This window comes from Peptoniphilus sp., assembly GCF_050943655.1.
Lineage (GTDB): Bacteria > Bacillota > Clostridia > Tissierellales > Peptoniphilaceae > Peptoniphilus_A.
Map to the genome: position 1 here is coordinate 1 of NZ_JBMNPQ010000004.1, position 50,075 is coordinate 50,075.

Annotated in this window: 43 protein-coding genes; 32 read left to right on the forward strand and 11 right to left on the reverse strand. The window is 32.5% G+C overall.

Going from position 1 to position 50,075, the window contains the following annotated elements:
- The first annotated feature begins 27 nt into the window (after positions 1 to 27).
- Genes hydE through hydF form a run of 3 tightly spaced genes read left to right on the forward strand, consistent with a single transcriptional unit; the run spans position 28 to position 3,666 of the window.
- Positions 28 to 1,077, forward strand: a complete 1,050-nt coding sequence (gene hydE, locus ACOX6R_RS01085; protein WP_433446347.1) for a [FeFe] hydrogenase H-cluster radical SAM maturase HydE — start codon at positions 28 to 30, stop codon at positions 1,075 to 1,077.
- Positions 1,070 to 2,491, forward strand: a complete 1,422-nt coding sequence (hydG, locus tag ACOX6R_RS01090; protein WP_433446349.1) for a [FeFe] hydrogenase H-cluster radical SAM maturase HydG — start codon at positions 1,070 to 1,072, stop codon at positions 2,489 to 2,491. Before hydE ends, hydG begins: the two co-directional genes overlap by 8 nt.
- Positions 2,491 to 3,666, forward strand: coding sequence for a [FeFe] hydrogenase H-cluster maturation GTPase HydF (hydF, locus tag ACOX6R_RS01095; RefSeq protein WP_433446351.1), 1,176 nt, complete (start codon positions 2,491 to 2,493; stop codon positions 3,664 to 3,666). Before hydG ends, hydF begins: the two co-directional genes overlap by 1 nt.
- A 339-nt stretch (positions 3,667 to 4,005) precedes the next feature.
- Here hydF and ACOX6R_RS01100 read toward each other — a convergent pair whose 3' ends face one another.
- Together ACOX6R_RS01100 and ACOX6R_RS01105 are read right to left on the reverse strand one after the other, a co-directional pair.
- Positions 4,006 to 5,112, reverse strand: a complete 1,107-nt coding sequence (locus ACOX6R_RS01100; protein ID WP_433446353.1) for a CAMP factor family pore-forming toxin — start codon at positions 5,110 to 5,112, stop codon at positions 4,006 to 4,008.
- A gap of 480 nt (positions 5,113 to 5,592) precedes the next feature.
- Positions 5,593 to 6,558: a 3-hydroxyacyl-CoA dehydrogenase gene (locus ACOX6R_RS01105; RefSeq protein ID WP_433446355.1), complete on the reverse strand. Its 966-nt coding sequence runs from the start codon at positions 6,556 to 6,558 to the stop codon at positions 5,593 to 5,595.
- A 180-nt stretch (positions 6,559 to 6,738) separates the two neighbouring features.
- Between ACOX6R_RS01105 and ACOX6R_RS01110 the strand changes: the two genes are divergently transcribed.
- Complete coding sequence (locus ACOX6R_RS01110) at positions 6,739 to 7,404, forward strand: aspartate/glutamate racemase family protein (RefSeq protein ID WP_433446357.1); 666 nt, start codon at positions 6,739 to 6,741, stop codon at positions 7,402 to 7,404.
- A 116-nt stretch (positions 7,405 to 7,520) separates the two neighbouring features.
- Here the strand turns inward: ACOX6R_RS01110 and pdxS are convergent, their stop codons facing one another.
- The gene (gene pdxS / locus ACOX6R_RS01115) at positions 7,521 to 8,378 is read right to left on the reverse strand and encodes a pyridoxal 5'-phosphate synthase lyase subunit PdxS (protein ID WP_433446359.1); all 858 of its coding nucleotides are present in this window, start codon (positions 8,376 to 8,378) and stop codon (positions 7,521 to 7,523) included.
- Positions 8,379 to 8,471: 93 nt separating this feature from the next.
- Between pdxS and ACOX6R_RS01120 the strand changes: the two genes are divergently transcribed.
- Together ACOX6R_RS01120 and ACOX6R_RS01125 are read left to right on the forward strand one after the other, a co-directional pair.
- Positions 8,472 to 9,842 (forward strand): PLP-dependent aminotransferase family protein, encoded by a 1,371-nt coding sequence (locus ACOX6R_RS01120; RefSeq protein ID WP_433446361.1) that lies wholly within the window; start codon positions 8,472 to 8,474, stop codon positions 9,840 to 9,842.
- A 25-nt stretch (positions 9,843 to 9,867) separates the two neighbouring features.
- Positions 9,868 to 10,761 carry a hypothetical protein gene (locus ACOX6R_RS01125; RefSeq protein WP_433446363.1) on the forward strand — a complete coding sequence of 298 codons (894 nt, stop codon included), beginning with the start codon at positions 9,868 to 9,870 and terminating at the stop codon, positions 10,759 to 10,761.
- 24 nt (positions 10,762 to 10,785) lie between these two features.
- On the opposite strand, the gene ACOX6R_RS01130 is transcribed toward ACOX6R_RS01125, so the two are convergent.
- Positions 10,786 to 11,463, reverse strand: coding sequence for an endolytic transglycosylase MltG (locus ACOX6R_RS01130; RefSeq protein ID WP_433446365.1), 678 nt, complete (start codon positions 11,461 to 11,463; stop codon positions 10,786 to 10,788).
- A gap of 72 nt (positions 11,464 to 11,535) precedes the next feature.
- Between ACOX6R_RS01130 and ACOX6R_RS01135 the strand changes: the two genes are divergently transcribed.
- Genes ACOX6R_RS01135 through ACOX6R_RS01145 form a run of 3 tightly spaced genes read left to right on the forward strand, consistent with a single transcriptional unit; the run spans position 11,536 to position 15,644 of the window.
- Entirely contained in the window at positions 11,536 to 12,519 is a 984-nt protein-coding gene (locus tag ACOX6R_RS01135; protein ID WP_433446367.1) for an RluA family pseudouridine synthase, read from the forward strand.
- Positions 12,500 to 15,100, forward strand: coding sequence for a PD-(D/E)XK nuclease family protein (locus tag ACOX6R_RS01140; protein WP_433446369.1), 2,601 nt, complete (start codon positions 12,500 to 12,502; stop codon positions 15,098 to 15,100). The genes ACOX6R_RS01135 and ACOX6R_RS01140 overlap by 20 nt, the downstream gene beginning before the upstream one ends.
- 7 nt (positions 15,101 to 15,107) lie before the next feature.
- Positions 15,108 to 15,644: a 5-formyltetrahydrofolate cyclo-ligase gene (locus ACOX6R_RS01145; protein ID WP_433446371.1), complete on the forward strand. Its 537-nt coding sequence runs from the start codon at positions 15,108 to 15,110 to the stop codon at positions 15,642 to 15,644.
- A 51-nt stretch (positions 15,645 to 15,695) separates the two neighbouring features.
- On the opposite strand, the gene ACOX6R_RS01150 is transcribed toward ACOX6R_RS01145, so the two are convergent.
- A complete protein-coding gene (locus ACOX6R_RS01150) occupies positions 15,696 to 16,328 on the reverse strand; it encodes a helix-turn-helix transcriptional regulator (protein WP_433446373.1) in 633 nt (210 codons plus the stop codon).
- Positions 16,329 to 16,439: 111 nt separating this feature from the next.
- Here ACOX6R_RS01150 and ACOX6R_RS01155 point away from each other — a divergent pair, with 111 nt between their 5' ends.
- Together ACOX6R_RS01155 and ACOX6R_RS01160 are read left to right on the forward strand one after the other, a co-directional pair.
- Entirely contained in the window at positions 16,440 to 16,865 is a 426-nt protein-coding gene (locus ACOX6R_RS01155) for a flavodoxin (protein ID WP_433446375.1), read from the forward strand.
- Positions 16,840 to 17,442 (forward strand): DUF3793 family protein, encoded by a 603-nt coding sequence (locus ACOX6R_RS01160; protein WP_433446377.1) that lies wholly within the window; start codon positions 16,840 to 16,842, stop codon positions 17,440 to 17,442. The genes ACOX6R_RS01155 and ACOX6R_RS01160 overlap by 26 nt, the downstream gene beginning before the upstream one ends.
- Before the next feature lie 85 nt (positions 17,443 to 17,527).
- Here the strand turns inward: ACOX6R_RS01160 and ACOX6R_RS01165 are convergent, their stop codons facing one another.
- The gene (locus ACOX6R_RS01165; protein WP_433446379.1) at positions 17,528 to 19,060 is read right to left on the reverse strand and encodes an oleate hydratase; all 1,533 of its coding nucleotides are present in this window, start codon (positions 19,058 to 19,060) and stop codon (positions 17,528 to 17,530) included.
- A gap of 102 nt (positions 19,061 to 19,162) precedes the next feature.
- Here ACOX6R_RS01165 and ACOX6R_RS01170 point away from each other — a divergent pair, with 102 nt between their 5' ends.
- From ACOX6R_RS01170 to ACOX6R_RS01225, 12 genes are all read left to right on the forward strand, one after another.
- Complete coding sequence (locus ACOX6R_RS01170) at positions 19,163 to 22,054, forward strand: insulinase family protein (protein WP_433446381.1); 2,892 nt, start codon at positions 19,163 to 19,165, stop codon at positions 22,052 to 22,054.
- 116 nt (positions 22,055 to 22,170) lie between these two features.
- On the forward strand, positions 22,171 to 22,956 hold the full coding sequence (locus ACOX6R_RS01175; protein ID WP_433446383.1) for an inositol monophosphatase family protein: 786 nt from the start codon (positions 22,171 to 22,173) through the stop codon (positions 22,954 to 22,956).
- 75 nt (positions 22,957 to 23,031) lie between these two features.
- Positions 23,032 to 23,931, forward strand: a complete 900-nt coding sequence (locus tag ACOX6R_RS01180) for a phosphatase (RefSeq protein WP_433446385.1) — start codon at positions 23,032 to 23,034, stop codon at positions 23,929 to 23,931.
- Positions 23,932 to 26,055 (forward strand): polyphosphate kinase 1, encoded by a 2,124-nt coding sequence (gene ppk1 / locus ACOX6R_RS01185; RefSeq protein ID WP_433446387.1) that lies wholly within the window; start codon positions 23,932 to 23,934, stop codon positions 26,053 to 26,055.
- A 268-nt stretch (positions 26,056 to 26,323) separates the two neighbouring features.
- Positions 26,324 to 27,004: a phosphoribosylaminoimidazolesuccinocarboxamide synthase gene (locus ACOX6R_RS01190; protein ID WP_433446389.1), complete on the forward strand. Its 681-nt coding sequence runs from the start codon at positions 26,324 to 26,326 to the stop codon at positions 27,002 to 27,004.
- A 12-nt stretch (positions 27,005 to 27,016) separates the two neighbouring features.
- Positions 27,017 to 27,493, forward strand: coding sequence for a 5-(carboxyamino)imidazole ribonucleotide mutase (gene purE / locus ACOX6R_RS01195; protein WP_433446391.1), 477 nt, complete (start codon positions 27,017 to 27,019; stop codon positions 27,491 to 27,493).
- 17 nt (positions 27,494 to 27,510) lie between these two features.
- Positions 27,511 to 28,542 carry a phosphoribosylformylglycinamidine cyclo-ligase gene (gene purM, locus ACOX6R_RS01200; protein WP_433446393.1) on the forward strand — a complete coding sequence of 344 codons (1,032 nt, stop codon included), beginning with the start codon at positions 27,511 to 27,513 and terminating at the stop codon, positions 28,540 to 28,542.
- Entirely contained in the window at positions 28,502 to 29,122 is a 621-nt protein-coding gene (gene purN / locus ACOX6R_RS01205) for a phosphoribosylglycinamide formyltransferase (protein WP_433446395.1), read from the forward strand. Before purM ends, purN begins: the two co-directional genes overlap by 41 nt.
- A 1-nt stretch (position 29,123) precedes the next feature.
- Positions 29,124 to 30,635 (forward strand): bifunctional phosphoribosylaminoimidazolecarboxamide formyltransferase/IMP cyclohydrolase, encoded by a 1,512-nt coding sequence (gene purH / locus ACOX6R_RS01210; RefSeq protein ID WP_433446397.1) that lies wholly within the window; start codon positions 29,124 to 29,126, stop codon positions 30,633 to 30,635.
- A gap of 9 nt (positions 30,636 to 30,644) precedes the next feature.
- Complete coding sequence (purD, locus tag ACOX6R_RS01215) at positions 30,645 to 31,892, forward strand: phosphoribosylamine--glycine ligase (RefSeq protein ID WP_433446399.1); 1,248 nt, start codon at positions 30,645 to 30,647, stop codon at positions 31,890 to 31,892.
- Positions 31,893 to 32,047: 155 nt separating this feature from the next.
- Positions 32,048 to 32,467: an acyl-CoA thioesterase gene (locus ACOX6R_RS01220; RefSeq protein WP_433446401.1), complete on the forward strand. Its 420-nt coding sequence runs from the start codon at positions 32,048 to 32,050 to the stop codon at positions 32,465 to 32,467.
- 145 nt (positions 32,468 to 32,612) lie between these two features.
- A complete protein-coding gene (locus ACOX6R_RS01225; protein ID WP_433446403.1) occupies positions 32,613 to 33,269 on the forward strand; it encodes a YoaK family protein in 657 nt (218 codons plus the stop codon).
- 38 nt (positions 33,270 to 33,307) lie between these two features.
- On the opposite strand, the gene ACOX6R_RS01230 is transcribed toward ACOX6R_RS01225, so the two are convergent.
- Both ACOX6R_RS01230 and ACOX6R_RS01235 read right to left on the reverse strand, forming a co-directional pair.
- A complete protein-coding gene (locus ACOX6R_RS01230; protein ID WP_433446405.1) occupies positions 33,308 to 34,201 on the reverse strand; it encodes a bacteriophage abortive infection AbiH family protein in 894 nt (297 codons plus the stop codon).
- 170 nt (positions 34,202 to 34,371) lie between these two features.
- Positions 34,372 to 36,375, reverse strand: a complete 2,004-nt coding sequence (locus ACOX6R_RS01235) for a C69 family dipeptidase (RefSeq protein ID WP_433446407.1) — start codon at positions 36,373 to 36,375, stop codon at positions 34,372 to 34,374.
- Positions 36,376 to 36,625: 250 nt separating this feature from the next.
- On the opposite strand from ACOX6R_RS01235, the gene ACOX6R_RS01240 reads away from it, so the two are divergent.
- From ACOX6R_RS01240 to msrB, 4 genes are all read left to right on the forward strand, one after another.
- Positions 36,626 to 37,267 (forward strand): HAD family hydrolase, encoded by a 642-nt coding sequence (locus ACOX6R_RS01240; protein ID WP_433446409.1) that lies wholly within the window; start codon positions 36,626 to 36,628, stop codon positions 37,265 to 37,267.
- On the forward strand, positions 37,264 to 38,061 hold the full coding sequence (gene thiD / locus ACOX6R_RS01245) for a bifunctional hydroxymethylpyrimidine kinase/phosphomethylpyrimidine kinase (protein WP_433446411.1): 798 nt from the start codon (positions 37,264 to 37,266) through the stop codon (positions 38,059 to 38,061). The genes ACOX6R_RS01240 and thiD overlap by 4 nt, the downstream gene beginning before the upstream one ends.
- 317 nt (positions 38,062 to 38,378) lie before the next feature.
- Positions 38,379 to 39,647 carry a DNA polymerase Y family protein gene (locus ACOX6R_RS01250; RefSeq protein WP_433446413.1) on the forward strand — a complete coding sequence of 423 codons (1,269 nt, stop codon included), beginning with the start codon at positions 38,379 to 38,381 and terminating at the stop codon, positions 39,645 to 39,647.
- Positions 39,648 to 39,671: 24 nt separating this feature from the next.
- Positions 39,672 to 40,619: a peptide-methionine (R)-S-oxide reductase MsrB gene (msrB, locus tag ACOX6R_RS01255; RefSeq protein WP_433446415.1), complete on the forward strand. Its 948-nt coding sequence runs from the start codon at positions 39,672 to 39,674 to the stop codon at positions 40,617 to 40,619.
- 515 nt (positions 40,620 to 41,134) lie between these two features.
- On the opposite strand, the gene ACOX6R_RS01260 is transcribed toward msrB, so the two are convergent.
- On the reverse strand, positions 41,135 to 42,415 hold the full coding sequence (locus ACOX6R_RS01260) for a bifunctional folylpolyglutamate synthase/dihydrofolate synthase (RefSeq protein ID WP_433446417.1): 1,281 nt from the start codon (positions 42,413 to 42,415) through the stop codon (positions 41,135 to 41,137).
- Between the two features lie 156 nt (positions 42,416 to 42,571).
- On the opposite strand from ACOX6R_RS01260, the gene brnQ reads away from it, so the two are divergent.
- From brnQ to ACOX6R_RS01275, 3 genes are all read left to right on the forward strand, one after another.
- Positions 42,572 to 43,870 carry a branched-chain amino acid transport system II carrier protein gene (gene brnQ / locus ACOX6R_RS01265; RefSeq protein ID WP_433446419.1) on the forward strand — a complete coding sequence of 433 codons (1,299 nt, stop codon included), beginning with the start codon at positions 42,572 to 42,574 and terminating at the stop codon, positions 43,868 to 43,870.
- 93 nt (positions 43,871 to 43,963) lie between these two features.
- Positions 43,964 to 45,517 carry an NAD(P)/FAD-dependent oxidoreductase gene (locus ACOX6R_RS01270; protein ID WP_433446421.1) on the forward strand — a complete coding sequence of 518 codons (1,554 nt, stop codon included), beginning with the start codon at positions 43,964 to 43,966 and terminating at the stop codon, positions 45,515 to 45,517.
- Complete coding sequence (locus ACOX6R_RS01275; protein WP_433446423.1) at positions 45,514 to 45,807, forward strand: hypothetical protein; 294 nt, start codon at positions 45,514 to 45,516, stop codon at positions 45,805 to 45,807. Before ACOX6R_RS01270 ends, ACOX6R_RS01275 begins: the two co-directional genes overlap by 4 nt.
- A gap of 139 nt (positions 45,808 to 45,946) precedes the next feature.
- On the opposite strand, the gene ACOX6R_RS01280 is transcribed toward ACOX6R_RS01275, so the two are convergent.
- Together ACOX6R_RS01280 and lepB are read right to left on the reverse strand one after the other, a co-directional pair.
- Positions 45,947 to 47,188 (reverse strand): ArgE/DapE family deacylase, encoded by a 1,242-nt coding sequence (locus ACOX6R_RS01280; protein ID WP_433446425.1) that lies wholly within the window; start codon positions 47,186 to 47,188, stop codon positions 45,947 to 45,949.
- Between the two features lie 155 nt (positions 47,189 to 47,343).
- A complete protein-coding gene (lepB, locus tag ACOX6R_RS01285) occupies positions 47,344 to 47,868 on the reverse strand; it encodes a signal peptidase I (RefSeq protein WP_433446427.1) in 525 nt (174 codons plus the stop codon).
- Positions 47,869 to 47,931: 63 nt separating this feature from the next.
- On the opposite strand from lepB, the gene ACOX6R_RS01290 reads away from it, so the two are divergent.
- Both ACOX6R_RS01290 and ACOX6R_RS01295 read left to right on the forward strand, forming a co-directional pair.
- Complete coding sequence (locus ACOX6R_RS01290) at positions 47,932 to 48,396, forward strand: tRNA (cytidine(34)-2'-O)-methyltransferase (protein WP_433446429.1); 465 nt, start codon at positions 47,932 to 47,934, stop codon at positions 48,394 to 48,396.
- An 8-nt stretch (positions 48,397 to 48,404) separates the two neighbouring features.
- On the forward strand, positions 48,405 to 50,075 hold a 1,671-nt coding region (locus ACOX6R_RS01295), incomplete at its 3' end, for an ATP-dependent DNA helicase (RefSeq protein ID WP_433446431.1).

The window sequence follows — 50,075 nt, forward strand, 5'->3', positions numbered from 1 at the left end:
GAACTTTTTAACTAAGTAAGGATTTTTATGAAGAAAACTATAGATATATGCAATAATTTTTATAAAACTAAAAAAATTTCCTTTGAAGATTTTAAATATTTAATGGAGCTTGATGATTACAGTGAGCTTAATAAATTTGCTCGCGACTTGACCATTAAAAATTTTGGCAATAAAATTTACATAAGGGGACTGATTGAAATCTCAACCTATTGCAAAAATAATTGTTATTATTGTGGACTTAGAAGCGCAAATAACAACATGGACAGGATGAGACTTTCTAAAGATGAAATTTTAAAAAGAGTCGAGAAGGCAAATACTCTTGGGATAAAAACTGTAGTGCTGCAAGGTGGCGAAGATGATTTTTATTCTATAGATTATCTTTTAGATATTCTAAAAGAAATTAAAAAAAATTACGACATGGCAGTTACTCTTTCACTTGGGGAGAGAAGCTACGACGATTTAAAGAAGTTAAGGGAGTTTGGTGCAAATAGATTTTTGTTGCGCCACGAGACTTATGACAAAGATCATTACTACAAAATTCATCCAGAGAGCATGAGCTTTCGAAATAGAATCGACACGCTTTTTGAATTAAAAGACTTGGGATACCAAACTGGTTGTGGCATGATGATAGGCTCGCCCTATCAAAGGCTCGAAAATCTATATGAAGATTTAGAGCTAATTTTAAAATTAAAGCCACAAATGGTTGGACTTGGACCTTTTATTCCTCATCACGACACGCCTTTTAGAGATTTTCCAGCAGGAAAGTTAGAAGACGTGTTAAAGATTTTATCAATTGTAAGAATTGCCGATGAAAAATTACTTCTTCCCGCGACGACGGCTCTTGGCACAATTGATGAAGAGGGAAGGGAGAAGGGAATTTTGGCAGGATGCAATGTCCTTATGCCAAACATTGGAGATGAAAAGCTAAGGCAAAACTACAAGTTATATGACAACAAAATTGGAACAGAAGTAGAAAATAGCGATGATTTTTTCCATTTGAATGAAAAATTAAAAAAGATTGGTTATGAAATTTCCCTAGACAGGGGAGATTACAAGGGAGAGAGAAGAAATGTATAATAAAGCATCAGCAAAAGCAGAAGAATTTATTAATCACGAAGAAATACTTAAAACAATTGAATATGCTGAAGAGAATAAAAACAACAAAGAGTTACTTAGAGAAATTTTAGAAAAGGCAAAACTTGAAAAGGGACTAAACCACAGAGACGCATCTGTTCTTCTTTTATCAGAAGATGAAGAAATCAATCAAGAAATGTATGCACTTGCAAGAAAGATTAAAGAAGATCACTATGGCTCAAGAATTGTTTTGTTTGCACCGCTATATCTTTCTAACTACTGCATAAATGGCTGTGTTTATTGCCCTTATCATGCAAAGAATAAAAATATCAGAAGAAAGAAATTAACTCAAGATGAGATAAGACAAGAGGTAATTGCACTTCAAGACATGGGCCACAAGAGACTTGCACTTGAACTTGGCGAAGATCCAGTTAACAACCCAATCGACTATGTTCTTGAATCAATAGATACAATTTATTCAATCAAGCATGAAAACGGACAAATTAGAAGAGTAAATGTAAATATTGCCGCAACAACTGTTGAAAATTATAAAAAATTAAAAGATGCAGGAATAGGAACTTATATACTTTTCCAAGAAACTTATAACAAAAAGTCTTACGAAGAACTTCACCCAACTGGACCAAAGCACAATTATGACTACCACACTGAGGCCATGGATAGAGCAATGGAGGCTGGAATAGACGATGTTGGTATAGGAGTATTGTTTGGTCTTGAGACTTACAAATATGAATTTGCAGGCCTTTTAATGCACGCAGAACACTTGGAAGCAAGATTTGGCGTGGGACCTCACACAATTTCTGTGCCAAGAATTCAACCAGGCGATGACATAGACCCAAGCGATTTTAAAAATCAACTTGCCGATGATATTTTTGAAAAATTAATCGCACTCATTAGAATTTCTGTGCCATACACAGGAATGATTATTTCAACAAGAGAGTCTCAAAAAGTTAGAGAAAGAGCACTTGAACTTGGAGTAAGTCAAATTTCTGGTGGGTCAAGAACTTCAGTTGGCGGATATGCTGAAGAAGAGAAAAAAGAAGATAACTCTGCTCAATTTGAACTAGCAGACAACAGGACATTGGAAGAGATAGTTGACTGGCTAATTGAACTTGGATACATCCCAAGCTTTTGCACAGCTTGCTACAGAGAAGGCAGAACTGGAGATAGATTTATGCAACTTTGCAAGTCTGGACAAATTTTAAACTGCTGTCAACCAAATGCACTCATGACTTTAAAAGAATATTTATTGGATTACGGCTCAGATATTTCAAAAGATCTTGGACAAAAATTAATAGACGAAGAGCTTCAAAAAATTCCAAATGAAATAGTAAAGAGAAAAGCTAAAGAATATATTGAAGAGATGGAAACTGTAGGAAAGAGAGATTTTAGATTTTAATGGATTTAAACAAAACAAACTCTGGCAATAGAGTTCACATTGGATTTTTTGGAAAAGTTAATGCTGGCAAGAGTTCACTTATAAATGCTTTTGCAAACAGAGACATTTCAATTGTATCGGATGTAGAAGGGACGACAACTGATCCCGTATACAAATCTATGGAAATAAAGTCCCTAGGACCTGCCCTTTTAATGGATACACCAGGTCTTACTGATAAAACAGCTCTTGGACGTGAAAGAATTAAAAGAACTGGCGAAGTGCTAGACAAGACAGACATTGCAGTTATTGTAGTATCAAGCTGCGATGTAGAAGTTGAAAAAGATTTAATTAAAAAACTAAAAGATACTCCTCGAATTGCCGCAATAAATAAAATAGATCAGCTATCACGTGAAGAAATTGACAATATAAAAAAAGAATTTGATGGGGAAAATGTAATAGAAGTCTCTGCAAAAGAAAGACTTGGAATGGATACGCTTTTAAAAAATCTTTTGAAATTTGCCCCAAAGGTAAATGACAAATTATTTGACAGAATGATTAAAGAGAAAGATTTAGTATTCTTGGTAATTCCACAAGATATTGCCGCACCAAAAAATAGGATCATCTTGCCACAAGTGCAGTCCATAAGAGAGCTTCTTGATAAGGACGCAATAGTTTTGATGGTAAAACTTGAAGAGTTTAGTGACGCACTAAAGATAGTAAATAAGAATCCTGACTTAATTGTTGCAGACTCATCTGTATTTTTGGAAGTTTATGATAAAAAGCCAAAGGACTCAAAACTCACATCCTTTTCAGTATTATTTGCAAAGTTAAAGGGCGACATCGACGAGTATGTCAGGGGAGTGGAGGCTCTTAAGAATTTAAAAGACGGATCAAAAATTTTAATTGCAGAGTGCTGTACTCATGCGCCTGCAGAAGAAGATATTGGACGAATTAAAATTCCAAATATGATTAGAAAGAATATTAACGAGAATGTACAAATAGAAGTCTCAAGCGGTTCAGTTTTCCCAGAAAATTTTGACGATTACGACTTGATAATTCAGTGCGGCGGTTGTATGTTAAACGCAAAGAGCATTATGTCGAGAGTATCTAAGGCAAAGAATAAAGATATTCCAATCACAAATTATGGAATTGTTATAGCATACTTTAAGGGAATTTTAGATAAAATTGAATATTGATTTTAAAAATTTAATTTAAAAGGCTGATGGCTTGCGTTATGCATGCACATCAGTTTTTTTGATTTGGATTATTTTAAAGGAAAGTAAAATTTAAATGTTTTTACCTAAGAAAAAAGGATACCCAAAAGAGGTATCCTTGAAATACTTATTAATTTTTAAAAATTATTCTGCAATTTCTACTACTTCTTCGATTTCTTCAACTGCGCCATTATCTACAGTAGTTTCATCTTGAGTAGTTTCTTCTTCATCAGTTACAATTTCATCTTCAGAAGGTAGTTCAGTTTCTTCTTCAGCTGCGTTTTCATCTATAACTTCGTCTTCAGGAGTTACATTTTCATCTTAAGATGGAATTTCTTCAACTGCTTCATTTTCGTTTAAGTCTTCTTCGACAACTTCGTCTTCTTCTGGAAGAGCTTCTTCAGGTGCTTCTAGATAGCTTTTTGCTTCTTCAATTGCAGCGTTTATTCTATCAATTGCAAATTGAACTTCGTTTACTGTAGATTTCTTGTTATTATAAACGCGGTTTGCGTCAGCTATTGCTCTATTAAGTTCAGCAATTACTTTTGAATCTACATTTCCTTTAAGTTTGAAGTCGCGTAAATTCTTTGCGTCTTGAATATCTTTTTGAAGTTCAAGTTTTATTTTATTATCAGCAATTCTATCTCCTGCATCAATTGAATTGTAAGCTTCGTCAATAACTGCGTTTAGTTCTTCTATCATGTTATTGATTTCGCCAACAGTTGCTCTTGCGTTTCTCTTAACATCTTTTGCATTTCTAATAACTAGATCTACTTGTGCAAGTTTTTCTGGGTCAAGCTTTCCACGCAATTCGTTATTTCTTATATTAATTGCTTTATTAAGAGCAATGTTTAATTTTTCAATATTGTAGTGAGTTCTTCTAGAGTCATCAGTTTGTTTAGAAACTTCTCTTGCTTTTTCAAGTGAAGCTTGTAAATCTTCTGAAGCTTTAGATAGTTCTTCAGGAGATGCAAAAACATCTACACCTTTTAATAGGGCACGTGTAACTGAGAAACCAATTATTACGTGAGCTTGTTGCTCGCTGTCTGCAAGTTCAGTCGCATCAGCTGTAATAGTTTCTGCAACATTTGTTAGTAGATCAATTCTTACAACTAATTTTTCTCTAGCTTGAGTTAATCTTGTAATGCTATTTTTTGCAAGTTTATTTACAAATTCATAGGCCTTCTTTAATTCTTTTAACCAATTAAGTTGGTCCTTTCCTAATTCACCTTTAATATTTTCAAGTTTTTCAATAGCATTTCTAAGTTCTGACAACTTGTTAGTGATTTCGTCCTTTGAATAAGCGGCTTCAACATAGGCATTAGGGGCAATATTATCAGATTCTGCTGCTGCGTATACTGCTGGCATTGCTGTAGTTGATAAAATTGTCACTGCAAGTGTTAGCGCTACTTTGTTTCTACTTTTCATCTTTCTACCTCCTAATAAATGATTAATAGTTTTTGCGTACAAAGTAAATTGCAAGTACATTATTTCAATGTGCTTTCTTATTACTATATAAATAACGTACTGCACTTTTGGTATAATGTCAAGTGAAATGGTACAATTTTATTGTTCTAATTAAAACCAAAGACTCGGTGCTTTAAACCACCAAGTAAAACATTGATAAATACGCAAGTTGAGGGATTTATAAAGATTATAAAAAACAAGATTTAGCAGCCTAAAACTTGTTGGTCTGATGGGGATTGCTGGAGAAAAATTGTATTATGATTTTTATTTTACACAGAATTTACTATTAATTATTGTGCATGAGAAATCGTCTAAATACAATATTTCTTTAACTAAGAAAAGCTTCAATTGTAAACCATGTAAATGATATTCTATAACATTTTATAACATTCACTTATATAAATTAAGAAAAAAGGTTGCACGAGGCAACCTAATTATTATTTATGAAATTTTATTTCCACTTTCGTCGTATTTATAGAAGCCTTCTCCAGCCAAGACTCCAATTTTTCCTTCATCTATTTTTTGAGCAAGCATTTCTTTTTGTTTTTTGTAATCGTAAGGTGCTTTGTCGCCAAATTTTGCATCAAGCGCTTTAACTATTTCGTGGGCAGTTTTTAGTCCAACGATGTCAAATATTTCAAAAGGTCCTTTAGGTGAACCAGTGCCAAGTTTCCAAGCAAGGTCGATATCTTCTGGTGTAGAAATTTCTTTTACATATAAATCGAAACCTGCGAATAAAAATGGAATAAGCATTGAATTTAATAAATATCCCGGTTGTTCTTTTCTAAGTTGTAGAGGTATCATGTGAATATCTCTTGCAAATTGAACGACTGTATCAAAAACTTCGGGATCAGTTTTTGAAGTCATCATAACTTCTGCTGTATTGTGTTTGTGGATATCATTGGCAAAGTGAAGTGCCAAGAATTTTTCTGGCCTTCCTGTATATTCCATGAAAGATGATGGCAATAGGGAAGATGAGTTTGTGCAAAGAATTGTTTTTTCTGGCAAGAAGGGTGCCATCTTTTTATAAAATTCAATTTTTGCATCTAAATCTTCGCTCACGGATTCAATCACTATGTCTGCATCTTCTAGTGCCTTTTCAAGGTCAAGCTCAATCTTTAGATTGTCAAAAGTATCTTCAACTTTTTGTAGAGACTCTTCATAGTCGAAGCTTTCATAACTATCTGCGATTCCTCTTGCTAAGGCAGATGCTTTGTGAGTCGCGTTCATTTCTTCAATAGTTTTGATGTAATTTTCTTTTACACGAACTATTTTCGGCTTAGTTCTTCCAATAGATGACTCACTTCTTAGACAAATTGTAGTGTCAAATCCCCAGTATCTTGATAGAAAAGCAATTTGTGATCCTAGAACGCCACCACCACAAACAACAACTTTTTTAATTTTCATGTTACTCCTCCTTGAAGTTATTATTTCATACTACTTAAATATACCACTCTACAATAATTGTAAAACATAGGATGTGCGTAGAAATTTTTAAATAGATTTTAATGATATTAATTTAATACTGCATTAAAATATAGCGACTGTGATAAAATATAATTAATAAATATAAAGCGAGGGATTAATATGTTAGTTGCTGTTACTGCTGGTACTCCCGTGGACACGGAGCTTGGAACTTTTTTAGTTAAACAAAATGGATTTGATGTTTTATCTTATCCCGTTGCAAATTCTCCAAAGGAGCAAGACAGACTTCAATTTTTAGGAAAAGATTATTTGGAAGAGAAAGTTAAAAATATAATTGATGATGCTCTAGCAAGTGGCGCCGAGGCACTTTTTATATATTGCAATTCTCTTTCCACTGCAATTGATTACAAAAAAATTTCGAAGGAGAAAAATTTTAAAATAATAACACCGCTTGAAGTTTATGAAAAATATGCACAAGATTATAATAATATTGCGCTAATCGCTGCAAATTCTCAGTCTGCACATGGCATAGAAAATATTTTAAAAAGAAAAAACTCAAATTTAAATTTAATTAGCATTGGGATGCTACCTGTTGTAGTAGAAATTGAGGCGAAAAGAGAACCAAAACAAATAATAGAAAACTTGGGCCTAAAAACTCTTTTTAAATTTTTTGAAGAGACAAATTTTGGGAGTGACAAAGTTGAGGGCGTAATTCTTGGATGCACTCACTTTCCATATTTAAAAGAGGAGCTCGAAAAAATTACGAAACTAAAAATTCTTGATCCAGCTGAAGAAATGTTAAATGAACTAAGGAGCATTTCAAAATAAAATATACCTAATTCTAAAAATAATATAATTTAATGATATTTTTAAAAAGTTTATAATTAGAAAAGACGCAGGTACTTATTAGTGCATGCGTCTTTTTTGGAGTTAATAGTATTTTATTATCTATTTGCCATTATTATTTCGATCTCGTCTTCGTTAATTCCAACCATTGCTTCACCAATGTCTTCAGAAACTTCTGCGATGACATCATCGTCTAAATAATTTTCAACAGCTTTTACAATTGCGACAGCTCTTTTTTCTGGATTAGTTGATTTAAAAATTCCAGAACCTACGAAGACTCCCTCTGCTCCAAGCCTTCTCATAAGTGCAGCATCGGCTGGAGTTGCAACTCCACCTGCAGAGAAGTTTGCAACTGGTAGTTTTTTATTTTCACGCACATATTTTAATAGTTCGTAGGAAACTCCCATTTCTTTTGCTAGATGGTATAATTCATCTTCTCGTCTATTAGAAATATTTGCCATGCCTTCCATAATCTCTCTCATGTGAGTAACTGCTTGGCTTACATCGCCTGTTCCAGCTTCGCCTTTAGTTCTAATCATAGATGCTCCTTCTTCAATTCTTCTTAGAGCTTCAGATAAATTTCTTGCTCCGCAAACGAAAGGAGTGTTAAAAGAATTTTTGTCAATGTGGTATGCATTATCTGCAGGAGTTAGCACTTCAGATTCGTCTATGTAGTCGATTCCAATAGCTTCAAGCACAGATGCTTCCACGAAGTGACCAATTCTAACTTTTGCCATAACTGGAATTTTTACTGCTTTCATTATCTCTTTAATCATCTTTGGATCGCTCATTCTCGAAACGCCACCAGCTGCTCTTATATCTGCTGGTATTCTTTCAAGCGCCATAACTGCAACGGCACCAGCACTTTCTGCAATGCGTGCCTGTTCTGGGTTTGTGACATCCATTATAACTCCGCCCTTGAGCGAATTAGTTAGTTCCATAAATCTTGTATTCATAATTTTCTCCTTGTAGATTAATTTGTTAAAGCAATTATATAAATAATCTGGTATCGTTAAAAGTATCAAAGGTATATTATTTGGAGGTACCAGATGTTTAGTTTAAACTTTAATGACGACGAAGATTTATTTGTGCAACTTTATGAATTTATAAAGGCTGAGATTATTTCGGGAAGATTTTCAAAAGATATGATGCTCCCGTCTAAGAGAAACTTGGCAGATCATTTGGGGATTTCTGTAAATACTGTAATGAATGCTTATGACAATTTAATTGATGAGGGATATATTTATTCCAAAGAGCGAGTTGGATATTTTGTAAGCCCCGTTGAAAATATTTTGAATATAAAGACAAAAAATATAAATAGAGAGATAAGCCGAGAAAATAATTATAAATATAACTTTGATCTCAATAAAAATTCTGACTTTGCCTTTCCAAACACAAATTTTAAAAAAGTTTTAAACGAGGCGCTTTTTGAACAGAAAGAATTAAATGAGAGGGACGACAAGGGCCTTTATAGCTTGAGAAGTTCTATAAAAAATTATCTAAAGTCTGCTAGAAATGTTGATGTATCGGAAGAGGCAATAATAATTAGCTCGGGCATGGAATATTTATTTCAAATTTTATTTTATATTTTGCCTGAAGATACAATATTTGGTCTAGAAAATCCTGGATATAGAGAAATTAAAAATCTCTTGGAGATGAACGAGAAAAATTACATATATCAGGACATAGACGAGAGCGGAATCGTCATAAAAAATAAAGATATAACATCTTTACTAATAACTCCATCTCATCAGTTTCCGACGGGAAATATCATGCCAATAGGAAGGAGAATAGAACTTTTAAATTATGTCCAAAAAACTGGCGGATACATAATCGAAGATGACTACGACAGTGAATTTAAGTATTACGGCAGGCCAATACCTGCACTTAAGAGTCTCGATGGGCCAGATAGAGTAATCTACATCTCAAATTTTTCTAAGTCAATTTCACCAACGCTTAGAGTTTCGTTTATGGTTCTTCCCAAAAATCTCTTGGAAAAATATGAAAGCATAAAGCCCTTTTACAATTGTCCCGTGCCAAATATAATTCAGATAAGCATTTCAAAATTTATCGACGAGGGCTATTTTGAAAAACATTTAAATCGCATGAGGAGAATTTATGACGACAAAAGAAAGTTTGCGCTTAGCTTTTTTGAAGGCGATAAACTTTACAGAGTAATCGACAAAAAGGCGGGACTGCACTTTATTTTAGAAATAAAGGCAGATTTAAGCGAAAAAGAAATAGAAAATGCCATGGCGGATAGAGGCATTTTCATAAGAGGCCTTGCAAATTATTACGAGGGAGAAATAAAATATAAATATCCGAGAATGATTATTGGATATGGAAATATGAGCGAAAGAGAATTAGAAGAAGCAATTGAAATTTTTAAAGAAATTATTAATAGCTTGTCAGACAAATAAAATTAATAAAAGTTGGAGGTAATGGGTGAATTATAAAAATAAAAAATATTTATTTTATATAGAAATTTATTTACTTCCAATTGTTTTTTTCTGTGGAGTAATAAAAATTATTCACGAAATAAATTTTGTGCCAATCTTTAACAATGCTGCAATAATTTTTTCGTTTTTGCTGCTTTTGATTAGTCAAATATTTTCTATCTTTAAATTTATAGAGAGTGAATTTAAAAGTTATATCAAAGTAATTGGAACTATTATCTTAATAACGATAGCTATTTTGGGACTTTGGGCTTCATTTATAATTTCAATTTTTTCTTATTGCAACAGCTTCAGCATAAATTATGAAAACAAGAGATATTATATTGAAACGGATGGATTCCCTGACATTTATTACAATGTGTATGAGAAAAATAATTTAATCACGATGAGAAAATTAAATGAAGAGGAAATTATTTATACATTTAAAAATCTAAATAAAATTGAAGACAAAGATGCAAGGGACATAATCAAGAATATAACTGATAAAAGTGATGGCGAAGATAAAATTTGGCAGAATAGTAAACATATAAACTCTTCGTCCAATAGTATTGCAAATCAAGAATTTGAAAATGGGAAAAAGCGCGAAGAAATTCTAAATAATTTCGAAATAAGTGATGTTAAGAAAATTCAAAACTCGAGTTATGGATTAATTGAAGTTGATCATGCCATGGCAAGAACTTTTTGGAATTTTGTAAAAATAAAAGGTGGAAAAATTATATTTATTTCAGAGGCGCCAGACACAAGTCCTTCAGTAGATGGTGAGGTAACAGAGAAGGGCGAAATTCGTCTAATTTTTACAGATATAAATGGGAATGTCAATAAATACAAATCTACAGATGGAGGTTATAACTGGTCAAGGTATTATTCAAATGAAATCAAATAAAAAAAGTCGCATTAATTTGCGACTTTAAACTGTTATTTGTTCTATTATTTTTGCAACCTTAAGGGGCATTGTAATCTTATGCTCACCTGGGACGAATGTAGTTCTTCCCATTTCGTTACACTTATCAACAAAGGCACTTGCAGATTCAATCATCTCAAGATGAACGAGTAGATTTCCAACATCCATTGCACTTGCACCTTCTTCGATTGTAAATGTAACATCGTGAATTTCTGTGCCACATATGTCTGCTAAAATTTCTTTTGCCTTCATTCCTTCTTTTATTTCATAATTTCCAGGAAGAATTTTATTGTTAAGTCCCATTTCGTCCATGAGTCTTTTATATTCTTGAGTTGAAGTAATTAAATTGTTATTAAGTAGAATTTCACCAAGCTTATCCACATCAGTATTTGCTGGCACATTTATCATTAAGCTTTCTTTTTTATCGGACTCTTCCTGTTTTTCCTTAACTATTGGCATTTCATATTTTTCATCAGTTTTTCCCATTAAGTTTAAAACTTCTGTCTTTGATTTGTCAAACTCGTCACTGACTCTAAAATTTGCCTTTCCATTATTTATTGCATTTGCATAGAGGCGATCGATGCGCGACTTTGCAATAAACACTAAAAATACAAAGAAAAATATTAAAAATAAAATTTCTAATAGCTTCAAGAAAAACAATGAAACTTTATTAAAATCTTTCAAATTATTCCTCTTTTCATATTTTGTCACTCTTTTGATATAATTATAGCAGATTAAGGAAAAATGGTGAAGACAATGAGAGAAATTATTATTACTGAAAATGATGCTGGAAGAAGAGTGGATAGATTTTTAAAAATTTATTTTGAAAAAGCTCCTCTATCTTTCATTTATAAAAATCTCAGAAAGAAAAATATAAAAGTTAATGGCAAGAAGGCTAGTCCCGAAGATATTTTGCAAAATGGCGACGTCATAAAATTATTTTTAGCAGAAGATACGATAAAAAAATTCAAGAAAGACATGGAAAAATCTAAAAATTCAAAATTTCCAGACGTCCTATTTGAAAATGAAGACATTTTGCTTGTAAATAAACCAGTGAATATGTTAACTCATAACGATCAGAGAGCCTATCAAGATAATGCACTTGACAGAATGGTAGACTATTTAATTTATAAAGGCGAGTACAACCCGAGACTTGAAAATTCCTTTAGACCTGCCTTTGTAAATAGGCTCGACAGAAATACATCGGGCATACTTATCGGTGCAAAGAATTTAAAATCTCTTCAATATTTAAATGCAAATATTAAAAATAGAAATATTTCGAAATATTATCTCACAATCGTAAAGGGAAGCATTGAGAAAGATTTTAAAGTCGACATTAATCTTAAAAAATCAAAGGACAATGTTGTGAGCAAAAACAGTAGCGGCAAGAGATCCCTTACAGAATTTAAAGTTTTAAAGACGAAGGGAGGATATACTCTTCTTTCTGTAAACCTAATTACGGGAAGGACTCATCAGATAAGGGCGTCTTTAAAGGAAGCAGGATATTTTATTATCGGGGACAGAAAGTATGGACTAAAAAGTGAAAACGACAAGTTTAGAAAATTGGGACTCGATTCTCAGTACCTTCATAACTTTTGTGTGAACTTTGATTTAGATGAGATGAAAGAAATAAGTAATAGGAATTTCATTTCAATGCCAAATGATAAGATGACAAAGATCGCAGAAGATTTATTTGATATTAATTTAGGTGAAATTTTAAATGAAAAAGGTGTTTTTTAACTCTCCTTTAGAGGATTTTGATTATAAAAAATATGCGCTCGGCGAAACTTTTTATATTTTGCCATCAGAGAGTGCAATAAATTCTAAGATTCGAAGCGAGGTAATAAGTGGAATAAACATTGTAAATACAGAGTTTATGACATTTGACAATGTTTCGAGGCTTAAAAGTGTAAAGGAAGCCGACGATGTAGTAAAATTTATTGTCCTAAAGAAAATTCTAAAGAAAAATTTTAAAGATGTTGAAATTTTTGACGAAAGTGTGGATATAATTCTAGAATTTTTCGACGAGCTTTTGAGGAATGGAAAGAGAAAAAAAGATTTAGAAAAATTTTCTCAAGATGCAATAAAATCTTTGTCAAATTCTTTTGAAGAATTTTATAAGTACTTTGAAGACAGGGGTTTTTGCCTCTCTACAGGCTTGTCAGAAACTTTGCCTTTAGATTTAAGTGCAGATACAATAATAATCGATGGCTTCGCGAGCTTTAGATATTATGAAATGGAGTTTATAAAGAAAATTTCTGACGATAAAAATGTAATTATAAATATTCCGTTTAACATAAGTGGAAATGAAGTTATAGATGACACATTAAGAACTTTTTATGAATTGGGTTTTGAAATAATAAAAAGTGAAGAGACGAGCCTTGAAGCTTTAGCTAAAAGTGCGAATATAAAAATTTTAAATTCCAAAGATGATTTCTACAATATGTTTTTTATGAATTTAAAGAAAGATATTGTAGAGGATGCGGGAAATATTGACATTATAACTGGATCAAATACACTTGCAAGAAAGATTAGGGATAGATCTAAATATCACGGGCTCGATTTTAATATGGACATAATGGAGAGGTCTCTAATAAAAGAAGAGCTACTGGCACTTTTGGATTTTCTGGAGAACAAGAGCAAAAAGAATACGATAAAGAGGCTTAAACTTTTTTATTTTGCTATTCCAGTGGATAAAATCATGCTGGAAGAAGATTTACTCAAGCAAAATTTTTCTAATATCAACGACATAGATTTGGAGAGTCTTACAGAAGTAGAAATGCCTAAGAGTCACCTTAAAAATTATTTAGACGGCGTAAAGTTTTTGCAATCTGAGTCAGTTAAAAGTGTTGCAGATTTAGATTATTATCTGGACTTTTTTAAAAATTATATAAAAAGTTTGGAAGATGGAATAGAAGATAGATTTAATCCCAATATCTACGACTATGTTTATGTGAGAGATAGAAATTTTTCAAAGAAAATTTTGGAAATTCTCGATAGGATGAAAAATTTAAAAGAGTTCTACAGAGAAATTAGTTACAAGGAATTTAAAGTAATTTTTAAAAAATATATAGAAAAAATTAAATTTAGAGCCCTACAAAATAGGGAGCTAGTAGATTTAAAAAATCTTCAGTCCATGTACTATCAAAATTTTGAAAAACTATATTTAGTGGGATTTGATAAAAATTATGAGAGAGATAGAGATAAAAACTTTATCTATAGCAGAAAGACTCTTGAAGATTTAAAGAGGCTAAAAATTAGAGAAGATGAATCTCAAATAGAATTGTTGGAGCTAATTTATGCGGCAGTAAACTCCAAAGAGACTTTAATTTTAATAGATAATATTAAAGACGGAATATCCAAGAATTTAAATCTCGTAAAGAAAAAATTAAATATTACTCCAGCTGATTATAAAAGAGAATTTTATTCATCAGAAATCGAAATTTCAAATAAAAGAGACACTAGGACTTATGATATACCAGATGAATTAATAAAAAAATTAAATTTTAAGCTAAGTAACAGGATATATTCTGTGACAGATTTTGACGTTTTAAAAGAGTGCCCCAGAAGATTTTTATTTGAGAGAATTTTTAAGCTCGAAGAATTTGCTCTTGAATATGACGACAAATTTTATTTAAAAATGGGAGACAGGTTCCACAATATTTTGGAGAAGTATTTTAAGATTGAAAAAACAAGACTAGACGAAGATTTGCTCAAAAAGTTAGTATTAAAAGAAAACTTTGGATATAAATCATATGAGGACCTAAAATTTTTAGAAAGAGTTCAGGTTATAAATGATTTTAATTTTTTAAAAGAATATATTTCAGCCGATTTAGAAGATCAAAAAATAGACGCCCTTGTGCCAAAATATTTTGAAAAGAATATAGAAATTCAAATAGATGACATTAAAATAATGGGAAGAATCGACAGAATAGATTCAAGCGAAGACGGATTAGAGGAGTCCATCATGGACTATAAGAGTAGCTCGAGTTCTTTAAAGACAAAAAAAGATATATTAAATGGAGATGCTTTTCAAATTCCACTTTATGCTCTTGCGAGACTAAATGAAGGCAAAAAATTTGTAAAGGCAAATTACGGAGTAGTTCGAAATGCTGAAGTAGTTACAGTTTTAAAAAATAAAGATCTCCGCGAGAAGAAGGGAAGAGTTCAGTATTATTACTCAAGCGATGAACTTCAAAATATTTTTTCGAATTCAAAGCGCGAGATAATAAATATAGTTGGAAGTTTAAAATCTGGAAATTACGAGTCAACTAGCAAGTGTGAGAGATGTATTTACACAGATATTTGTATTAATAAGTGAGGTAACAATGGATAAAAAAGTTTTGAGAAAAGAATATTTTAAAAAGAGAGCTAATATAGAAGATAGGCAGGAGAAGAGCGATACAATAAAAAATAGATTGAGAGATCTTGATATTTATAAAAATGCAGAGTCTGTATTTATCTTCATATCTTTTAAATCTGAAGTGAACACTCACGAAATGATTAAGATGATAAAAGAAGACGGAAAGAGATTATTGGTTCCTCTAGTTAAAGGCGACGAGATGATTGCAACAGAAATTGACGGCATAGAAGATTTAAGAGAAAATCACATGGGAATTTTGGAACCAAAGGATGGAGAGGCAGCGGATAAGATTGACCTTACAATTACACCAGGCCTTGCCTTTGATAAAGACGGATATAGACTTGGATACGGCGGGGGATATTACGATAAGTTCTTTGCAAAAAATGAGACTACTTCTCTTGCAATTGGCTTTGACGAACAAAGAACTGATTATGTTCCACACGAAGATTACGACAAAAAAGTTGATTATCTCTTGACCGATAAAAACTTTATCAAATTTTAAAATTTTATATTAAAACAAAAATCCTCCAACACTAATGTGTGGAGGAATTTTTTATTGTTTAGAAAATTCTAATCTGTACTCTCTTGGCGTTAAGCCAGTATATTTTTTAAAAGTCATTGAAAAGTGCGGTTGTGATGAAAACCCGCAGGCAAAAGAAATGTACTCGAGAGTCTTTTTATTTTCCTTTAAAAGATTTTTTGCCATATTTGTCCTCAAAGTGTTTAGATATTGACAAAATGTAAATCCAGTCTCTTCTTTAAACAGTGAACAGAGATAATTTTTTGATACGTGAAGAGTTTCTGAAACATCTTTTAAATTTATATCCCTGTTAAAATTATCATTAATTATTTTTATCGCTTCATCAACAATTTCATTGTCACTAAAAGAAATTTTTTCAAGAAGTGTTTCAGAGTAGGATTTAATAATATTTTCCGCTAAGCTTTCTAAGCTCTTGATATCTTTAACATTTTCTAAGATTAAAGAAAATTCTTTGTGTAAGTCAACTAAATCTTTGTTATATGTAATCAAAAAATATGTATATAGGAATGAGTTAAGATCTGCAATGTGTTTTTTAAATTTTAAAAAATTTTTTGAGTCGTCTTTGGTGTAGTGTTTAAAAACTTCGCTTGCCCTCTTTACTGAGTCGGGCCTTGAGAGTTGTGCTAAATTTAAATAGTTAGTCATCTATTCCTCCTTAGTTTGTTATTAAAAAAATTATATTAATTTATATAACAATGTTTTTGTGATTAAGGATATTATATAGTAAATGATAAAAAATATCAATTGGAGGTTATTATGAATAAAATAAATATTATTTACTGGTCAGGAACAGGCAACACTGAAAAAATGGCCGAGGCAATTAAAAAAGGAATTGAAGAAGCAGGTGGTGAAGCAAAATTATTAAAAGTATCAGATGCAAATATTTCTGATGTAGAGGAAGTAGATAAAATAATTTTTGGATGTCCAGCAATGGGTCAAGAAGAATTAGAAGAAATGGAAATGAGACCATTTATGGACGAGGCAAATAAAAAGCTATCAGGCAAAAAGGTGGCGCTCTTTGGTTCTTATGAATGGGCCGATGGAGAATGGATGAAAACTTGGGAGGAGGAAGTTGAAGATACAGGAGCCACTATTGTGGACACATTAATAGCTTATGACTCTCCTAATGAAGACGCCCTTAAAGAATGTGAAAGTCTTGGAAAAGATATGGCAAGAGCATAAAGATAATTATAAAAATAATGTATTAAAATTTTATAGATACATTGATGAACTAGAAGATTTAGAATATTTGACACATTTAATTGGATTCCATTCGGCACCCACCGTAAGTAGAATTAAAGTTGGATCTCTTGTAAACATAAAAAATTCAAAAAGAAATTTAATTAATACTTGGAATGAAAATAAAATAAATATTGCAAAGTTTTTCAAAATAAAATTTGTAGAATTAAAGAAAGATGACAACTCCTATCTAATATATTTTTATGACGAAGATAGACTTTTAAAAAGAATTAGAAGTGAAGAAATTTCTCTGTACTTATCTCTTGTGGGATATGAGAAAAAAGGAAGCATTGATTCATATATAAAAAAGCTAAAGGAGAATTTTGAAATATTAGTACCCCCAGAAGTTGGAATTTTTCTTGATTACCCTCTCTTAGATGTAATTGACTTTATGAAAGATTCAAAAAAATGTAAATATTGTGGCTACTGGAAGTGCTACAACGATGTTAAAGGTGCCAAAGATAGATGTAGTATTTATGACATAACAAAAATGGAATATATTGCCAAACTAATAAATTAATAAAAACAACCTTATAAGATTACCCTCAAAAAATAGACGAAAAAATGCCCTAAACTTAGTGCTCTAAGAATAGGGCAGCATTCGTCTATTTTGTTTTTAAAATTTTATCCAAAAATTCTTTTACATCTGCCTTGTCTGGTTCATCTTCGATGATGTCAATGTGGTCAATACCCATCATCTCGTGTGCAATGTAGAGTCCTTGTTTTACTAGTTTTTCTACAGAATAATTTGTTCCAAAATATTTATTCATTGAAGAGATATAGGCAAGGTTTGATATTTCGTCTGATAAAAATCCTTCGTCACTTCCAATGCCATTTCTATAATCTGGAAGTAGAGTGATGTAGACAGATTTTAAACTCATCCTAAGCTCGCCGTAACTGTCGTCTAAGTTAAAAGTTTTGACAAGCTCAAAGAAGAAGTCCTCTCCATTAAGTGCGTCAAAATTATTTCCAATAAAAATTGAGCTCCTGTTTGGATTTAAAACTTTAACTATTACATCATTTCCTCTTAATTTTACAGATATGCCAGTTTTAAGTTTTAATATGAATGTATCCTTGTTTGGATATCTTTCTCTAATTTTTCTTGCGAAGTGATCATTTACAAAAGAAAGCTTTACATAGATTATTGAATTTTCTGGCGCGTTTCCAGAAATTTTTCCCTTGTAGTGAGTGTCCTTTTCTTTTAAAATTGAACTTTCGTGTACAATCTCAGGAATTTTATTTAAATCCCCAAGTGAGATTTTGTCGATGTATGTTGGTGCTTCTGCTGAAACTATGTCTGTCTTTTCAACATATTGCTCGACTATCTGACTGTTGTTTACAAATAGAATTTTATCTACTGCGCCGTCTTTAATCTCAAGCTTTACAAACTCGTGCCCTTCAATTATGTTTACTCCCTTATCTTTTAAATAATTTTCAAAGTCTCTGTGAAATGTAACTGTTCTAACGTCAAAAGAGTCTGTTGAAGGATAAATGCTTAAGATTGCTTCTCTAAGTTCAGACACAAGAGATGTCCTTCTCAAATTAAATAGTGTGGCAAGTAAATAGTATAAACTTGAGTCCACAAAATCTGTGAAATAAAAATATTTTTCAATAGTTTCGTTCTCATCAAAAGATTTAGGTTTTAGGAGCAACTTTTTGATTTTAAACTTTGTGTTTTCACTGACAACGAATATATCCCTGTAGACATGTGAGTTTAAATCTATTATTTCTATATTGTCGGGGTTGTCTATTTTATTTTTTAAATTTTCTAATTCTTCATCAGAGAGAATTTCTTTTAAAATTTCATAAGTATTTGCAAAGTTTGAAAAAATATATCTATCATCGAAAGTTTTATAATTAGGCATTCCTGTTTTGTCGTTAATCGGCAAAAATTCATTGTATTTCTTTTTATAAATTGTAATATTTTCACCAGGCAAGTTTGCGTGATTAATAAGTCCGTATGCAAGAGATAAATTTCCGATTCCATTACCGATTAAATAAGCTTTGGTATTTTCGTCGCGATCAGGCGATATGAGTTTTGGTTTTTCTTTTTCGTCGCTTATCTTTTTACCAATAGCTACTGCAGTCGTAATGGTAGCAGCAATTGCAACTTTTTTTAAACTGTCTTTTTTTGACATATTATTACCTCCTACTTTTTTTTACCCCAAAATATAACTATTAAGCGCGATAAAATTGTGAAAAATCACTTTACCAAGTATAATGTATAGAGGAGTGATGATATGAAAAATTATGAATTAATTGAAGAAAAATATATAGATGAAGTCTCCTCAGACTGTAAAGTCTACACTCACAACAAGACGGGAGCAAAAATTTTAACTCTATCAAATAGTGATAAGAATAAAGCTTTTGGAATTGGATTTAGAACTCCACCAGTAAAGGGCAATGGAGTTTGTCACATTGTTGAACACTGTGTTTTATCTGGTTCTAGAAAATACAAAACTAAAGAGCCGTTTATGGATTTAATAAAGTCAAGCCAACAAACTTTTTTAAATGCCATGACTTTTCCAGACAAGACAATTTATCCAATTTCAAGTAGAAACAAAAAAGATTTCTACAACTTGATGGATGTATATTTAGATGCAGTATTTTATCCAATGATTCACGAAGAAGAAAAAATATTTCTTCAAGAGGGTTGGCATTATGAAATCAATAGCCGCGACGATGATTTAAAATATAACGGCGTTGTATATAACGAGATGAAGGGAGTTTACTCTTCGGCAGAAAATATTGTTGCCGATGCTCTTACCTTTAATCTTCACGAGAATTCAAGCTACGGAGTTGACTCAGGAGGAGATCCAGCTTTAATTCCAACACTTTCCTACGAAGAGTTTAAAGATTATCACAAAAAATATTACCATCCAACTAATTCATATATTTATTTATATGGCGACATGGATATGGAAGAGGCACTAAAATATATTGACGAAAATTATTTAGATAATTTTGAGAAGATTGATCTAAATTCAGAAATTATTTTAAATGAAGAATTTGATAAAGAAAAAGATGTAGAGATAACTTTTTCTGCATCAAAAGAAGAAGCTACAGAAAACTCTGACTTTTTGGCACGTGGATGGACTATTGGATATCAAACTTCTAAGATGGACATTTTCATGCGAGACTTTTTATCTTCAATTCTAATTGAATCTGAATCTGCACCACTAAAGAGGGCAATTTTAGATGCCGAGATTGGTGAAGATGTTTATACAGAGACATCAACATCTCTTCCTCTTGATTTTTCAATTGTAGTAAAAAATACAAGTGCAGACAAAAAAGAAGAATTTTTAAATTTAATCGATGAGAAGTTGAGAGAATTAGTAGAAAACGGAATCGACAGAGACCTAATAGAGGCCACATTAAATAGATACGAATTTGTATTTAGAGAAGGCGGAGGCAATCAAAAGGCAATAATTTATTATATAAGAGCACTTAACACTTGGCTATATGATAAATCACCTCTCGATTCACTATACTATATCGATGTTTTAAATGAAGTGCGAGAAAGAATAGACGACAACTTTGTAGAAAAATACATTGAAGAAAAACTTTTAAACAATAAATATGCAGTAAATGTTGTTGCAAGACCAGAAATCGACAAAAATGAAAAGCAAGACGAAAAAGTAAGAGAAGAACTTGCAAAAATTAAAGAGTCACTTTCTGAAGAAGAACTTGACGAAATGATAGAAAAAAGCAAGGCGCTTTTAAAATATCAAATGGAAGAAGATTCTCTTGAAGCGAAAAAGACTATTCCAACTCTTGAACTTTCTGATATTGACAGGGACATCACAGAATATAAAGTAGTTCACGATGAGATTGACGGAGTAAAATATTTAAAATCAATAGAGGACACAAATAAAATTGTCTACACAAATATCTGTCACGATATAGGATTTTTAAATGAAGATGAAATTGAAAAAATGTCGCTCTTAACAACACTGCTATCTCTTCTCGATACAAAGAATTATTCTTATGAAGAACTTAACAATGAAATTTACAAGAGCACTGGTGGAATTTATTTTGCGCCAACAGTGTATGTTGACTCAAAAGATAATAAAAAATATTCTGTAAAATTAAGTATCAAGATGAAGTCACTTGCAGAAAATGTGTCAAAGGGACTAGAAATAATAGATGAAATTATAGAAAACACAATACTCGATTCTAAGAAGAGAATAAAAGAACTTCTATATATAATGAAGTCAAGAATTGAGTCTGGACTTCTTTCCAATGGACACCAAGTAGTAATATCAATTGTAAAATCCTATTTTTCAGAAGCATCAGCTTATCAGTCTCACATAAGCGGAATGGATTATTATGAATTTTTAAAAGATTTAGTTGAAAACTTCGACGAGAGATGGGACGAACTGTTAAAGAGTTTCAATTCTCTTTACCAAAAATTATTTAACAGAGAAAACTTGATAATTTCTGTAACTGGAGAAGAGGAAGACTTAGAAAGTATTAAAGATGACTTTAGAGAATATATTGACACTTTAAACACTGAAACAGTTACTCCTGGAAATTTCAACTTCAAAGATACAAATAAAAATGAAGGATACTACATGACTTCAAATGTTGTATATGTTTCTAAGGGATATGATCTAACTAAGCTTGGACAAAAATATGTGGGAGATTTGACAGTTCTTTCAAATATTTTAAATTCAAGTTTCTTACACAACGAAATAAGAGCAAAGGGCGGAGCTTATGGAGGAGGAATTACAATTCCAAGAACAGCTACACTTGCGACTTATTCATATAGAGACCCTAATTTAAAAAATACTGTGGAAGTTTATGATAAAATTGGAGAATTCGTAAAGAATTTAAATATTTCTGATGAGGATCTTAAAGACTTTATCATCGGTTCAATGAATACTTTTGATCCACTTCTATCTCCAGAACAAATTGGAGATTTAAACTTGGCAAGATACATCACAAACTTAACTAGTAGTGATGTCAAAAAATCAAAAGAAGAGGCACTTAATACGAATCTAGAAAAGTTAAGAGCCTTTGGAGAAGTAATCGATAAAGCCATGAAGAAAAATTATCTTGCAGTAATCGGCAGCGAATCAAAAATAAGAGAGAACGAAGAATTATTTAAAGAAATCAAATCAATAAAATAGTAATCACACGCCACTTGTTGGCGTGTTTTTTCGTTAGTAAAAGGTTTTATAATCTTTAATTGGAGTATAAATATTAGTAGAAATATTTTTTAAGTTTATTTACGGATGGAGGAATTATGACAGAAATTAATTATGATGATGTTTTGTCCATCATGGAGAAAGAGATGAGGAATGCTTCTAAAATATTTTTTGAAGAAGAGCCTCATAAAAATTTCAAAATGAAGGGCAAAAACGATTATGTAACTGTAGTAGATTTTAAAGTGCAAGAATACTTAAAGGAAAAACTCCTTAAATTAATAGACACATCAACACTTCTAGCTGAAGAAGATGGCTTCGACAAAACAGATTTTTCAAAATACACTTGGATTTTGGATCCCGTTGATGGAACGACAAATTTATTTCACGGGCTAAACCATTCAGTGATAAGTCTTGCTTTTATGGAAGATGAAAAAATAGTAATCGGTGCAATTTATGATCCATTCACAGACGAATTTTTTAAAGCAATTAAGAATAAAGGTGCATATTTAAATGGAAAAAAGATTTCTGTTTCAGATGTGGATGACTTCAACAAAGCTCTAATAGGAGTGGGCACGGGAGGTTCAAGATTAAATAGGACTGATGAAACTTTTGATATGCTTAGATTTATTTTTGAAAATACTGCAGGAGTAAGAAGAATTGGTTCAGCGGCTCTTGAGATTGTATATGTTGCATGTGGAAGGTATGACGGGTTTATTGAAGATGGTCTAAACCTTTGGGACTATGCAGCAGCAAAACTCATAGCGGAAGAAGCAGGTGGAGTTGTTTTTGACATGCACGGTGAAGAAATAAATACTCAGAGAAAGGGTGGAATCATCTGCGGCAACAAAGTTGTGACAGGTGAGCTTAGAAGATTTATTTATTAAATCTTACACATTCTATTCATAAATTTTACAAAGATTTTACATTAACAAGTTAATATCATTTGGAGGAGTAATTACATGAGACATTCGATAGTAGATATTGGTTCAAACACCATTAGGCTAATAGTATTTGAAGTGGAAAATAATGACATAAATTCTGCCACAAAAATATTAAATAAAAAGTACACAGAAGGGCTTATCACACATGTTTATGATAGAGAACTTACAAGTAAAGGAATAAAAAAGTTAAAGAAGACTTTATCCAGCATCCAAACTGTAGTAAATGAGTTGGATTCGCAAACTTTTTCACCTTTTGCAACAGCTTCTCTTAGAAATTTATCTAATGAAGATGAAGTTTTAAAAGAAATAAAGGACGAACTTGGAATAGATATTGACGTCCTATCTCAAGTTGACGAAGCAAAGATAGGTAATATTGGAATAATGTCCGCAATGGATGTAAATGACGGGCTCACTATAGATATTGGTGGTGCCAGTACAGAGATAGTTTCCTTTAATGATAAAAAACCCACAGATATTTTAAACTTAGAGCTAGGTTCGCTTTTACTTTTCAATGAACATGTGGGCTATATTATGCCGACAAAAAAAGAAATGAAAGCCATAGAAAAAACTGTAAAGAGAAATTTAGTTCTTGGAAATCATGATATAAATACGAAAAATCTAATTGGGATTGGAGGAACTATAAGAACTGCAGGAAAGGTTATGGCAGAGCTTTGGACTGATGACAACAAGCACTTTACTCTAGATGATTTAGACAATTTAATTGGAAGAATAAAAGATAAAGATTCAGAAACTGCAAGAGCTATGGTAAGAGCAAACCCATCAAGACTTCACACATTGATTCCTGGGATTATCATATTAAAAGTAGTTATGGAGAAATTAAAAATTGATTCAATCGATGTTTCAGAAAGAGGACTGCGAGAAGGATATTTAATTTATAAAGTGTTAGGAGCAAATTAAATGGCAAAAGATTATTTTCAAAATAGGGAAATTTCTTGGCTGAGATTTAACGAAAGAGTTCTACTTGAAGCTATGGAAGATCACGTTCCAGCTTTTGAGAAGTTAAAATTTGTAAGCATCTTTGTGTCAAACTTAGACGAATTTTTTATGGTAAGAATTGGATCACTTCACGATCTATCAATGCTTAAAAAAGATGTTTTGGACAACAAGACAGGGATGAACGCCACAGAACAAATAGATGCAGTGCTTACAATGCTGCCAGATATTTACAAGGAAAAAGATGATATTTACGAATCCGTATCGAAAGAACTTAAAAAATATAATATTAGACAGCTAAAAATTGAAGAATTAAACGAGAAGCAAAAGAAAGAAGCTCGCGATTTTTATTTTTCAAAAATCGATCAGCTTGTTTCGCCGCAAATTGTTGACATTAATCATCCTTTTCCATTTTTGGAAAATAACAAATTATATGTTTTTGCCCACTTAGAAAGAGATGGAGAAAAAGTCTTTGGAATAGTTCCTGTAAGATTTACTTATCCAACTCACTTGGTTTTGACAGGTGATCACTTGGATTATATCTTGATGGAAGACATTATATTAGAACAGACAGAAAATATTTTTAAAGACTATAAAGTTTTATCCAAAAATGTAATAAAAGTTACAAGAAACACAGACTTTACTGATGATAGGGATACATGGGAAGAATTCGACGATTATCAAGAATACATGAAGAGGATTTTGAAGAAGAGAAAGAGACTCGATGTAGTGAGGCTCGAAACTTTTGGAGAACTTTCAAACGAATCTTTAAAATTCTTACTTAAGAAGTTAACTCTAGATAAAAAAGCTTACTTCCCACTAAAATCTCCACTGAATATGGGATATGTTTTTGATTTAGTTGACGAGATACCAAAGGCGATTAAGAAAAATATACTATATAAAGACTTAGAACAGTACAATCCATCAGATGATATGGATAGCGTAATAAAGAGTGTCAAGGAAAAGGACTTGCTTTTATCTTATCCATACGAAAGCATGGACACTTTTTTAGAACTTTTAAAAGAAGCGGCAGTTGATCCAGAATGTAAGTCAATAAAGATTACAATCTATAGGCTCGCCAAAAATTCTCAAGTGGTAAAATATTTGTGCCAAGCTGCTCAAAATGGAAAAGAAGTTACAGTCTTTATGGAACTAAAGGCGAGGTTTGACGAAGAGTCTAACATAAATTATGCAAATATACTTTATGAAGAGGGCTGCAATATTATTTACGGCTTCTCAGAATATAAAGTTCACTCAAAGATTTGTCTAATCACTTTTAGAAATCCAAAAAACGGCGACCTATACTACATTACACAAATTGGAACAGGAAATTACAACGAAAAGACTGCAAAACTTTATACAGATTTTTCACTAATAACAGCAAATGATGAAATCGGACTTGATGCAACAGACTTCTTTAAGAACATGTCGATTGGAAATTTAAACGGAAAGTACATGCATCTGTTCCAATCTCCAACTTCACTTAAGACAGGATTTTTGGAACATATGGAAGCTGAGATAGAAAAGGGAGAAGACGGATATATATTCTGCAAATTCAACTCTCTTACAGACAAGGATTTTATTGAAAAAATAGTAGAAGCGTCAAAGAAGGGTGTAAAGGTCGATTTAATTGTAAGGGGAATAACTTGTCTTGTGCCAAAAAATGAAATGCGAGATAAAATTACAATTAGATCAATTGTAGGAAGATTTTTGGAACATCCAAGAGTTTATATCTTTGGACATGAAAATCCTAAAATTTATATTTCTTCTGCAGACCTCATGACGAGAAACACAGAGAAGAGAGTGGAGATTGCCGTTCCAATCTTAGACGAAGATATAAAGAAAAAAGTTCTTGATTATATGAATAACCAACTTAGAGATAATGTTGGTGGAAGAATCATTGGAAAAGACGGCGAGTATGAAAAAATAACTGAGGGAAGTAGATTTGCTTCGCAAGATTATTTCTTAAAAGAAGCTGAAGAAAAGAGAAAACAAAAAATATTTAGAGAGATAAAAGAAGAAGTTACAGAGAAAAAGGAAAAGAAAGAAAACATCTTTGAAAAACTTCTACACATATTTAAAAAGTAGGTTTTAAATTTTCTAAAATCAATAAGATAAAATTGCACTTCAAGTCATAAAAGTGATTGACAAAGAAATGATATATTGATAAGATTTTATTGAAAGAAAGTTGCTCAGATACATGAGCGAAAGTGTGCCTAGGGATCCATGCTTTTGCAAAGGACCAAGCGGCGCGGATACTTTTTAAGTATTACACCTAAGGGACAAAAGCCCAGAGGGGTAGGTTTCGCACACCTGCCTCTCTGGGCTTATTTTTTGGAATATTTAGGGGGAAAATATGGAAATAATTTACAAAGGAAAAACTAAGAACGTACTTCAAGAAAATGGAAAAACTTATTTAAAGTTTAAAGACGACATGACTGGAACTGATGGAGTATTTGATACTGGCGGAAACGAAGTTGCTGGCAGCATTGAAGGTGCAGGACATGAATGCTTGAAGGTTTCAAAATTTTTCTTTGAAAAAATAATGGATAAGGGAATTAAAACTCACTATGTTTCAGCAGACTTAGACGAAAACCTTATGGAAGTTGAAAAAGCTGTTCCATTTGGAAAAGGTCTAGAAGTTATCACAAGATTTAAAGCTGTTGGATCATTTATGAGAAGATATGGCCTATATGCTAAAGAAGGTCAAGAACTTCCTCTTTATACAGAAATTACTCTAAAAGATGATGAACATGATGACCCACTTATCACAAAAGAAGGTCTTGTTGCATTAAACATTTTAACTGCTGAAGAGTATGACAAAATTGTAGAACTTAACAAAAAAATCTCACAAATTATTAAAGATATCTTAGCAGAATATGGACTAGAACTTTACGATATTAAGTTAGAATATGGTAAACTTGAAGGTTCAGATGAAATTGTTTTAATCGACGAAGTAAGTGGTGGAAACATGAGAGCTTATAAAGACGGAAAATACGTTGAACCACTTGAAGTTTCAAAATACCTTGGAATTTAATTGGAGGATAAAATGAGAGTTTCAATTATTATGGGATCTATCTCTGATAGAGAAGTTGCAGATAAAGTAGTAAAAAAATTAATGGATTTTGGCATTTCCTATGATGCTAAAGTTATTTCAGCTCACAGAGCTCATCAAGAACTAATGGATTATGTTAAAGAAGCAGAAAAAGAAACTGCAGTATTTATTTCCATAGCTGGAAAGGCAGCTCACCTAGGCGGAGTTATTGCTGCTCTAACTACAAGACCTGTAATTGGAATACCTGTTAAAAGTTCAACTCTTGATGGACTAGATGCTCTACTTTCTACTGTTCAAATGCCAAGTGGAGTTCCAGTTGCAACTGTTGCAATTAATGGAGCAGAAAATGCGGCGATTTTAGCTGTAGAAATGATGGCAATTTCTGATGATAGTCTAAAAGAAAAACTTAATGACTTCAGAAAAGAAATGGAAGAAAAAATTAAAAATACAGAATATAAATACGAAGGTTAATCCATAAGGAGTTGTAAATGGCAATAAATTATAAAGATGCTGGCGTAGATGTTGATGCTGGTCAAAGAGAAGTAGATTTAATTAAAGATATAGTTAAGAAGACTCAGTCTAAAAATGTTCTTTCATCACTTGGCGGATTTTCTGGCCTATTTGATTTAGGTTTAGAAGATGTAAAAAATCCAGTCCTTGTAAGTGGAACAGATGGCGTTGGAACAAAAGTTATACTAGCTCACATGCTAGATAAACACGACACAATTGGTATCGACTGCGTTGCAATGTGTGCCAATGACATTTTGTGTCAAGGTGCAAAGCCACTTTTCTTCTTAGACTACATTGCAACAGGAAAACTTGTGCCAGAGAAGATGGCAAAAATTGTTGAAGGTGTTGCAGAAGGATGTATTCAAAGCTGTGCTTCACTAATTGGTGGAGAAACTGCAGAGATGCCTGGAGTTTACCAAGAAGAACAATACGACCTTGCAGGTTTTTGTGTTGGAGTTGTCGACAAGGACAAAATAATAGATGGCTCTACTATTTCTAAAGGAGATATTATTTACGGACTATCTTCTAATGGAATCCACTCAAATGGTTATTCACTTGTTAGAAAAATTGTATTTGATGTGGCAAAACTTGACCTAAATAAGAAGTACGATGGACTAGATGTGACTCTTGGCGAAGAACTACTAAAACCTACAAGAATTTATGTAAAAGAAATCCTTGAACTTTTAAAAGAAGTTGACATAAAGGGCATGAGCCATATCACTGGCGGTGGATTCTATGAAAATATTCCTAGAATGATTCCTGATGGTCTTTGTGCTGAAGTTGATGCTACAGTTGTAGATACACCAGCGATTTTTAAGCTTCTAAAAGAATGGGCAAGCTTAAAAGACGAAGACATGTATGGTACTTTTAACATGGGAGTTGGATTTGTTTTTGTAGTAAGTCCTGAAGATAAAGAAAAAGTAGAGAAGTTTTTCGAAAAAACTGATCTAAAATTATATGAACTTGGACATGTTAAATCTGGAGACGAAAAAATTGAGCTTACAATCTAAAAATATTGCCGTTTTAATTTCTGGAGGCGGAACTAATCTACAAGCACTTATAGATAATGAAAAAGACTTTAATGGAAAGATTAAAATAGTCATTTCAAACAAAAAAGATGCCTATGGATTAGTGCGCGCAAAAAACAACAACATTGATACCTTTGTAATAAGAGACAACGAAGTTTTATTAAAGACTTTAAAAGAAAATAATATAGATTTAATAGTTTTGGCAGGATATTTAAAAATTCTGCCAAAATCTATAATTAGAGAATTTGAAAATAAAATAATAAACATTCATCCTTCGCTAATTCCAGCATTTTGTGGAGATGGATTTTACGGAATGAGAGTCCACGAAGCTGTTATTAATAAGGGTGTAAAGTATTCTGGCGCAACGACACATTTTGTAAATGAATTTGCAGACGAAGGGCCAATAATAATGCAAAAAGCTCTTGAAGTTTTAGATAGCGATGCAGAAGAGCTTCAAAAGAGAGTCTTAGAAATCGAGCATGATATACTTGTTCAGTCTGTAAAATATTTTTGTGACGATAAATTAAAAGTTGTTAATGGAAAAGTTATGATTGGAGAATAAAATGAGAGCTTTAATTTCAGTTTTTGACAAAACAGGAATTGTAGAATTTGCAAAAAAACTTGCAAATAAAAATTGGGAAATTATTTCAACTGGTGGCACATATAGATTGTTAAAAGAAAATGGCATAGATGTAATTTCTGTAGATGAAGTGACAAACTTCCCAGAAATTTTGGACGGAAGAGTAAAGACTCTAAATCCAAAAATCCATGGCGGAATTCTTGCAAGAAGAGACGACGAAAACCACATAAAAACTTTAAAGGAGCAAGAAATTACTCCAATAGACATGGTAGTAAATAATCTTTATCCTTTTGAAGAAGAACTTAAGAAAAATTCAGATCACAACACTATGATTGAAAACATAGACATCGGCGGTCCATCTATGATTAGAGCTGCGGCAAAAAATTATAAGGATGTATATATAGTTACTGATCCGCGTGATTATGATAAAGTTTTAGAAAATCTTGAAATGGAAAGTATAGATTTTAGACAGTACTTAGCTAGAAAAGCATTCTCATACACTGCTAATTATGATTCACTCATTTCAAATTACTTTAACGAAATCGCTGAAGTTGCGTTTCCTGAATACCTAAATAAAAGTTATAAGCTAGTAGAAGAATTAAGATATGGCGAAAATCCTCACCAAAGAGCAGCTTTCTATGAAGATAGCGACATAAAAAATTATGTAAAGTATGAAAAGTTGCACGGAAAGCAAATATCTTTTAACAACTTAAATGACATGTATGGCGCAATCAATGCAGTGATAAACTTTACAGATCCAGCTGCAATTGCTGTAAAGCACACTAATCCTTGCGGAATAGGTACAGCTAAGACATTAAAAGAAGCTTTTAAAAAGGCCTATGAATGCGACGACGAATCTATTTTTGGCGGAATAATCGCACTTAATAGAGAAGTTGATGTTGAGACTGCAAAGATGCTTTCAGAAATATTTTTGGAAATTGTAGTTGCTCCTGGATTTTCACAAGAGGCTTTTGAAATATTAACAAAGAAGAAAAATATAAGATTAATAGAAATTAAAGACTTCGACGATTTATATGATCGCCCTATGAGATACAAACAAGTTCTTAACGGAATAATAATTCAAGAAGATGACGATGTAATTTGGAATGAAAATGCTCTTGATTTTGTGACAGACAGAAAACCAACTGAAGAAGAACTTGAAGAACTTAAATTTGCATTTACTGCAGTTAAATCATCAGCATCTAACTCAGTTGTAATTGCAAAAGACGGCGGCACTCTTGCCATTGGACAAGGCGAAACAAAGAGATCTTGGGCAGTGGAAGAGGCAATTGAAAGAGCTGGAGAAAAGGCAAAGGGAGCAGCATTTGCATCTGATGGATTTTTCTTTAGAGATACAATAGAACTTTTACACAAAGCAGGTATTGAAGTGATTGTACAACCTGGCGGTTCTGTAAAAGATAAAGAAGTTATTGAATATGCTAATGAAAATAATATGTGTGTTGTTTTCACAAATATAAGGCATTTTAGACACTAGGAGGATAATTTGAAAGTACTTGTAATTGGAAATGGCGGAAGAGAGCATGCACTTGCTTGGAAATTAAATGAGAGTCCGTCTGTGGATAAAATTTATGTTGCAAAGGGAAATGGCGGAACTAGTTCTTTTTGTGAAAATGTAGACATTGACCCATCAGATATAGAAGGCTTAGTAGAATTTGCTTTAAAAGAAGAAATAGACTTTACTGTAGTTGGACCAGAAGATCCACTATGTGGTGGAATAGTCGACGTATTTAGAGACAAGGGACTTAAAATTTTTGGACCGAACAAAGAATGTGCACAGTTTGAAAAGTCTAAAGAGTTCACAAAAATTTTCTTGGAAAAATACAACATTCCTACAGCAAGATATTTGAGCTTTACTGATTATGAAAAAGCTGTAGATAGCTTAGATGAGTTTAGCTATCCATTAGTTGTAAAAGCTGATGGACTTTGCCTTGGAAAGGGCGTAATAATTAGCCAAAATAGAGACGAGGCAGTGGAAGCTCTTAATCAAATATTTAATGAAAGAGTATTTGGACAAGAGGGCGACAAAGTTGTAATCGAAGAATTTTTGACAGGTGAAGAGGCATCTCTTCTTTGCCTAGTTTCAAACAACAAACTTTATCCGCTTGAGAGGGCAAAGGACCACAAACAAATTTTTGACGGCGACAAGGGACCAAATACTGGCGGAGTTGGAACATACTCTCCAGTTAAAGCGACAGATAAACTTGTAAAAAGCTTAAGAGAGGTTTGTGACAAAATTGAAGAAGGTCTTGATAAAGAAGGACTAAATTATTCAGGAATTCTTTTCATCGGATTTATGATTGAAGATGATGAGCCAAAAGTTTTAGAATTTAACGTTCGCTTTGGTGATCCAGAAACTGAAGTGCTCATGCCAAGACTAGACTGCGATTTATTTTTACTTTTAAATAAAACAGTTGATGGAGATTTAAAAGCAGAAGACATCAAGTGGAAGGATGACTATTGTCTTACTGTAATAATGTGTTCTGGAGGATATCCTGGATCATACGAAAAGGGAAAAGTTATAACAGGACTTGACGACACAGATAAAGATTTAATAATTTTCCACAATGGAACTAAGCTTCGTGACGGAGATCTTTTGACAAATGGCGGAAGAGTTTTATCAATTACAGCAATGGGAGATGACCTACAAGAAGCTCGCGAAAAAGCATATGAGAACGCAGCAAAAATTCACTTCGACGGAGCATATTATAGAAAAGACATTGGCACAAAATAAAACCTTGAACTCAGTTTAAATTTTACTAAAAATAATAAAATTTTTATAAAAAACCCTCTTTACGTAAAAGTAGAGAGGGAATTTTTATATTAGTAAGTCTTAAACTTTAGCCTCAGGGTATCTATCAATTGATTAGACCTAATTAGGGGGATTTTATGAAGAAAGAAAAATTTGAAACCTACCGCTTTGTTAAAGGTGAAGATTTAAATCATCACAAGACTTTATTTGCAGGACGTGCAGCAGAGTGGTTTGTTGAGACGGGACTCATGGCAACTTCTTTTTATATTCCAGCAAAAAATATTGTAATGGTAAATATTAATCAAATGAGCTTTTATAAGCCAATTGAACTTGGAGATATAATTCAATGCACGTCTTTAGTTGTATACGCAGGTCGCACAAGCTTTATAGTTTATGTAAAATTTGAAGTAGAAGAAGAGATGCGCGTCGAAGGTTTTATTTCATATGTAAATGTTGATGAAAATGGTAAATCAAAGCCTCACAATATAGAACTAGATTTAGAAACAGACGAAATTAAAAAGTTAAATGAGAGGGCAAAGAAATTTTTAGATAAATAGAAGTGATATTAAAATATTTTCGGTTTAAAATTTGTTGTAAATAGTAAAGATTATTGTAAGCTTAAAAATTTTTTTAAAACAAAGTGCGACTTACTCAATTTGAAAATTTGATTTTTAAGTATTATTATATATTGGGTGAAGAAATTTGAAATTAGAAAAATACGAAAACTTGCACGAGACTTTTCCTGTTGTTTTGTTTTTAACTCTTGCGGGAGGATTTCAAGATGCCTATTCATATCACATGAGGGGCAATGTTTTTGCAAATGCGCAAACGGGAAATATTGTGCTCTTATTTAAGAATATAGTGGACTTTAACTTGAGCGAAATGATTAAATACTTGGTGCCACTTTTTGCCTTTGTGCTTGGCGTTTACATAGCATCGAGATATGAAGATTATCACAAGTTAAATAAATTGAAATGGCGCCAGATAATTTTAATTTTTGAAATTATATTTATGATAGTGGTTTCTTTTGTTCCAAGCAGTCACAACAATATTGCCAATGCGATTCTTTCCTTTGTATGCGCAATGCAGGTCTATTCTTTTAAAAAGATTTATGGGCTTAATTTTGCCACTACAATGTGCATAGGAAACCTTAGAAGTGCCACAGAAAATTTGGCGAAGTATCACATAACAAATGATGATAAATATCTTTCTGCTTCAAAAAAATATTATGCAGTGATTTTAATTTTTGGAATTGGGGCGGGATTTGGATATTATTTTTCAAATATCTTTGGACTAAACTCAATTTTAATTGCTGCACTCTCACTTTGTGTTGCATTATTTATAATGTTTTTTGGTTAAAATAAGATCTAAGTTCTATTTTTTAGAATTTAGGTCTTTTAAAATTTAAAAAGGTTATAAGAAGGAAGGTCTAAATCTATAATGAAATCTTCTGCGCGGCTCAAATCTTTTTTGTCGTGAAAGGAAATATTCCAATTGCAATTTGCTGATACGCTATTCTTTATTTCATAGAAGTAGTCGTAGTCAGTTTTTGAAAGTGAGTGGCCGTATATGCTAACTTCTTTTATATCTGATAGAGATGTAAAAAACTTTTCGTTATTTTTTATTATTGTCAAGCTGTCCTTATATGTTTTTTCGTAATATGAATTGATTATATTTTGTGCAGTGCTTATTGTAGAGTTTTTGTATTTATTGTAGGGAATAATTTCTTTACTTTTGTTATCGACTGCAGGTAGGGAGTTTTTTGTAATTTTTTCTATTTCGTGGTGACCTAGTATCAAGTCATCGCTTCGTTTTGCTTTGCCGTGGATATAAAGGATCTGCTTAGGCGATATGTCGTAGCACTTTTCGAGAGTATCTGTATAGTTAAAGCTTAGATAAACTGAATTTTTATCAAAGCTTTCTTTAGGAAGAACTGCGTCCACCTCTGTATTTATTTCGCGAATCCATTCTCTTAAATATATGGGCATGTGTTCTGCAAAGGATAGAGAACTTTCGAGTTCTTTGTCAAAATTATTTTTTACAACTTCCATTTCAGATAAATCATTTTGTAAAACTTCAAGCTCTCTTTCTTCATAAAACTTTTCGTCGTTAAATTTTGCCAGAGCCGTCTCAAGCGAATGAAACATTTCTTTTTTGGGCAAAAATTTGCATATTTTGTCGAAATGGTCTCTATATTTTGGAACTATTAACTTTTCAAAAAAATCAGAATATTTTGTGTCCAGACCATGTGCAAGATCAAATCCGTTGCCGATTATGACTAGTTTATTCAATCTAATCTTAACTCCTTTAATGTATAAATTTACATCCAATCTTTTCCACAAATAATCTAACATTTGTTTGTTAAAGCTCAATCTTTAAGTTGTAAAAATTTTATAAATTAAAAGAGGGCAAAGTAAAAAGACCTAAAGCATTGTGAGCCTTAGGTCTTTTAGTTTATTTATTATTTGGAAATATTGTGAATAATTTGAGCTACTTCTGCACGAGTTAAGTTGTTCTTTGGTTCAAATTTATTATCAGGTGTTCCTTTAACAAATTCTTTTTCTGTTAGATAAGCAACAGAATCTTTTGCCCAATCAGAAACTTTGTCTGCGTCTTTAAAAGTTAACTCAGCTTTCTTTACTTCTGTGTTATCTTTTAATTTTAGACATTGTGTCAAGATGTAAGCCATTTCTTCTCTAGTTAAGTCTTCGCCAGCGATAGCTTTTGCACTTTCAGGAAGAAGTTTATTTTCAACTGCCCAGTTCATGTATTCAGTGTAGTATTTTCCACTTTCAATATTTTCGTCTTTTACTTCAGAATATTTAGCTTTGTCAACTTCAGAAATTCTTCCAAGAATTGTTACAAATTCACCGCGAGTGATTGTTTTATTTGGAGAGAATTTTAAGTCGTCAGTTCCTACCATGTAACCTTTGTTAATAGTTTCGATTATAGGTTTTCTTGCCCAGTGATCGATTAGGTCAGCTTTAGAAACTTTAGATAGATCTTTTTGAAGACCTTGTTCAAATTCAAATGCAGCTTTTTCCATTTCTAATGTTTTCTTAGTTGAAAATTCTGCTGCTTTATCTTTATCTTGTGCGTAAAGTTCAAGCCATTCTTTTTCGATTTCAGGAAGTTTTGCCATTAAGCCTTCTTCAAATTCTACAACTTTTGCACGAGTAGAATCTCCTAAATCTTCTCTGTCTCCAGAAACTAAATCATTAACAGATGAAGCTACCCAGTAATATGAATTTGCATCATATGTTGGAGCGTCATTTTTAAATTCAGCTGAGCTGTCGTTTATGTCAGCAAAAATTGGAATCCAAGGAATATTAAGTGGGCTTCCAAGAGTCATCCACATGATTCCAGGAGCTTCTTTTGGATATCCTTCTTTAGTTTGGAAGATGTGAGCTTGCATTGTGTTTATACTTCCAATAGGTCTCTTATATTTGTCTGGGTTTGCGTTTCTTTCTGCTTTGTTGTCAGATGGAACGTAGTCAGTTCCTTCAAATCTATTTCTAAATAGGTTTAGAGCGTCTTTGATGTCGATTTTTTCGCTGCCTTCAGATAGGTCGTTTAGTAGTGGGAATCTGTCAGCATCGTAAGGAATAGTTGAATTAGGATCTAAATCGTGAATTCCAGACCAAACTCTTGAACGGTTTGTGTCGCGAAGTTCTTTAGGGTTGTAAGATGCTGCTAAGTCAATTAGTCCATCTTTAGTTTCAACATAAGTTTTTGCGTCTTTTGCAACTTTAACTACATCTTTAGATGCAATTACATTTTCTTTATCGTTTAAGTCAACTCCACCAAGCCAGAAAGCGTTAGGGAATACTGAGAATTTGTCAGCAGGGTATTTGATAGCAACATATTGGTGTCCAGAATAAATTTCCATATACCAAACTTCGTCTTGATCTCCAAATACAACAACATCTCCCATAGATGCGCCTTGTTTATCGATTGTGCTTGCTAAAAGTTCTACGGCACCTCTTGCACTGCGAGCGTGAGCTAATATGAAAGTAGTCATACTTGCTTCGTTAACTCCTGTTGGAACATAAGGGTCAACTTTTGCGATTTCGTCGTTGCAGTCAGCAGAAACTGTACAGAAGATTCCTACTCCGGCTTCGTTGTAACCAGCTGCGTCATAAACACCTTGTTCCATATCTTTAGGTTTTTTAGAAGAGTCTGGAGTTGAGAAGAATTTTAAAGAATCTTCTTGGTGTATGTATTCAAATCCATTGTTTACGTCTACAAGTTTGTCGCCCTTTTTGATTTCTCCACGTGGGTGAGTAACAAGTCTCATAGTTCTGTTTCTTTCGTAGTCTTCAGTTCTTCCGTAAATGAAAGAGCCATCAGTTGTTAAGTCTTTACCTACTATAACACCTGTGCAGGCAAAAGCAGGTTGAGCCATTGCTAGAAGCATTGTGGAAACAAGTCCTGCAACTAACAATTTTTTTGTTTTAAGTTTCATAAAGTCCTCCTATAAAAATTTTTAAACTTTGACTATAAAATGGTTTTCCTGTATTGGGAAACAATTTTACACAAAGTTATTTCAATTACGATACTACTACAAATGTGAACAACTGTCAATGTTTAATTCAAATACTAAAGTTTTAGTTGATATAGCAAAAAAATGTTTTCAAGAGAAAATTGACATTGGCTATTTTTCAATATATCATAAAACTAAAGTAAGATTTATTTAGAGTAGAGAAGAGGTTTAAATGTTAGTAATTTTTGATGTGGACGGAGTAATTTTAGATTCCATGGGATATTGCAACAACATTTCAGAAAGATATCTTTTAAAGAACAATATTACTCCAGAAAAGAACTTGGCAGACAAGATGTTTTCAATGAGCTTTCAAGAGGGTTCAGAATATGTTGCAAAAAATTATCCGATAGATAAAAGTGCTGTGACTATAAAAAAAGAAATACTTAAGGACTTGGAAGATTATTATTTTAACGAAGTTCTTTTAAAAGATGGAGCAATAGATGTATTAGAATTTTTCAAAAATAAAAATATAGAAATGATCATTGCAACATCAACTGATAAATATTTAGTTGAGGAGGCTTTTAAAAGGCTCGGCGTAAGAAATTACTTTAAAAAAATTTATTCGCCCGATGTTTTAGAAATTCCAAAATCTAGCACGAAGTTTTTAGGAACTATTTTAGATGATTTTAAAACTTTGGGCAATGATGCAATTTTATTTGAAGATGGTCTCTACTCAATTAAAAATGCAAATAAACTTTCAATTAAAACAATTGGAGTATACGATGAGACAAGTAAAAAAGATGTAGATAAATTAAAAGAAGAGTCAGATTTATTTTTAAAAAATTTAAGAGAATATAGAGGTGAATTTATATGAAGACGGCACTTACAATAGCTGGAACTGATCCAACTGGTGGAGCTGGAGTTCAGGCAGATTTAAAAACATTTTTGGCAAATGGAGTTTTTGGAATGAGCGCAATTACTTCTGTCGTCAGTCAAAACACAATGGGAGTAACGGCAATATGCGACATGACTCCTGAGTTTTTAGGTGAAGAGCTCGACGCAGTTTTTACAGATATTTTTCCAGATGCAGTTAAAATTGGAATGGTATCGAATAAAGATTTGATTTTAAAAATTGCAGAAAAACTAAAAGAATACAGGCCAAAAAATATAGTGCTCGATCCAGTGATGGTTGCAACAGCAGGAAGCAAATTAATTTCTGATGATGCAATTGAGACTTTAATAACTAAGTTAATTCCACTTGCCGATGTAATAACCCCAAATATTGGAGAGGCAGAAATTCTTGCCGACATGAAAATTAATGATGAGAAGGATATGGAAGAGGCTGCAAAAATAATTTATGATAGGACAAAGGTGGCAATTTTATTAAAAGGTGGTCACAGGACTAAAGATGCCAACGACTTAATTTATGACGGAAGCATTAAGTGGATAAAGGGCAAGAGAGTTGATAATCCAAATGCACATGGCACAGGTTGCACACTTTCTTCTGCAATTGCTGCGAACATGGCAAAGGGAATGGATCTTGAAGGAGCAATAGTAAAAGCAAAGGACTATGTCACAGGAGCTTTAGAAGATGGACTCGACTTAGGAAAGGGAAGAGGACCACTTAATCACGGCTATGTGTTTAAAGAGTATTTTGAAAAAAATTAAAAATACGTTAAAAGTAATTCGAGGCATATGCTTCGGATTATTTTTTTAATATTAAACTCTTGATATAGTTTTTGTGATTTTGGCTTATATTGGAAATGTTATACGAAGCTCTGTGATGCTAAAAGTTTTATTAGTATTGAAAGATTTGTGAATAGAGGACTTCATTTTAAATTTTACTTAATTTGCAAGGAAACCGGAGCAAAAAAGAACAAATGTCTAAGATTAAACATTAATTTCTAAATTCATTGACAATCAGAACAAAAGTTTGTAGAATTAAATTAAACACGTGTTTAAAATAATCTTTAGGATGATTTTAAATGGTTTATTTTTATAATAATTATTTAGAAAGAGATATTCTTCACGTGGACATGAATTCTTTTTATGTTTCGGTGGAGCTTAGGGATAGGCCAGAGGAGATGAAAAAAGCTGTGGCCGTTGGCGGTGATGAAGAAAATAGGCATGGAATAATTTTGGCAAAGACGCCCCTTGCTAAAAAATATGGAGTAAAGACGGGAGAGCCAATATGGCAGGCAAAAAAGAAATGTCCAGACCTTGTGATTTTGCCACCTCATTATGATAAATATATTGACATAAGTAAGAGGGCCCACAGAATTTATTATTCTTACACAAATCAAGTTGAACCCTTTGGAATGGATGAATGTTTTTTGGATGTAACAGGTTCTAGAAAATTATTTGGAGACGGGCATGAGATTGGAGAGAAAATCAAAAATAGAGTAAGGGAAGAATTAAAGGTAACAGTATCTGTTGGCAGATCTTTTAACAAAGTTTTTGCGAAACTTGCAAGCGATGAGGCAGGGCATGATGAAATTTTTGAAATCTCAAGAGATAACTTTAGAGAGATTGTCTGGTCCCTTGAAGTCGATGAGATGATAATGATTGGGAGTAGAACGAAGAGAAAACTAAATAAAATAAATGTCTACACCCTAGGGGATCTGGCAAAGACTGAGACTAAGGTGCTTAAAAATCTGCTTGGAATAAATGGAGTAAAATTAAAGAATTGGGCAAATGGATATGATGATTCAAATGTTTTAGACTATTATGCACAAATTCCAATAAAGACTATTGGGAGGAGTATAACTTGCAGCGAAGATTTATTAAATGAGTGCGAAGTAAGAGCAGTCATTCAAAAACTGTCTCAAGATATTTCAAAGAGGCTAATTGAAAATAAATTTTTGGCAAGGGGAATTCATATTGGCTATAGAAATCATGACATACTTAGCTTTGGTTACGACAGGCTCCTTGATTATCCCACAAATTCTTCTATAGAAATTACAAATCTTGCAATGAAAGTTTTAAGAGAAGAGGGAGAACTTGAAAACAGAATGCGGGCAATTTATATAAGGGCAATAAATCTTGTTCCAGATAATTATTCTGTGCAGACAGATTTTTTTAAAGATATATATGCACATGAAAAAAGTTTAAAGCTTGAGAGTGCAATCTATTCTATTAGAAAGAGATATGGAAATGACGCCATAACTTATGCGAGTCTTCTTGGAGATATAAAGATGCCTGATGATGGCAGAGAGATGGTCATAATGCCTCACAGTTTTTTTATGAACGTTTAGGGTATATTGTTACAAGGTGATGATATGAATACAAATATTAAGATTATATATTTAGCTGGCGGTTGTTTTTGGGGAACTGAAGGCTATTTTAAAAAATTAAAGGGAGTTTTAAAGACCGTAGTTGGCTATGCAAATGGCGACGATGGTGACACTAATTATGAGATTGTCTCAGAGACTGACCACGCAGAGACTGTAAAAATTTATTACGACTTTTCAAAGATTTCTCTTACCGAAATTCTCCTTCACTATTTTAGGACAATAGATCCAAAGTCTATAAATAGACAGGGAGCAGATTTTGGCAGACAATATAGAACTGGAATATATTGGGAAAAGGGCGACGAAGAGTCAGAAAAAACTGTAAGAGAGTTTATAGAATATGAAGAGAAAAAAATTGGAAAAGTTGCAGTGGAGATTTCTGAATTAAAAAACTTTGTAAAAGCAGAGGACTATCACCAAGATTACTTGGACAAAAATCCGGGAGGATATTGCCATGTAAATCTAGCCATGGCAGATGATCCAATAATTGACGATGACAGAGAATTTTTAGATGAACAAAATAAAAAAGATGTGCTAGATGAAGTCTCCTTTTCTGTAATGGCAAATTCAGGCACAGAAAGGCCATTTTCAAGTGAACTTAACGACGAGTACAGAAAGGGAATTTATGTAGATAAGCTTTCAAAGAAACCACTATTTGCATCAAGCGATAAATTCGATGCTGGTTGCGGCTGGCCGTCATTTTCAAGACCAATAGTTTCAAATTATTTGGATGAAAAGAAGGACTACTCCCTTGGAATGGATAGAACTGAAGTAAGATCAATTAGTTCTAATTCGCACCTCGGCCATGTGTTTAACGATGGACCAGTTGAAATGGGCGGACTTAGATACTGCATAAATGGTGCAGCGCTTGAATTTATTCCATATGAAGAGATGGATGAAAAAGGATATGGCGATTACAAAATATTTGTAAAATAATAAAAAATAAAATCCAAATTTGAAGATTTTGTAGAAATTATCTTCAGTTTGGATTTTTATACTTTTAATAATATTTTATGTAAATATAGAATTTATTTTATCGATTTTTTAAGATTAATTTGGTTAATTATACTTAAAATATAAAACGACAAAGACAATATAAGCTACCAAAAAGCATGGAACTAAAATAAAATAAGACCATCTGACGTTACCAACAGGAATCATAAGAATTTTTTCTATAACAATGGGATAAAATGGCAGCAAAAATAATAAAAACTTTTTAAAAGGTTTCATATAATTAATCACCTCAGCATAAGTATAACATTAAAAAAAAACGATCACAAGAGAAGGCTGATGATTTATGAAGTAATTATTTAAAATATATTAATGGCATAATCTAATTGAAGAAAGATTCATATAATAAATATGTTTTAATAAAGATGAAATAGTAAGAAGTCTGAGAACCGTTTCCAAAATTGACAAAAAACTCTGGGGCATAACCTCAGAGTTTTATTTTAATTATTTAAAATTTCAAGAAGTATTTTTCTCATATCCTTAATAAGATATAGTGAGCCGCACCATAGAACTAAGTCATTTTCTCCTGCAAGTTCAAGTGTCTTTTCCGCTGCTTTCTTTCTATCCTCTATTGCATAGATTTCTTTGTCTGTTATTTTTTCAAATTCTTCTTTTAAATCATTAAGAGGGGTGTGTCTGTCGTTATCAATTTCTGTAAGAACTATTTTGTCGGCGAGCTTTTCAACTTGTGACAAAATCTTTTCGTGATTTTTGTCGATAAGGACAGAAAAACCCAAAATTAATTTGTCGTAATTAAATTTTGAAATATTTTCTGTGAGGACGTGGATTGACGCATCGTTGTGTGATCCGTCGATTAAAACTTTTGGAGATTTAGATAAAAGTTCAAGTCTTCCGATGTTTCTTGATTTTTCAATTCCAAGTTTTATTTTTTCATTGTCTAGATTATAATCTTTCTTTAAATATTCCAAAACCATAAGTGCAACAGATGCATTGTAAGCTTGATACTCTCCAATTAGATTTGTCTTAACATTTTTAAAATTTCTAAAATTAAAGACTGTGTCGGTGTCGTTTGCTTCTACGATTTCAACTTCGTCAAATCGAAAATCTCTAAATTCTGAATTTTCTTCTTCGCATATTCTTAAAAGTTCATTTTTTGCTTCAACGTCTTGCGGATAGGAGAAGGCAATGCTTTCTTTTCTAATTAAACCACCCTTTTGGTAGGCGATTTCTTTTAAATTCTTGCCCAAAATTCCAGTGTGATCAAGTGAGATTGCGCAGAATACAGAAATATTTTCATCTTCTGTGTTTGTCGCATCGACTCTTCCGCCCATGCCAACTTCAATTACATTAAAGTCCACATTTTTTTCTTTAAAATATAGATAGGCAATTGTCGTTAAGATTTCAAAAGAGCTGACGATTATATTTTCGCTATCTAGAACATCGATTTCTTTTTTTATAATTTCTAAATTTTTTACAAAATCATCTTTAGAGATAAATTCTCCATCAACTTGAACTGACTCGCGAATGTCGATTAAGTAGGGCGATGTAAATTTGCCAACGCTAAGATTATTTTCTAGAAGTGCGTTAGTTAAAAAACTTGCAACTGATCCCTTGCCATTAGTTCCCGTGATGTGAATAGTTTGGCCGCAGTTCTGTGGATTATTTAATCTATTTAAAAGTGCCTTTATATTGTCTGTTGTAAAATCTCCCATGGGAGCAGGTCTTGTGTCTAAGTAGTCTAATGATTCTTCGTAATTCATAGTATCACCTAATTTTTAAAATATAAGTAAATATTAACAAATAGAAATTCTTATAGCAAGAAAGTACAAAAAGTTCTTAAAAAAATACAAAAATTTAGACAAAAGTAGTAAATTTTGTGGTAAAATAGGTGAAATATATTTTTTAGGAGGGTTAGTATGAATACCGAAATCAAAAAGAAAGATCTATTTGTCATAGGATTTGCGCTATTTGCAATGTTCTTTGGAGCGGGAAATTTAATTTTTCCACCTTTTCTTGGACTAATTTCTGGTTATAAATGGAGCACTGCTTTTATTGGATTTGCAGTCGCAGATGCTGGGCTAGGTCTTTTGGCAATTATTGCTCTTTCGAAGTACGATGGTAGTTTAAATGTTTTGGCATCAAGAGTTAACAAGGTGTTTGCTGTCATTATTTCTACTGCAATTATTTTGTGTATTGGACCTTTTTTGGCAACACCAAGAACTGCCGCAACAACTTATGAGATCGCAATTTTGCCAATTTTCGGAGAGAGTGTAAACAGATATCTTTTCTCGGCACTATTCTTTGTAGTCGTTACAATACTTACTATAAAGCCGTCAAAAGTTGTAGATATAGTTGGAAAGTTTTTGACTCCAGCTCTACTTATTTGTATAGCAATTTTAATTATTAATGGAATTTTAAATCCAATCGGCGAAATCGCAAATACTACAATGATTGACAATGTTCTTGAAAAAGGTATAAAGGACGGTTACCAAACTATGGATGCCATTGCAGGGTGCATGTTTTCTCTAGTTGTAATAAATGCTGTAAAAGAGATGAATTATTCTTCCAAAAAGCTAGAGATAAAAGCGACAATAATTTCTGGAGTAATAGCTGCTCTATGCTTGGCACTAATCTACGGAGGTCTCGTTTATATCGGCGCACAAGTTTCTGGACTTGGAATTTACGATGTGAATGTAGATACAACTGAACTTCTTGTAGATATTACAAATAGAGTTATGGGTGGAGTTGGAGTTTACATCTTAGCAATCATAACTGCCCTAGCTTGTCTTACAACGGCGATTGGACTTATATCTGCAACTGGAAACTTTTTTGCAGACTTAACTAAAAAAGAAAATTCCTACGGCACTTTTGTAATTATTGCATCAGTTGTTTCTGCTTTAATATCAATGCTTGGAGTTTCACAAATTATTGCAATTTCTGCACCAATTCTTGAGACGCTTTATCCTTGTGCAATGACAATTGTAATTGTTGGACTATTCTCTAAAAAAGTTGAAGACAATTTAGTCTTCCAAATTCCAGCAGTTGTGTCATTGATTTTCGGATTACTGTATGTATTATCAGACAAGGGACTTGTTGGAAGTTTAGAAAACTTTTTGGAAAATCTTCCGCTTCAACAATTCGGCCTTGGATGGGTGGTGCCAACTTTAGTTGGACTTGTAGTTGCAGCAATTATTGCTAAAATTAGAAAGAAATAGTATTTGAGCCTAAAGTTTTAGTTTGAACTTTGGGCTTTTTATTTTAAAATAAAAACTAAATCAATTAATGTTATAATAAATTTGGTGAATGAAATGATAATTTTACGAAACATAAAAATACCTTACGATGCAGATGAAGGTGAACTTAAAAATAAAATTGCAAAATTAATAGAAAAAGATGAATTTGAATATAAAATTTACAAAAAATCAATTGACGCGCGCAGGGGAATTTTTTACGTATATCAAGTTTTAGTCGATGTCGATGTTCCCAAAAGAAATTTTAAGAAATTAAAAAATGACATTGCCATCTTTAACGAAGAAAAAATAAATTTAGAAAACAAAAACAATGTAAAGGACGCAATAATTGTAGGAACAGGCCCTGCTGGACTTTTTGCAGGATATGCTCTTGCAAAGAACGGAGTTAAGGTTACCTTTATTGAACGAGGCAAAAAAGTAGCCGATAGAATGAAGGATATTGATAAGATCCAAAAAACTGGCAAAATTTTAGAAAATTCCAACATACAATTTGGCGAAGGTGGAGCTGGAACTTTTTCTGATGGAAAACTAACTTCACGTTCAAAGGACACGAGGGCATCTTTTATCTTTGATATTCTTGTCGATCACGGCGCAGATAGAGAAATACTTTATGAACAAAAGCCTCATATCGGCACAGATGTACTTAGAGAAATAATAGTTAAAATGAGACAAGAATTGGAAAGCCTCGGGGCAGTTTATAAATTTGAAGAAAAGTTCGTTGACTTAAAGATACAGGGTGACAAAGTCAGTGCACTTATAACTGATAAAGGTGAGTATGTTGCAGAAAAATATATTTTGGCAATAGGAAACTCTGCAAGAGATACTTTTGTGATGCTCGACTCACATGAGCTTGTAAGTAAAAAGCCCTTTGCCGTTGGTTTTAGGATAGAGCACTTGAGAGAGGACATTGAAAAGGCACAGTATGGCTTGATTTCAGATAAACTTCCAGCTGCAACTTATCAGTTAAATTACACAGACAAAAAGGATCCTCACTCAGTCTACACATTTTGTATGTGCCCAGGAGGTTATGTTGTAAATTCAAGCTCGAGGGATAAAAAACTCTGCGTAAATGGCATGAGCTATCACGCCCGCGATGGCGTAAATTCAAATTCTGCTGTAGTTGCAACAGTAGATGAAAATATTTTTGGAAAGGGAAACCTCGACGGAATGTATTTCCAAGAATTTATTGAAGAAAGAGCCTATGAACTTGGTGGAGGAGAGGGACTTGCTCCCGTTCAAAGAGTTGGCGATTTTTTGAGGGGAGAAGTTACAGAAGAACTTGGAAAAGTTAAACCAACTTTTGAGCCAGGCTATGTATTCGCGGATTTAAATGAAATTTATCCAACTTCAATTAATACTGCAATCAAAAATGCACTCAAATACATGGACAAAAGGCTCCACGGATTTGCCGATGAAGATGCAGTGTTAACGGGAGTTGAGACGAGAACATCAAGTCCTATTCGCATAAATAGAAAAGATTATAAAACTATAAAATATAGAAATCTTTATCCAATTGGAGAGGGAGCGGGATATTCTGGTGGAATTATTTCATCTGCTCTTGACGGAGTAAAATGTGCAATTGAGATATTGGAAAACGAGGAAGATTTATGAAAAATAATTTTTTTGAGACATTAATTTATTATGTAGTGGGATTAATTTATCCCGTAGCTTATTTTCTTTTGATGAGTGAGTATTTTCACAAGAGCGCCTTTCGTGGATGGATTATAATACTTACAATTTATATTTTGATTTGTTATGTACTCTATCCATTTTCAAGTAGGATTATAAGTGAGAAGACAGCGGATAAAAAATCAAGTATTTTCTTGGAATCAAAGTCAGTGTTATTCTTTTCTTACTTGTTTGGCCCATTCATATTGTTAAAAAATAAAAATAAGAAGTAGATTGTTTTTAGATTTAAAAACTCCAAGAAGTCTTACCGATATATAAGCTCGGTGAGATGCTTGGAGTTTTACTATTATATTTAATTTTATCTAAAAGAGATTTCTAAGAATTTAATCTATAGAAATCTTTTTTTAATTCTTATTTTAAATATTCTTCAAATATTTCAACATATGCTTCTATAAAATCAATATATTGTGCAAGTGGAATTCTTTCATCTACCTTGTGATTTAACATTGGCATTCCCGGTCCATAAACGGCAATGTCAAGATTTTTATTTCCATTCATAAACTGTGCAGCATCTGTCGTTCCAGATATTACTATTGGGCTTATGCTGTCAAGGTCGAAATTATCTTCCATATCTTTAAATAGATAATCAAATTTAGGACCAAGAACGTCATTCATCTGTTTAAATAAATGTCTTGGAAGCAGATTCTCGTGTCTACTTGCAACTAAAGATATAGTTTTTATAAGTTCTGAATTGGCATTTGTTTCAACGGGACTAAGATCAGATGTTACTTCTAATTTTAAATCATATCCATCTTTTTTATTTAGTTTATCAATTGTCTCTTTAACTAAACTTATTAATTTTTCGTTGTCAAACTCTGGAATTGTTCGAGCATTGGCCTCAAACTCTGCAAGTTCTGGTATGGAATTTACTTGTTTTCCACCATTTATGACAGTTATATTGTTAAAAGTCTGCCCTAATACGTCATTTTTATATTTTGAAGCTTCTTTTGAAATATTTTTTGTTATTTCGTGCATAGCTTCTGACAAATGTTCAACTGCATTTTGTCCAAGCTCTGGCATAGATGAATGGGCTTGTATTCCTTTTGAAATAACTTTATAGTTTAGTGAACCCTTGTGTGCGTATGTCACGCCAACATTACATGGTTCTGCAATTAAAACTGCATCAATGTCTTTTAAGTACCCAAGATCTGTAAGTTGTTTTGCGCCCAATTGGCCAACTTCTTCACCAACAGTTGCCATAAGCCTCAATTTGCCTTTAAAGTTTTTACTTTCGTTTAGTTCAATAAATGCTATTACTAGCGCACTTAGACCTGGTTTCATATCAGAAGCGCCTCTACCCCACATTACTTCATCTTCGTCTATGTGCGCATCAAAGGGAGGATATGTCCACTCATTTTCGTCTCCAGCACTTACTACATCCATGTGTCCAGAAATAGCAAGATTTCTTCCACAGCCGTTAGAAATTTCCGCCACAAGGCTCGCTCTTTTATCGTCATATTCAATGAGCTCAGATTTTATATTGTGCTTTTTAAGTAAATTTTGATAATAAAGCGCAACTTCTTTTTCATTCCCGTTTTCTGAATTAATTTTAATAACATCAGCTAAAATATTAATACATTCTTGTCTTTCCATAATTGCCTCTTTTCTAAATTTTAATTAAAATTGTTAATAAGCTGCAATAATTAAATACCCTTTTATATTACTTAAAATAACTATGAAGTACTTTTTTTCAGAATTACTAGCTCTATTTGAAATTAAAATGAAGCTCAAGCAAGATTTTTATATAATTACTTATAAAGGAATCCAAAATTACTTATTGGAAATATTCGAAAGACTGCCTTTGATTTTATGTAGTCTTCTTTAATTGGCCCAAAAATTCTTGAGTCAACGGAACCTCCTGGAGTTCTATTATCACCTAGCACGAAGTACTCATCGTCTTTTAGTTCGAAGGTAGTTATATCTGATAATGTGTAGGTGTCGTATCTTAGATAGTCTTCTTCATATAGTTTTCCGTTTATGTAAATTTTTCCATCTTTTATTTCTACATTTTCATTTGGAAGAGCTATAATTCTCTTTATTAGAAGTCTTTTTTCTTCTGGAAGTTTAAAGATTATTATGTCGCCTCTCTTTTTGTTGTCCTGAAATTTATAAAAGGAACTTGCGATTAAAGTGTCCTTGTTGTTTAAAGTTGGATACATTGATGTTTGATTTACTCGGGCGATGTTAAAGATGAAAGTTCTTATTAGTAGGGCGACTATTACAGCTATAACTACAGTCTTTAAAATTTCTAAGCCCTCATTTTTTGACTCCATTGCATTTTACCTCCATAAAGATTAATATATTTATTATAATATCACGATTTATGAGGAGAGCAAATGATTAATATAGTTTTTTATGAACCAGAGATACCATTTAATACAGGGGCAATTGCAAGAACTTGCGGACTAACTAAGACGAGACTTCACTTAATTCGACCTTTTGGATTTGAAGTTGATGACAAACATCTTAAGAGGGCTGGTCTTGATTACTGGCACTTAGTTGATATAAATTATTACGATTCATACGATGAATTAAAAGAAAAATATCCAGACAGCACTTTTTATCTCGCCACAACAAAGGCAAAAAAGAGATACACTGATGTGGAGTATAAAGATGGAGACTTCATAGTATTTGGACCAGAGACAAGGGGTCTTCCTGAAGACTTAATATTTTCAGACTACGAGCATGCAATAAGAATACCAATGCTTAAAGATTATGGCAGAAGTCTTAACCTTTCTAACTCTGCCAATATTATTTTGTTTGAGGCGCTAAGACAAAACGACTTTTTTGATTTAGAGTAGGGGATATTTTGAATGAAGTAAAAATTTCTGTAAGGAATTTAATTGAATTTATAAAAAGAAGCGGAGACATTGACAGAAGGTTTTATTCCAATGCAAGAGCTGTTGCAGGGATTCGTGCACACCAAAAAATCCAAAAAGAGTATTCTGATAATTATAGAGCCGAAGTATTTTTAAGGACAAAAGAAAATATTGACGAAATCACATTCATAGTCGAGGGAAGGGCCGATGGAATTGACGAGTCAGAAGAAGTTACAATAGACGAAATTAAATCTACAACTCGAGACTTGGATGAGCTTGAGAAAGAAGAAAATATAATGCACTGGTCTCAGGCTAAATGCTACGGCTATATTTATGCAAAGGAGCACGAACTTGATACCATAAATATAATGCTTACTTACTTTCAACTTGAGACGGAGGAAGTTAAAAAGATTGTAAAAAAATTTAGCTTCGGAGAACTCAGGGATTTCTTCATGTCCACATTAATGGAATATTTGGAATTTTCAAAGAGAATTGTGGAATGGGAAAAGATAAGAAATGACTCCATAAAGCTCATGAAGTTTCCCTTTAAAAATTATAGAAAGGGACAGAGAGAGCTTGCTGTTTCTGTATATAACACCATTTCCGATGGGCAAAAACTTTTTGTCGAGGCACCGACGGGAATTGGAAAGTCAATGTCTACAATTTTTCCAACGATTAAAGCCATTGGTGAGAGAAAAATTGACAAGGCGTTTTATTTAGTTGCTCGCTCAACGGGAAAAAACGCAGCAAGGGATGCTTTAGATAAACTTCAAAACAAAAATCTCAAACTAAAGACTGCCATAGTTACGGCAAAGGATAAAATTTGCATAAATGACGAAGTAAAGTGCAACCCAAAGGACTGTCCCTACGCCAAGGGACACTTTGACAGAGTTAATGATGCAATAATAGACATATTCGATTCATGTGACAAGTTCGATAGGGAAAACATAGAAAAATTTGCAAAACTACACATGGTCTGTCCCTTTGAATATCAATTAGACCTATTGGACTTTTCGGACTTTATAACTTGTGACTACAACTATGTCTTCGATCCCACAGTTTATTTAAAGAGATTTTTTGAAAATGCACTTACAAAGTTTGCAGTTCTAGTTGATGAGGCGCACAATTTATTGGAACGCGGCCGCGATATGTACTCTGCAGAATTTTCCATAAACGACCTATATATTATAGAAGAAATTGTGCCCAAAAAGAGAAAAAATGTCCACAAACACATTAAAATTGCAATAGAAGAGTTTGAAAAGTTAAATAAAAACACCCACTATACTTATGAAGCATTTGAAAAATTAAATTATCAGGTAGAAAAGATAATTTTTTCTATGAATAAATTTTTGACAGAAGATAAAGATGTGGACAATTATGACGATGCTCTTGATGTTTATTTTACGCTCTTTAAATATATTAAGATTTACGAATATTATAACGAGGACTTTGTCTCTATTCGCGAAGAGGACAAGGTAAAGATAATGTGTCTTGACATTTCTTCTATATTTAGAAGTATTTTAAAAGTTCCAGTTGCTTCAATATTTTTCTCGGCAACTCTTACGCCTATTAAATACTACGGAAATCTACTTGGGGCAGATGATGATTCTTACTATTATAAAATAGAGTCGCCCTTTGATCCAACAGAATCTTCTCTATCT

Excerpts from the sequence above, each read along its gene's own strand:
- ACOX6R_RS01155 (WP_433446375.1), top strand. The coding sequence starts at position 16,440 with ATGAATAAAATAAATATTATTTACTGGTCAGGAACAGGCAACACTGAA.
- msrB (WP_433446415.1), top strand. The coding sequence starts at position 39,672 with ATGAATACAAATATTAAGATTATATATTTAGCTGGCGGTTGTTTTTGG.
- ACOX6R_RS01175 (WP_433446383.1), top strand. The coding sequence starts at position 22,171 with ATGACAGAAATTAATTATGATGATGTTTTGTCCATCATGGAGAAAGAG.
- purH (WP_433446397.1), top strand. The coding sequence starts at position 29,124 with ATGAGAGCTTTAATTTCAGTTTTTGACAAAACAGGAATTGTAGAATTT.
- hydG (WP_433446349.1), top strand. The coding sequence starts at position 1,070 with ATGTATAATAAAGCATCAGCAAAAGCAGAAGAATTTATTAATCACGAA.
- hydE (WP_433446347.1), top strand. The coding sequence starts at position 28 with ATGAAGAAAACTATAGATATATGCAATAATTTTTATAAAACTAAAAAA.
- ACOX6R_RS01150 (WP_433446373.1), bottom strand. The coding sequence starts at position 16,328 with ATGACTAACTATTTAAATTTAGCACAACTCTCAAGGCCCGACTCAGTA.
- pdxS (WP_433446359.1), bottom strand. The coding sequence starts at position 8,378 with ATGAATACAAGATTTATGGAACTAACTAATTCGCTCAAGGGCGGAGTT.
- purN (WP_433446395.1), top strand. The coding sequence starts at position 28,502 with ATGTTAAATCTGGAGACGAAAAAATTGAGCTTACAATCTAAAAATATT.
- thiD (WP_433446411.1), top strand. The coding sequence starts at position 37,264 with ATGAAGACGGCACTTACAATAGCTGGAACTGATCCAACTGGTGGAGCT.
- purM (WP_433446393.1), top strand. The coding sequence starts at position 27,511 with ATGGCAATAAATTATAAAGATGCTGGCGTAGATGTTGATGCTGGTCAA.
- ACOX6R_RS01270 (WP_433446421.1), top strand. The coding sequence starts at position 43,964 with ATGATAATTTTACGAAACATAAAAATACCTTACGATGCAGATGAAGGT.
- ACOX6R_RS01290 (WP_433446429.1), top strand. The coding sequence starts at position 47,932 with ATGATTAATATAGTTTTTTATGAACCAGAGATACCATTTAATACAGGG.
- ACOX6R_RS01140 (WP_433446369.1), top strand. The coding sequence starts at position 12,500 with ATGAAAAAGGTGTTTTTTAACTCTCCTTTAGAGGATTTTGATTATAAA.
- ACOX6R_RS01250 (WP_433446413.1), top strand. The coding sequence starts at position 38,379 with ATGGTTTATTTTTATAATAATTATTTAGAAAGAGATATTCTTCACGTG.
- ACOX6R_RS01170 (WP_433446381.1), top strand. The coding sequence starts at position 19,163 with ATGAAAAATTATGAATTAATTGAAGAAAAATATATAGATGAAGTCTCC.
- ACOX6R_RS01235 (WP_433446407.1), bottom strand. The coding sequence starts at position 36,375 with ATGAAACTTAAAACAAAAAAATTGTTAGTTGCAGGACTTGTTTCCACA.
- ACOX6R_RS01275 (WP_433446423.1), top strand. The coding sequence starts at position 45,514 with ATGAAAAATAATTTTTTTGAGACATTAATTTATTATGTAGTGGGATTA.
- ACOX6R_RS01260 (WP_433446417.1), bottom strand. The coding sequence starts at position 42,415 with ATGAATTACGAAGAATCATTAGACTACTTAGACACAAGACCTGCTCCC.
- ppk1 (WP_433446387.1), top strand. The coding sequence starts at position 23,932 with ATGGCAAAAGATTATTTTCAAAATAGGGAAATTTCTTGGCTGAGATTT.
- lepB (WP_433446427.1), bottom strand. The coding sequence starts at position 47,868 with ATGGAGTCAAAAAATGAGGGCTTAGAAATTTTAAAGACTGTAGTTATA.
- ACOX6R_RS01100 (WP_433446353.1), bottom strand. The coding sequence starts at position 5,112 with ATGAAAAGTAGAAACAAAGTAGCGCTAACACTTGCAGTGACAATTTTA.
- brnQ (WP_433446419.1), top strand. The coding sequence starts at position 42,572 with ATGAATACCGAAATCAAAAAGAAAGATCTATTTGTCATAGGATTTGCG.
- ACOX6R_RS01165 (WP_433446379.1), bottom strand. The coding sequence starts at position 19,060 with ATGTCAAAAAAAGACAGTTTAAAAAAAGTTGCAATTGCTGCTACCATT.
- ACOX6R_RS01145 (WP_433446371.1), top strand. The coding sequence starts at position 15,108 with ATGGATAAAAAAGTTTTGAGAAAAGAATATTTTAAAAAGAGAGCTAAT.
- ACOX6R_RS01190 (WP_433446389.1), top strand. The coding sequence starts at position 26,324 with ATGGAAATAATTTACAAAGGAAAAACTAAGAACGTACTTCAAGAAAAT.
- ACOX6R_RS01105 (WP_433446355.1), bottom strand. The coding sequence starts at position 6,558 with ATGAAAATTAAAAAAGTTGTTGTTTGTGGTGGTGGCGTTCTAGGATCA.
- ACOX6R_RS01240 (WP_433446409.1), top strand. The coding sequence starts at position 36,626 with ATGTTAGTAATTTTTGATGTGGACGGAGTAATTTTAGATTCCATGGGA.
- ACOX6R_RS01110 (WP_433446357.1), top strand. The coding sequence starts at position 6,739 with ATGTTAGTTGCTGTTACTGCTGGTACTCCCGTGGACACGGAGCTTGGA.
- ACOX6R_RS01280 (WP_433446425.1), bottom strand. The coding sequence starts at position 47,188 with ATGGAAAGACAAGAATGTATTAATATTTTAGCTGATGTTATTAAAATT.
- ACOX6R_RS01180 (WP_433446385.1), top strand. The coding sequence starts at position 23,032 with ATGAGACATTCGATAGTAGATATTGGTTCAAACACCATTAGGCTAATA.
- ACOX6R_RS01220 (WP_433446401.1), top strand. The coding sequence starts at position 32,048 with ATGAAGAAAGAAAAATTTGAAACCTACCGCTTTGTTAAAGGTGAAGAT.
- ACOX6R_RS01120 (WP_433446361.1), top strand. The coding sequence starts at position 8,472 with ATGTTTAGTTTAAACTTTAATGACGACGAAGATTTATTTGTGCAACTT.
- hydF (WP_433446351.1), top strand. The coding sequence starts at position 2,491 with ATGGATTTAAACAAAACAAACTCTGGCAATAGAGTTCACATTGGATTT.
- ACOX6R_RS01135 (WP_433446367.1), top strand. The coding sequence starts at position 11,536 with ATGAGAGAAATTATTATTACTGAAAATGATGCTGGAAGAAGAGTGGAT.
- purE (WP_433446391.1), top strand. The coding sequence starts at position 27,017 with ATGAGAGTTTCAATTATTATGGGATCTATCTCTGATAGAGAAGTTGCA.